This is a genomic window from Hydrogenobacter hydrogenophilus (assembly GCF_900215655.1).
Taxonomy (GTDB): Bacteria; Aquificota; Aquificia; order Aquificales; family Aquificaceae; genus Hydrogenobacter; species Hydrogenobacter hydrogenophilus.
Map to the genome: position 1 here is coordinate 1 of NZ_OBEN01000008.1, position 54,788 is coordinate 54,788.

At 41.4% G+C, this 54,788-nt stretch carries 62 protein-coding genes and 1 tRNA gene; 37 read left to right on the forward strand and 26 right to left on the reverse strand.

Annotation, left to right across the window (positions count from 1 at the left end):
• Positions 1 to 55: 55 nt before the first annotated feature.
• From CP948_RS06640 to CP948_RS06655, 4 genes are all read right to left on the reverse strand, one after another.
• Complete coding sequence (locus tag CP948_RS06640; protein WP_245810110.1) at positions 56 to 1,039, reverse strand: sodium:solute symporter family transporter; 984 nt, start codon at positions 1,037 to 1,039, stop codon at positions 56 to 58.
• A gap of 3 nt (positions 1,040 to 1,042) precedes the next feature.
• A complete protein-coding gene (locus CP948_RS06645; RefSeq protein ID WP_096602640.1) occupies positions 1,043 to 1,333 on the reverse strand; it encodes a DUF485 domain-containing protein in 291 nt (96 codons plus the stop codon).
• Between the two features lie 168 nt (positions 1,334 to 1,501).
• Positions 1,502 to 2,110, reverse strand: a complete 609-nt coding sequence (recR, locus tag CP948_RS06650; RefSeq protein ID WP_096602643.1) for a recombination mediator RecR — start codon at positions 2,108 to 2,110, stop codon at positions 1,502 to 1,504.
• An 18-nt stretch (positions 2,111 to 2,128) separates the two neighbouring features.
• On the reverse strand, positions 2,129 to 3,235 hold the full coding sequence (locus CP948_RS06655; protein WP_180764101.1) for an inositol-3-phosphate synthase: 1,107 nt from the start codon (positions 3,233 to 3,235) through the stop codon (positions 2,129 to 2,131).
• Positions 3,236 to 3,277: 42 nt separating this feature from the next.
• Between CP948_RS06655 and CP948_RS06660 the strand changes: the two genes are divergently transcribed.
• From CP948_RS06660 to CP948_RS06675, 4 genes are all read left to right on the forward strand, one after another.
• Positions 3,278 to 3,769, forward strand: coding sequence for a hypothetical protein (locus CP948_RS06660; protein WP_096602645.1), 492 nt, complete (start codon positions 3,278 to 3,280; stop codon positions 3,767 to 3,769).
• Positions 3,747 to 4,295 (forward strand): glycine cleavage system protein GcvH, encoded by a 549-nt coding sequence (gene gcvH, locus CP948_RS06665; RefSeq protein ID WP_245810111.1) that lies wholly within the window; start codon positions 3,747 to 3,749, stop codon positions 4,293 to 4,295. Before CP948_RS06660 ends, gcvH begins: the two co-directional genes overlap by 23 nt.
• Entirely contained in the window at positions 4,295 to 5,614 is a 1,320-nt protein-coding gene (gcvPA, locus tag CP948_RS06670; protein WP_096602649.1) for an aminomethyl-transferring glycine dehydrogenase subunit GcvPA, read from the forward strand. The genes gcvH and gcvPA overlap by 1 nt, the downstream gene beginning before the upstream one ends.
• A 9-nt stretch (positions 5,615 to 5,623) precedes the next feature.
• Positions 5,624 to 5,697, forward strand: a tRNA-Met gene (locus tag CP948_RS06675).
• On the opposite strand, the gene CP948_RS06680 is transcribed toward CP948_RS06675, so the two are convergent.
• Positions 5,698 to 7,416, reverse strand: coding sequence for an ATP-dependent DNA ligase (locus CP948_RS06680; protein ID WP_096602652.1), 1,719 nt, complete (start codon positions 7,414 to 7,416; stop codon positions 5,698 to 5,700).
• A 30-nt stretch (positions 7,417 to 7,446) separates the two neighbouring features.
• Here CP948_RS06680 and obgE point away from each other — a divergent pair, with 30 nt between their 5' ends.
• From obgE to CP948_RS06710, 6 genes are read left to right on the forward strand one after another with little or no spacing between them, the layout of a single operon-like run.
• Positions 7,447 to 8,469 (forward strand): GTPase ObgE, encoded by a 1,023-nt coding sequence (gene obgE / locus CP948_RS06685; RefSeq protein ID WP_096602654.1) that lies wholly within the window; start codon positions 7,447 to 7,449, stop codon positions 8,467 to 8,469.
• Positions 8,447 to 9,400 (forward strand): bifunctional phosphoglucose/phosphomannose isomerase, encoded by a 954-nt coding sequence (locus CP948_RS06690; protein ID WP_096602656.1) that lies wholly within the window; start codon positions 8,447 to 8,449, stop codon positions 9,398 to 9,400. Before obgE ends, CP948_RS06690 begins: the two co-directional genes overlap by 23 nt.
• Before the next feature lie 11 nt (positions 9,401 to 9,411).
• Positions 9,412 to 10,317 carry a TerC family protein gene (locus CP948_RS06695; RefSeq protein WP_096602659.1) on the forward strand — a complete coding sequence of 302 codons (906 nt, stop codon included), beginning with the start codon at positions 9,412 to 9,414 and terminating at the stop codon, positions 10,315 to 10,317.
• On the forward strand, positions 10,310 to 11,092 hold the full coding sequence (mobA, locus tag CP948_RS06700) for a molybdenum cofactor guanylyltransferase MobA (RefSeq protein ID WP_096602662.1): 783 nt from the start codon (positions 10,310 to 10,312) through the stop codon (positions 11,090 to 11,092). The genes CP948_RS06695 and mobA overlap by 8 nt, the downstream gene beginning before the upstream one ends.
• Entirely contained in the window at positions 11,082 to 11,684 is a 603-nt protein-coding gene (locus CP948_RS06705; protein WP_096602664.1) for a serine/threonine protein kinase, read from the forward strand. The genes mobA and CP948_RS06705 overlap by 11 nt, the downstream gene beginning before the upstream one ends.
• Positions 11,638 to 12,300, forward strand: coding sequence for an endonuclease III domain-containing protein (locus CP948_RS06710; protein ID WP_096602666.1), 663 nt, complete (start codon positions 11,638 to 11,640; stop codon positions 12,298 to 12,300). The genes CP948_RS06705 and CP948_RS06710 overlap by 47 nt, the downstream gene beginning before the upstream one ends.
• On the opposite strand, the gene CP948_RS06715 is transcribed toward CP948_RS06710, so the two are convergent.
• Genes CP948_RS06715 through petA form a run of 3 tightly spaced genes read right to left on the reverse strand, consistent with a single transcriptional unit; the run spans position 12,278 to position 14,625 of the window.
• Positions 12,278 to 12,907: a cytochrome c1 gene (locus tag CP948_RS06715; protein ID WP_096602668.1), complete on the reverse strand. Its 630-nt coding sequence runs from the start codon at positions 12,905 to 12,907 to the stop codon at positions 12,278 to 12,280. The two genes, CP948_RS06710 and CP948_RS06715, sit on opposite strands and share 23 nt — an antisense overlap.
• A complete protein-coding gene (locus CP948_RS06720) occupies positions 12,904 to 14,094 on the reverse strand; it encodes a cytochrome b (protein WP_096602670.1) in 1,191 nt (396 codons plus the stop codon). Before CP948_RS06720 ends, CP948_RS06715 begins: the two co-directional genes overlap by 4 nt.
• A gap of 12 nt (positions 14,095 to 14,106) precedes the next feature.
• Positions 14,107 to 14,625, reverse strand: coding sequence for a ubiquinol-cytochrome c reductase iron-sulfur subunit (gene petA, locus CP948_RS06725; protein WP_096602672.1), 519 nt, complete (start codon positions 14,623 to 14,625; stop codon positions 14,107 to 14,109).
• 151 nt (positions 14,626 to 14,776) lie between these two features.
• On the opposite strand from petA, the gene CP948_RS06730 reads away from it, so the two are divergent.
• Positions 14,777 to 16,069, forward strand: a complete 1,293-nt coding sequence (locus tag CP948_RS06730) for an NAD(P)/FAD-dependent oxidoreductase (protein WP_096602674.1) — start codon at positions 14,777 to 14,779, stop codon at positions 16,067 to 16,069.
• Here CP948_RS06730 and CP948_RS06735 read toward each other — a convergent pair.
• Genes CP948_RS06735 through CP948_RS06765 form a run of 7 tightly spaced genes read right to left on the reverse strand, consistent with a single transcriptional unit; the run spans position 16,066 to position 24,704 of the window.
• A complete protein-coding gene (locus CP948_RS06735) occupies positions 16,066 to 18,333 on the reverse strand; it encodes an endonuclease MutS2 (RefSeq protein WP_096602676.1) in 2,268 nt (755 codons plus the stop codon). The genes CP948_RS06730 and CP948_RS06735 overlap by 4 nt on opposite strands.
• 18 nt (positions 18,334 to 18,351) lie before the next feature.
• Positions 18,352 to 18,546 (reverse strand): 30S ribosomal protein S21, encoded by a 195-nt coding sequence (rpsU, locus tag CP948_RS06740; RefSeq protein ID WP_484496813.1) that lies wholly within the window; start codon positions 18,544 to 18,546, stop codon positions 18,352 to 18,354.
• A 27-nt stretch (positions 18,547 to 18,573) separates the two neighbouring features.
• Positions 18,574 to 20,952, reverse strand: coding sequence for an endopeptidase La (gene lon, locus CP948_RS06745; RefSeq protein WP_096602678.1), 2,379 nt, complete (start codon positions 20,950 to 20,952; stop codon positions 18,574 to 18,576).
• Positions 20,949 to 21,605, reverse strand: coding sequence for a guanylate kinase (gene gmk, locus CP948_RS06750; RefSeq protein WP_096602680.1), 657 nt, complete (start codon positions 21,603 to 21,605; stop codon positions 20,949 to 20,951). Before gmk ends, lon begins: the two co-directional genes overlap by 4 nt.
• Positions 21,606 to 21,646: 41 nt before the next feature.
• The gene (locus CP948_RS06755; protein WP_096602682.1) at positions 21,647 to 23,338 is read right to left on the reverse strand and encodes a hydrogenase maturation protein; all 1,692 of its coding nucleotides are present in this window, start codon (positions 23,336 to 23,338) and stop codon (positions 21,647 to 21,649) included.
• A 3-nt stretch (positions 23,339 to 23,341) separates the two neighbouring features.
• Complete coding sequence (hypD, locus tag CP948_RS06760; RefSeq protein WP_096602684.1) at positions 23,342 to 24,475, reverse strand: hydrogenase formation protein HypD; 1,134 nt, start codon at positions 24,473 to 24,475, stop codon at positions 23,342 to 23,344.
• Positions 24,456 to 24,704 (reverse strand): HypC/HybG/HupF family hydrogenase formation chaperone, encoded by a 249-nt coding sequence (locus CP948_RS06765; RefSeq protein WP_096602686.1) that lies wholly within the window; start codon positions 24,702 to 24,704, stop codon positions 24,456 to 24,458. Before CP948_RS06765 ends, hypD begins: the two co-directional genes overlap by 20 nt.
• A gap of 90 nt (positions 24,705 to 24,794) precedes the next feature.
• Between CP948_RS06765 and CP948_RS06770 the strand changes: the two genes are divergently transcribed.
• Positions 24,795 to 26,648 (forward strand): vWA domain-containing protein, encoded by a 1,854-nt coding sequence (locus CP948_RS06770; protein WP_096602688.1) that lies wholly within the window; start codon positions 24,795 to 24,797, stop codon positions 26,646 to 26,648.
• Here the strand turns inward: CP948_RS06770 and CP948_RS06775 are convergent.
• Genes CP948_RS06775 through dtd form a run of 4 tightly spaced genes read right to left on the reverse strand, consistent with a single transcriptional unit; the run spans position 26,623 to position 29,247 of the window.
• On the reverse strand, positions 26,623 to 27,288 hold the full coding sequence (locus tag CP948_RS06775; protein WP_096602690.1) for an endonuclease III domain-containing protein: 666 nt from the start codon (positions 27,286 to 27,288) through the stop codon (positions 26,623 to 26,625). The two genes, CP948_RS06770 and CP948_RS06775, sit on opposite strands and share 26 nt — an antisense overlap.
• Before the next feature lie 3 nt (positions 27,289 to 27,291).
• The gene (cysM, locus tag CP948_RS06780; RefSeq protein ID WP_096602692.1) at positions 27,292 to 28,233 is read right to left on the reverse strand and encodes a cysteine synthase B; all 942 of its coding nucleotides are present in this window, start codon (positions 28,231 to 28,233) and stop codon (positions 27,292 to 27,294) included.
• A gap of 11 nt (positions 28,234 to 28,244) precedes the next feature.
• The gene (locus tag CP948_RS06785; protein ID WP_096602694.1) at positions 28,245 to 28,802 is read right to left on the reverse strand and encodes a precorrin-2 dehydrogenase/sirohydrochlorin ferrochelatase family protein; all 558 of its coding nucleotides are present in this window, start codon (positions 28,800 to 28,802) and stop codon (positions 28,245 to 28,247) included.
• Between the two features lies 1 nt (position 28,803).
• Positions 28,804 to 29,247, reverse strand: coding sequence for a D-aminoacyl-tRNA deacylase (gene dtd, locus CP948_RS06790; protein ID WP_096602696.1), 444 nt, complete (start codon positions 29,245 to 29,247; stop codon positions 28,804 to 28,806).
• Between the two features lie 43 nt (positions 29,248 to 29,290).
• Between dtd and CP948_RS06795 the strand changes: the two genes are divergently transcribed.
• The 17 genes from CP948_RS06795 to aroE all read left to right on the forward strand — a co-directional run bounded on the left by CP948_RS06795 (position 29,291) and on the right by aroE (position 41,800).
• The gene (locus CP948_RS06795) at positions 29,291 to 30,298 is read left to right on the forward strand and encodes an OmpA family protein (RefSeq protein WP_096602698.1); all 1,008 of its coding nucleotides are present in this window, start codon (positions 29,291 to 29,293) and stop codon (positions 30,296 to 30,298) included.
• 98 nt (positions 30,299 to 30,396) lie between these two features.
• Entirely contained in the window at positions 30,397 to 31,173 is a 777-nt protein-coding gene (locus CP948_RS06800; protein WP_096602700.1) for a cytochrome c oxidase subunit 3, read from the forward strand.
• Positions 31,170 to 31,934: an SCO family protein gene (locus CP948_RS06805; RefSeq protein WP_096602702.1), complete on the forward strand. Its 765-nt coding sequence runs from the start codon at positions 31,170 to 31,172 to the stop codon at positions 31,932 to 31,934. Before CP948_RS06800 ends, CP948_RS06805 begins: the two co-directional genes overlap by 4 nt.
• Positions 31,935 to 31,936: 2 nt before the next feature.
• Entirely contained in the window at positions 31,937 to 32,641 is a 705-nt protein-coding gene (coxB, locus tag CP948_RS06810) for a cytochrome c oxidase subunit II (RefSeq protein WP_096602704.1), read from the forward strand.
• Positions 32,641 to 34,257 (forward strand): cytochrome c oxidase subunit I, encoded by a 1,617-nt coding sequence (locus tag CP948_RS06815; RefSeq protein ID WP_096602706.1) that lies wholly within the window; start codon positions 32,641 to 32,643, stop codon positions 34,255 to 34,257. The genes coxB and CP948_RS06815 overlap by 1 nt, the downstream gene beginning before the upstream one ends.
• A gap of 45 nt (positions 34,258 to 34,302) precedes the next feature.
• Positions 34,303 to 34,446 (forward strand): hypothetical protein, encoded by a 144-nt coding sequence (locus tag CP948_RS08880; RefSeq protein WP_180764102.1) that lies wholly within the window; start codon positions 34,303 to 34,305, stop codon positions 34,444 to 34,446.
• Between the two features lie 20 nt (positions 34,447 to 34,466).
• Positions 34,467 to 35,831 carry a YchF/TatD family DNA exonuclease gene (locus CP948_RS06820; RefSeq protein ID WP_096602708.1) on the forward strand — a complete coding sequence of 455 codons (1,365 nt, stop codon included), beginning with the start codon at positions 34,467 to 34,469 and terminating at the stop codon, positions 35,829 to 35,831.
• A gap of 81 nt (positions 35,832 to 35,912) precedes the next feature.
• Positions 35,913 to 36,335, forward strand: coding sequence for a hypothetical protein (locus CP948_RS06825; RefSeq protein ID WP_096602814.1), 423 nt, complete (start codon positions 35,913 to 35,915; stop codon positions 36,333 to 36,335).
• Entirely contained in the window at positions 36,335 to 36,859 is a 525-nt protein-coding gene (lpxE, locus tag CP948_RS06830; protein ID WP_096602710.1) for a lipid A 1-phosphatase LpxE, read from the forward strand. The genes CP948_RS06825 and lpxE overlap by 1 nt, the downstream gene beginning before the upstream one ends.
• On the forward strand, positions 36,846 to 37,979 hold the full coding sequence (tgt, locus tag CP948_RS06835) for a tRNA guanosine(34) transglycosylase Tgt (RefSeq protein WP_096602712.1): 1,134 nt from the start codon (positions 36,846 to 36,848) through the stop codon (positions 37,977 to 37,979). Before lpxE ends, tgt begins: the two co-directional genes overlap by 14 nt.
• A gap of 10 nt (positions 37,980 to 37,989) precedes the next feature.
• Entirely contained in the window at positions 37,990 to 38,694 is a 705-nt protein-coding gene (locus CP948_RS06840; RefSeq protein WP_096602714.1) for a YqiA/YcfP family alpha/beta fold hydrolase, read from the forward strand.
• A gap of 75 nt (positions 38,695 to 38,769) precedes the next feature.
• Positions 38,770 to 39,231, forward strand: coding sequence for an iron-sulfur cluster assembly scaffold protein (locus CP948_RS06845; protein ID WP_096602716.1), 462 nt, complete (start codon positions 38,770 to 38,772; stop codon positions 39,229 to 39,231).
• Positions 39,228 to 40,268 carry a hypothetical protein gene (locus CP948_RS06850; protein WP_096602718.1) on the forward strand — a complete coding sequence of 347 codons (1,041 nt, stop codon included), beginning with the start codon at positions 39,228 to 39,230 and terminating at the stop codon, positions 40,266 to 40,268. Before CP948_RS06845 ends, CP948_RS06850 begins: the two co-directional genes overlap by 4 nt.
• The gene (locus CP948_RS06855; protein ID WP_096602720.1) at positions 40,265 to 40,516 is read left to right on the forward strand and encodes a sulfurtransferase TusA family protein; all 252 of its coding nucleotides are present in this window, start codon (positions 40,265 to 40,267) and stop codon (positions 40,514 to 40,516) included. Before CP948_RS06850 ends, CP948_RS06855 begins: the two co-directional genes overlap by 4 nt.
• Positions 40,513 to 40,755 carry a DUF1858 domain-containing protein gene (locus CP948_RS06860; protein WP_096602722.1) on the forward strand — a complete coding sequence of 81 codons (243 nt, stop codon included), beginning with the start codon at positions 40,513 to 40,515 and terminating at the stop codon, positions 40,753 to 40,755. The genes CP948_RS06855 and CP948_RS06860 overlap by 4 nt, the downstream gene beginning before the upstream one ends.
• On the forward strand, positions 40,752 to 41,003 hold the full coding sequence (locus CP948_RS06865; RefSeq protein WP_096602724.1) for a NifU family protein: 252 nt from the start codon (positions 40,752 to 40,754) through the stop codon (positions 41,001 to 41,003). Before CP948_RS06860 ends, CP948_RS06865 begins: the two co-directional genes overlap by 4 nt.
• Positions 41,000 to 41,800 (forward strand): shikimate dehydrogenase, encoded by an 801-nt coding sequence (gene aroE, locus CP948_RS06870; RefSeq protein ID WP_096602726.1) that lies wholly within the window; start codon positions 41,000 to 41,002, stop codon positions 41,798 to 41,800. Before CP948_RS06865 ends, aroE begins: the two co-directional genes overlap by 4 nt.
• On the opposite strand, the gene argB is transcribed toward aroE, so the two are convergent.
• Genes argB through argF form a run of 4 tightly spaced genes read right to left on the reverse strand, consistent with a single transcriptional unit; the run spans position 41,797 to position 47,553 of the window.
• Entirely contained in the window at positions 41,797 to 42,690 is an 894-nt protein-coding gene (gene argB, locus CP948_RS06875) for an acetylglutamate kinase (RefSeq protein ID WP_219350205.1), read from the reverse strand. The genes aroE and argB overlap by 4 nt on opposite strands.
• Positions 42,687 to 43,613 carry an ADP-glyceromanno-heptose 6-epimerase gene (rfaD, locus tag CP948_RS06880; RefSeq protein ID WP_096602730.1) on the reverse strand — a complete coding sequence of 309 codons (927 nt, stop codon included), beginning with the start codon at positions 43,611 to 43,613 and terminating at the stop codon, positions 42,687 to 42,689. Before rfaD ends, argB begins: the two co-directional genes overlap by 4 nt.
• Positions 43,610 to 46,639, reverse strand: a complete 3,030-nt coding sequence (locus tag CP948_RS06885) for a valine--tRNA ligase (RefSeq protein WP_096602732.1) — start codon at positions 46,637 to 46,639, stop codon at positions 43,610 to 43,612. Before CP948_RS06885 ends, rfaD begins: the two co-directional genes overlap by 4 nt.
• Entirely contained in the window at positions 46,636 to 47,553 is a 918-nt protein-coding gene (gene argF / locus CP948_RS06890) for an ornithine carbamoyltransferase (RefSeq protein WP_096602734.1), read from the reverse strand. The genes CP948_RS06885 and argF overlap by 4 nt, the downstream gene beginning before the upstream one ends.
• 123 nt (positions 47,554 to 47,676) lie before the next feature.
• Here argF and CP948_RS06895 point away from each other — a divergent pair, with 123 nt between their 5' ends.
• Genes CP948_RS06895 through CP948_RS06910 form a run of 4 tightly spaced genes read left to right on the forward strand, consistent with a single transcriptional unit; the run spans position 47,677 to position 51,179 of the window.
• On the forward strand, positions 47,677 to 48,915 hold the full coding sequence (locus CP948_RS06895; protein ID WP_096602736.1) for a molybdopterin-dependent oxidoreductase: 1,239 nt from the start codon (positions 47,677 to 47,679) through the stop codon (positions 48,913 to 48,915).
• A 12-nt stretch (positions 48,916 to 48,927) separates the two neighbouring features.
• Complete coding sequence (locus CP948_RS06900) at positions 48,928 to 49,209, forward strand: sulfide dehydrogenase (RefSeq protein ID WP_096602738.1); 282 nt, start codon at positions 48,928 to 48,930, stop codon at positions 49,207 to 49,209.
• Between the two features lie 16 nt (positions 49,210 to 49,225).
• A complete protein-coding gene (locus CP948_RS06905; RefSeq protein ID WP_096602740.1) occupies positions 49,226 to 50,329 on the forward strand; it encodes a geranylgeranyl reductase family protein in 1,104 nt (367 codons plus the stop codon).
• A 4-nt stretch (positions 50,330 to 50,333) separates the two neighbouring features.
• The gene (locus CP948_RS06910; RefSeq protein ID WP_096602742.1) at positions 50,334 to 51,179 is read left to right on the forward strand and encodes a family 1 encapsulin nanocompartment shell protein; all 846 of its coding nucleotides are present in this window, start codon (positions 50,334 to 50,336) and stop codon (positions 51,177 to 51,179) included.
• On the opposite strand, the gene CP948_RS06915 is transcribed toward CP948_RS06910, so the two are convergent.
• On the reverse strand, positions 51,166 to 51,723 hold the full coding sequence (locus CP948_RS06915) for a TetR/AcrR family transcriptional regulator (protein WP_096602744.1): 558 nt from the start codon (positions 51,721 to 51,723) through the stop codon (positions 51,166 to 51,168). The genes CP948_RS06910 and CP948_RS06915 overlap by 14 nt on opposite strands.
• Before the next feature lie 332 nt (positions 51,724 to 52,055).
• Between CP948_RS06915 and CP948_RS06920 the strand changes: the two genes are divergently transcribed.
• Genes CP948_RS06920 through CP948_RS06935 form a run of 4 tightly spaced genes read left to right on the forward strand, consistent with a single transcriptional unit; the run spans position 52,056 to position 53,759 of the window.
• A complete protein-coding gene (locus tag CP948_RS06920; RefSeq protein ID WP_338033540.1) occupies positions 52,056 to 52,436 on the forward strand; it encodes a zinc ribbon domain-containing protein in 381 nt (126 codons plus the stop codon).
• A gap of 51 nt (positions 52,437 to 52,487) precedes the next feature.
• Positions 52,488 to 52,976, forward strand: a complete 489-nt coding sequence (locus tag CP948_RS06925; protein ID WP_096602746.1) for a ParM/StbA family protein — start codon at positions 52,488 to 52,490, stop codon at positions 52,974 to 52,976.
• Between the two features lie 7 nt (positions 52,977 to 52,983).
• Positions 52,984 to 53,337 (forward strand): hypothetical protein, encoded by a 354-nt coding sequence (locus CP948_RS06930; RefSeq protein ID WP_143441274.1) that lies wholly within the window; start codon positions 52,984 to 52,986, stop codon positions 53,335 to 53,337.
• Positions 53,319 to 53,759, forward strand: coding sequence for a DUF488 domain-containing protein (locus tag CP948_RS06935; RefSeq protein ID WP_096602750.1), 441 nt, complete (start codon positions 53,319 to 53,321; stop codon positions 53,757 to 53,759). The genes CP948_RS06930 and CP948_RS06935 overlap by 19 nt, the downstream gene beginning before the upstream one ends.
• Before the next feature lie 328 nt (positions 53,760 to 54,087).
• On the opposite strand, the gene CP948_RS06940 is transcribed toward CP948_RS06935, so the two are convergent.
• Positions 54,088 to 54,417 (reverse strand): hypothetical protein, encoded by a 330-nt coding sequence (locus CP948_RS06940; RefSeq protein ID WP_096602752.1) that lies wholly within the window; start codon positions 54,415 to 54,417, stop codon positions 54,088 to 54,090.
• A 108-nt stretch (positions 54,418 to 54,525) separates the two neighbouring features.
• The gene (locus CP948_RS08815; protein WP_143441275.1) at positions 54,526 to 54,705 is read right to left on the reverse strand and encodes a hypothetical protein; all 180 of its coding nucleotides are present in this window, start codon (positions 54,703 to 54,705) and stop codon (positions 54,526 to 54,528) included.
• Positions 54,706 to 54,788: the final 83 nt, after the last annotated feature.

Here is a 54,788-nt window from a genome sequence, read left to right on the forward strand (position 1 = left end):
TGGTGCTTTGGGGGATTTACTTATTTTTTGAGCTTTTGAGGGCTGTTTTTAGAAATCAAGTTTTGTCAATGCTCTGGGATTTTTCAAACAGCCTCGCTGCCATGTTTCCACCTTTGTCTATTTTAGATATAATCTCATGACCCACTATGGCTGATGCACCAAAGCCTATCACAAAAGTCAGTATGTAAAAGTAGCCTATAAATCCCGTAGCGTAAAAAACGGACTTTCTGGCTTCTTTTGCATCAGGAACTGTATAGAATCTCATGAGTATGTGAGGAAGCCCAGCGGTGCCAAACATGAGAGCCAAACCTAAGGATACCGCATCCCAAGGATTAGCAACTAGTCCTCCAGGCATGAGTACTTTGTCTCCGTACTTCTGCGCAACGCTTGAAAACAGTGCGTTGGGACTAAAGCCAAACTGCGCAAGAGCCAAAAGAGCCAAAAAGGTAGCACCACCCAAAAGAAGAATCGCTTTAATGATCTGTACCCATGTGGTAGCGATCATTCCGCCAAAAAGCACATAAGCTATCATAATGGCACCTACTATAACCACCGCTAACTCGTAGGGTAGCCCAAACATTAGCTTTATTAGACTACCAGAGCCCACCATCTGAGCTATTAGGTAGAGTATTACAGTAGATAAGGCACCCAGAGATGCGGATATCCTTACGGGTTTTTGGGAAAGCCTGTAAGCCACTACATCTGCAAAAGTGTACTTACCAAGATTTCTCAGCTGTTCCGCTATCAAAAACATCACTATAGGCCAGCCTACCAGAAAACCTATGGAATAAATAAGTCCATCATAACCTTTCAGAGCAACAAGACCTGCTATGCCTAAGAAAGATGCAGCACTCATGTAATCGCCTGCTATAGCCAATCCGTTCTGAAAACCCGATATACTCCGACCAGCTGCGTAAAACTCTGTGGTAGTCCTTGTTCTCTTTGCAGCCCAGTAGGTTATTCCAAGAGTTATAGCTACAAAGAGGAAAAAGAAAAATATGGCTACTGCATTGGGTTGTCCAAGGGTTGTTTGTGGCATGGCTTACCTCCTCACCTTATTTTTTATTTCCTCTACTGCCTTATCATAAAAGGCATTTGCCCAAAACACATAAACTCCCGTTAATAACCAAGAAAGTACTATTATGGCAATACCAATGGGTATACCTACTGTTAAACCTTCAGTTATTTTTTGACTAAGCAGTTCCTTTTTAAAAGCTAAAACGAATATAAATCCAAAATACATAATTAATTCAATCGCAGTCAAAAGCATAGCTATTCTGTTCTTTTTTGATGCGAGCTCCTTAAACTCTTTTGTTTCAAGTATTTCTTTCATGGCAAACCTCCTCTTTAAATTGTATGATTTATTTTACAAATTTTTTGAATTTTGTCAAGAATATAAGATTTTTTGCATATAAAAATGGATTATTTTTGTTTTTCAGTGGATAATACTTATCAATACAAACAAAAATGATTGATAAATGTCATAACTTTTTTATAGAACTTACTTCCTGTTTTCTAAGGACTTTTCAAGGGAAATCTCGTCTGCAAACTCAATGAAACTGCCAAACTGCAGTCCATAGGATATCCTCGTTATCTTCAGATGGTGGAATTGTTTTCTTAGTAATTTTATAATGTAATTGGCTGTTGCCTCACCTTCCACGTTTGGGTTAGTTGCTATTATAACTTCCTTAGGTTTGTATTTCTCTATTCTTTCAAGAAGTTTATCTATGCTAAGGTCCTGTGCAGATATGCCTTCCAGCGGTGCTATCCTGCCACCTAAGATGTGATAAACACCTGTGTATCTTTCAAGCTTTTCTATGGCATAAGCATCCTGAGACTCCTCAACTACGCATATGAACTTTTTACTGCGTTTACTGTCAGAACATATGGCGCACACATCTCTATCTGTTAGTATCCCACATTCAGAACAATTTTTAATACTTTTTACCAAGTTTTGAAGCGTATCCACTATAAGGGTCCTATCCTCAGATGGAACTTTAAGAAGGTTATAAACAAACCTGCTTGCACCTCTTTCGCCGTAAGTGGGTATTTTGGTTATACTCTCTATGGCTTCTTTGATGGGCTTTGGGAAGACATCTTCAAAAGCCAAGCATATCCTCCGTATCTTTCATCTTTCCCTCTCACCCCTTATGAACTCTTCTACCATCTTTCTTGCTTGAAAGTCTGGATACTGCACGGGAGGATGTTTCATGGTGTAAGCACTGATGGAATACAATGGTCCACCTATTCCTCTGTCTCTTGCGAGCTTACAGCATCTGATGGCATCCATCATGGAACCAGCGCTATTAGGAGAATCTTCTACATCAAGCTTTAGCTCTACATACATGGGAACATCACCAAACTGCCTGCCTTCTATTCTTATGTAAGCTATCTTTCTGTCCTTTAGCCAAGGTACCCAATCAGAAGGTCCTATGTGTATGTCATACTCACTTATAGGATAAGGGATCAGAGAGGAAACAGCCTCCGTTTTGGATTGTTTCTTCGTTTTGAGCCTTTCTCTCTCCAACATATTAAGGAAGTCTGTGTTGCCACCAAAGTTAAGTTGGTAAGTTCTCTCTATCTTTACACCTCTGTCTACAAAAAGTTGAACAAGAGACCTGTGAAGTATGGTAGCCCCTACTTGAGACTTTATATCATCTCCTACTACTGGAATACCTTCTTTTTCAAACTTTTCAGCCCATTCTGGATCAGAGACTATAAAGGTAGGCATACCGTTGATAAAAGACACACCCGCTTTTAAACAAGCTTCCGCATAAAACCTTGCAGCTTGCTCAGAACCTACTGGAACATAGTTAATCAGTATCTCAGCTCCAGTTTCTTTCAAAACGCTTACCACATCTTCAAGTTCATCCTCTTTTTCTTCCGCAAGCACAAAACTTCTCTCTGGTGGATAGTGTTTCATGTGCTCCGCAAAGCCATCAAGAATTTTCCCCATCCTGACTTTTACGCCTGTTTTAGGAATGTCCCTTTCAAAAACAGCGGTGCAGTTAGGCGGTGAGAATATAGCTTCTGATAAATCTCTTCCTACCTTACGAGCATCAATGTCCCAAGCAGCAACTATCTCAATATCATAGGGTTTGTACCCCCCCACATCTTCAAACATAAGACCGTTCACATTAGCATTTTGATTTTTTTTATAATAGTAGATACCTTGAACAAGGGAGCTTGCACAATTGCCTACTCCTGCTATGGCAACCCTTATTTTCTTAGACATTTCTACCTCCAAAAGCAAGCAAACCTTATAATATTATAACTGATGATAAAGGTTCTTATAGTCTTGTACGCAAAGCTCGTGGAAGACAACGGATTGGTAAGTAAACTGGAAAAAGAATTAAACCTTCTGAAGAGGTTTGTAGGTCCAGATAGCCTTTACGCAGTCATAACATCAGAGATGAAGCACCTATTTGACAAGTTTCCAGAACTGGTTTTTTTGAGAAACGATAAGGGAACACTTCTTTACGGAATATACAAGGGTTTGAGAAAACTCAGAGGACACGATGTGCTTGTGCTTGATGGCAAAGAATTTATCACCAAAGAAAAAATACTAAATTTCATAAGCCAAAGACGAAAGAATCTATTAACAGCAGAGAAGTGTTGGAAAGGCATAGCTCTACTGAGGCTTATAGACTTGGACTATATAATTAGAACTATGGAAAAGTTTATAAATGAAGAGATGGACTTTCTGGATGTAATGAGGTTGGTAAAAGAAGAATACGGTATAGATTATGAGGTTTTACAGGAGGTTTGACATGGACGAGATAACTGTTGGAAAGTATACGGTAAGAACAGACAGGTATTACACTAAGGACCACGAATGGGCTCTTATCAAAGGGAACAAAGCGTGGATAGGTATAACAGACTATGCTCAGAAAGAACTTGGGGACATAGTTTATGTTGATCTACCTTCTGTGGGGCAAAGCTTTGAAAGCGCAGACACCATTGCCAACATAGAATCCGTTAAAAACGTGGCACCCGTATATGCACCTTTGTCTGGAACGGTTGTGGAAGTTAACGAACAGCTCTTAGATGAGCCACACCTTATAAACGAATCACCATACGACGATGGATGGATAGTGGTGCTTGAACTTTCTGACCCCATGGAGGTAGAAGACCTTATGCCTGCACAGGATTATGCTGAATTGCTTGTTGAGATAGTAAAAGAGGAAAAGGGAGAAGATGTATCCCTTGAGATACCAGAAGAGGAGATCACCCCAACCATGGAAGAATCCCTTGAAGCACTTCCCGAAGAGGAACACCCTTATGAGGAAAGGTAATGTATATACCCCACTCAAAGGATGATGTGCAGAAAGCCTTAGAACAACTTGGGCTTTCATCTTTAGATGACCTCTTTTCCCACATAGACCTTCATCTTTTAGAACCTCCCAGCTTAGGACCCCCTATGACTGAGGAGGATGTAAGGAGGTATTTTAAAGAAATATCAAAAAGAAACAGGGAACTTGTGTGTTTTGCGGGGTTTGGAGCTTACGACAGGATCATACCATCTGCCATATGGCAGATACTTAGCAGGGGAGAGTTTTTAACCGCATACACACCCTATCAGGCAGAAGCGTCCCAAGGTACACTTCAGGCTATTTTTGAATATCAAACCCTAATATGCGAGCTTACGGGTATGGATGTGGCTAATGCAAGTATGTACGATGGTGCCTCAGCCTTGGCATCTGCCATCCTTATGGCAAGAGCTATAAAGAGTAAAGGAAGTAGGGTCCTACTTTCAGAAGGTATAAACCCTCTCTACAGGGAAGTTGTAAAGACTTACCTTTTGGGCTATCAGGATGAGATTAACATAGTACCTCTTCAAGAGGGAGGATATACGGACATAGATGTGCTGGAGGACCTTCTTAAAAAGGGTGAAGTTCATGCGGTAGCGGTGCAGTATCCTAACTTCTTGGGTTTTATAGAACCTTTGGAAGAAATAGGAAAAATAGTAAAGGGCTATCAGGTACCCTTTGTGGTAGTTGCGGATCCTATAGCTCTTTCTGTACTTAGACCTCCGGGAGATTATGGAGCGGACATAGTGGTTGGTGAAGGACAACAGATGGGACTGCCTCTAAACTTTGGTGGTCCATATGTGGGTTTTTTCGCGGTAAAGACAGAGCACTTAAGGAAAATGCCGGGAAGACTGGTAGGACTTGCAGAAGATGTGGATGGAAAGAGGGCTTTTACCCTTGTGCTTCAGACAAGGGAACAGCACATAAGAAGGGAGAGAGCCACATCAAACATATGCACAAACCAGAACCTTATGGCTCTTGCTAACCTCATATATATGGTCCTTTTGGGAAAAGAAGGTATGAGAGAAGTTGCAAGGCAAAGCATTTCAAAGGCTATGTACCTAAAGGGCAAGCTTGTCTCCTTGGGATTTGAGGAATTATACAAAGGAAAACATCTGTGGGAGTTTCCCCTAAGGAAAGAAAAGGTTTTGGATCTTCACAAAAGACTTCTTGAAAAAGGCTATATGTTTGGAGTACCTTTGGAGAAGTTTGGCTACAGAGACACTCTTCTTTTGGCAATTACAGAGAAAAGAACAAAAAGAGAGATGGACGAGCTTGTTCATCTCGTTAAGGAAGAGTTATAATAATATATAGGCGGTGTAGCTCAGCTGGTTAGAGCGGAGATCTCATAAGTCTCAGGTCGGAGGTTCGAGTCCTCCCACCGCCATTAATCTACACTTATCTTCTTTTGCATACGGTACATGTTTATGATTTCTTCTACTGTATTAGCATCTTCTGGTTTTTTGTCCGTTCTTATAAAACCCACCGCTCTTGGAAACCTTAGAGCAAAGCCGGGTTCTTCCATAGTCCTTCCTGCAGTGTGCAATGGAGACCTTGTTATTTCATCAGCAGTCAAAGTTATCACATATTTGGGCTCTACCCAAACATCTGCATCAAGCAAAGAGTCAACCCTCGCATGTCTGTGTGGCAGTTTTATCTGGTCCAGCATGTTTTTTAGTCTTATCCACTCGTCCTCTGTAAAACCTGAACCCACTTTACTTATGGTTTTGAAGGTATCTGTCTTAGGGTCATATACCGCAGTTAGCAACGCACCTATGCCGAGCTTTGCCCTTGCCCCTTTCCCATAAAAGTAGCCCACTATCACCACATCTATGGTATCTGCCAAAGAGCCTCTGTAGCTTCGCTTTAGCTTTATCCAATTGAAGTTCCTTGAACCCGCAGTGTAAGGTGCATCAAGCCTTTTTGCTATTATTCCTTCTAAGCCTCTTGCCACAACATCTTCAAAGAACTTCTCTATCTCTTTGGCACTGTCCGTTATAAACATCTCAGACTTAAGAAGGACAGAATTTTCGGGTAGTATCTCTTCTAACTTTTTTCTGCGCTCTATGAAAGGCTTCTGTGTGTAGTCTTCACCCTCTATGTAAAGCAGGTCAAAAACAAATAGCTTTAGGGGATACTCCTTGGCATACTCATAAACGCCGTACTTCCTTTTTCTCTGTATAGTGATCTGAAAAGGATAGAACTCACCGGTCTCTTCGTTATAAGTTATGGCTTCTCCTTCTATTATCACCTCATCCTGCTTTATGTTTTCCCATATAGCCTGCTTGAGGTCTGGGAACATTTCCGTCATTCTTTCTAAGTTCCTTGAGTATATCTCTATGTCTTTACCTTTTTTATGCACCTGAAGTCTAAAACCATCGTATTTAGCTTCCACCGCACACCTACCCATACGCTTTATAATTTCCTCTGCGCTTGCAACTCTTTCTGCTAAAGCCATCCTGATGGGATAACCTACCTGCACCTTGAAGTTTCTAACACCTTCTATGCCTTTTTGCACAAGCACCTTTGCAACAAGCCCAAGGTCAGAGCAGAGGTTATAAGCTCTCTCTATGTCTCCTTTGTAGTCCTTACTTCCAGCAAGACTCGTCAAAGCCTCTATGATAGTAGCATCTCCTACACCCAGCCTTAGCCTTCCCATAATGATCCTCGCAACATACTTGGCTTCAAGGTTTGAAAGGCCCTTGAGAAGGCTCATTATTCTAAGAACCTTATCTTTTGTACCTCTGGTTGTTGCTATGTCCAAAAGTTCGTCGTAAACCTGTTTAACGCTTAGCCCTTTACCTTCCCAATTTACAAGTTCAAAAGCAGTCTCTCCCATATCCCCTTTTGATTTGTAGAGGCTCTCCACTTGAGATGCCCTCACACCGCACGCCTTAGACAGAGCTTCTATCATCAACTTTTCTGAAACTCCCATCTCTATACCTTTGAAGGGTGGGAGTATCTCACCAAGCGTAAGATAAACCATCTTGTCTATGTCTTCGTTGGTGGCTTTGCTGAACATCTGCATCAGTATGCTGGACATCTCTAACCTGCTTGTGGTACTCTCAAGCATCTGAAAGTATTGAGAAAGCTCTAAGAACTTCATCAAAAAACATTATAATTAAATTCTCGTAGTATGTTTGTGGATAAGGTCAAGATATATGTCAAGGCGGGAGATGGGGGTGATGGTGCGGTAGCTTTTTTGAGGGAAAAATACAAGCCTTATGGAGGACCAGCAGGAGGTGATGGCGGAAAAGGCGGTGATGTGATCTTAATAGCTACCTCAAAGAAACTAACACTGTATGACTTTAAATACAAAAGGCACTTTAGAGCTCCCAATGGGGAAAGGGGAAGAGGGAAAAACCAGCACGGAAAAGATGCTGAGGATCTTATACTGGAAGTTCCCATAGGTACTGTGGTGATGGATGCCCAAACGGGCCAAGTCATCTGTGATCTTACAGAGGAAGGACAAAGGTGCATAGTTGCAAAAGGAGGTAAAGGTGGCAGAGGCAACGCGCGTTTTGCCACACCCACAAACCAAGCACCCAAATACGCAGAAAAAGGTCAAAAGGGTGAAGAAAGATGGTTGTTGCTGGAACTCAAGCTCATAGCGGATGTAGGTATAATAGGACTTCCCAATGCGGGAAAGTCCACACTCATATCCAAGTTAACCAAAGCAAGACCCAAGATAGCAGACTACCCATTCACCACCCTATCTCCCGTACTGGGAGTTATGGAGCTTGAAGATGCAAGCAGAATAGTGTTGGCAGATATACCAGGTCTTATAGAAGGTGCTTCTCAAGGAAAAGGATTGGGACTTGAGTTTCTAAGGCACATAGAAAGAACAAAGCTTTTGCTACACCTTGTAGATGTATCAGACCAAAGACAAATGGAACCTTTGGAAGCCTTTAAGATAGTCAATTCAGAAATGGAAAAGTACAATCCTGAACTTTTAAAGAAAAAACAGATAGTAGTTGGCACCAAGATAGACATTCTTTCTGATAGAGAAATACTCAATGACCTCAAAAGAGAGTTTGAAAAGATGGGTTATATGTTTATCCCTGTATCCTCCATCACAGGTGAAGGTATGGACACCTTAAGAAAAGTTATAATAGAACAAATCAAAGGAGGGAAAGATGAACCCTTGGGAAATGCTTGAAGAGTTCCCTTTGCAGATAAGAAGTGCAAAGGTTGAGAGCTTAAACATGGAAGGTTATAGAGGCATAGTCTTTAGCGGTATGGGTGGCTCTGGCATAGTGGGAGACTTGGCAAAGACCTTGCTTGAAAAGCATGACACACCTATACCAGCATTGTCCCTTAGAGGTTATACCCTTCCACCTTATGTGAAGGAAGGCTGGTTGGTTTTTTGTATTAGCTACAGTGGAAACACAGAAGAGACCCTAAGTATAGCTCAATCGGCTTTAGAAAGAAGTATAAAACCCATATGCATAAGCTCAGGTGGAAAGCTTATGGAACTTGCTTTAAAGGAAAACCTACCTCACTTTTCTTTACCTGAAGGCTACCCCCCTCGCTATGCCTTGGGCTACATGCTGTCAATAGTACTTTCCCTTTTGGGTGTAAAGGATCCTCTTGAGAGCTGTAGTTCCTTCTTGAAAGAAAAGAAAGAAGCTATAAAGGAGGAAGCAAAGAAGATAGCACAGTCCTTTGAAGGGTATGTGCCCGTAGTTTATGCCACACAAACGCTTGAATCAGTAGCTTTTAGGTGGAAAACTCAGATCAATGAAAATGCAAAGACCCTCTGCTATACCGCGGTCCTTCCAGAGCTACATCACAATGAGGTGGTAGGACTTGATAATCCCATAACCAGAAATGTGTGCAGTTTTCTCTTAATGTTTGACCCAGAAGAACACCCAAGAGTTATAAAGAGGGTTCAGATAACAGAAGAGATTCTAAGAGATTTTGGAGTTGTTCCAAAAGTCATAAAAGGAGAAGGTGAGAGCTTCCTGCACAGGATTTTATACCTTGTACATCTTGGAGACTGGGTAAGTTTGTACCTTTCGGAACTTTATAAGTACGACCCACTGCCCGTAAAAACTATAGACCTTATTAAAAGCAAACTAAGTGTATAATTCTTTTCGCCATGGAAATCCAATGGTTGATTTTCGGTGGCTTAGTTTTTCTTGCCCTTTTCCTTGATCTTTTTGTGTTTCACAGAAAGCCTCATAAGGTTTCTGTAAAGGAGTCTTTACTCTTTTCTGCCTTTTGGGTGCTTATAGGCTTAAGCTTTGGTGTTTATGTGTGGCACGCAAAGGGAGAGCAAGCATTTGTGGAATACATTACAGGCTACCTTTTAGAAAAAGCCCTCAGTTTGGATAACATCTTTGTTTTTATTCTGATCTTTTCCTACTTTCAGATACCAGAAGAATACAGACATAAAGTGCTTTTTTGGGGAGTTTTTGGAGCTATAGTTATGCGAGCCATATTTATATTTGCGGGAATAAGTTTGATAGAGCGCTTTGATTGGATCAATTACATCTTTGGACTTATTCTTATAATATCTGCAGTAAAACTTCTATCTACGGAAGATAAAGCATTCAACCCAGAGGATACCCTCGTTTACAAAATAGCCAAAAGGCTTCTGCCCATGCGACCAGACCTTCAAAGGGGAAAATTTTTTGTCAAAGAAGGTAGAAAAATATACGCCACACCCATGTTTTTGACCTTGATCTTTGTGGAAAGTTCGGATTTAATGTTTGCTATTGACTCTGTGCCAGCCATACTCTCCGTCTCCAAAGACCCTTTTGTGGTTTATACTTCCAACATCTTTGCCATATTGGGCCTTAGGTCTTTGTACTTTGCTGCATCTGCAGTCTTAAGTCTCTTTCACTATCTACATTACGGACTTGCCTTTATACTTGGATTTATCGGTGTAAAGATGTTAATATCGGACTTTTACCACATACCCGTTTTTGTATCCCTCCTACTTATAGTAAGTTCCATACTCCTTTCCATACTGGCATCTCTTGTTAAGAAAAAGCATGATTGAGTGTTTCGTGTTGGTTGGTGGTGAAAGCAGGAGGTTTGGTGGGGACAAAATCCTGTTTCCCATAAAAGGAAAAAGGTGCGTAGAGTACATCATTGACGCACTAAAGTGTGTGTGCGATGAGGTGCTTTTGGTAGGAAAAGACCCTTCAAAGTACTCTTCGTTGGAATTGAAGTTTATTAAAGATATTCTTGTAGATCAGGGCGCTCTGATCGGCATATATACCGCTCTGAGGAGCGCCAAGACTGACAGGGTTCTCATAGTAAGCGCTGATATGCCCCTTATAAAGCCATCTGTTATAAGGCATCTCCTTGATAACTACAGAGAACCCATCACCATATACTGCGTAAAAGGAAAACTCTACCCCCTTCTTGGCATATATGCTCGCAGTGTTTTGAAAGACCTTGAAACATACATTCAAAGAGGAAACAAAAAAGTGATAGAATTCATTAAAAAAGTAGGCTATCACTGTATAACAGAAGAAGAAGTTTTGCAGTTTGACCCTGAGCTTCACTCCTTTATAAACATGAACACAAAGGAAGACCTGCAAGCTATATTAAAGATCATGAGCACGATAAAGTTGAAAGTGAGCGGGATGACTTGTGAGCACTGTGCCAGCATGGTGAGAAAAGCCCTGCTCTCAGTTGAAGGCGTAGAGGACGCTAAGGTTAGCCTTGAAAAAGGTGAAGCTGAAGTGATCACCTACAAAGATGTACCCATTGAAAACCTAAAAAAGGCAGTAGAAGAGTGGGGATACAAGGTCGTAGGTGAGGTTTGAAGAGTTAAAAAAGCATCTTGAAGGTCTGGAGCTTATTGGCAGAGGATGGAGAAGTTATGTCTATAGAGCCATTTATAACGATAAAGAGGTTGCTATAAAGGTAGCAAAAGATAGACATCTAGAAAAGGCTATAAGGAAAGAGGCAGACATCTTAGAGAGATTAAAGGGTATAAAGAGCTTTCCTCAGATACTTGTGAGAGGAGAAGATTTTTTTATGTACGAGTTTATAAAGGGTGTGCCCTTTGAAAAATGCACCTTGGAAGAAACAAAAAAGATAGAGATATTCTTAAAAACTCTTGAACTTGCTTATCTTCTTGACAGTATGTGTATATCAAAGGACGAATTTCAAAAACTTGATAAAAACCTGCTTGTAGGTGAAGACGGGGATGTTTATCTTATTGACTTTGAAAGGGGCAAAGTTTCGTGTAAAAGAAAAACAAACTTACCTCAACTGATACAACTCTTTGTCAGAGAAGGCTATTTACCTTTAGAGAGAGCCATAGACCTTGGAAAGTCTTACAAAGAAAGACCAGAAGATGTGTTCCATGAGTTACAAAAAATCCTTACTGAGCGTCTATCAAACCCTTCTTGATCTTTACGGATACCAAAATTGGTGGCCCATTGATGCTGAGTATCACAGGCTCATAGGTACAGACCCAAGGGAAGAGATAGTTATATCTGCAGTGCTTACCCAAAACACAAGTTGGAAAAATGTGGAAAAAGCCCTTGAGAATATAAAAAGGTATGGTATCTTATCCCTTGAGTTTATAAGAAGTTCCGATGAAAAGACTATACAGGAGCTTATAAGGCCTGCAGGTTTTTACAGGCTCAAGGCACAAAGACTAAAAGAGGTGGCAGTCTTCTTGAATCCTGTAGATAAAGTAAAACACGTAAAACGCCAAGATCTATTAAAAGTAAAAGGTATAGGCAGAGAAACCGCAGATGTAATTTTACTCTACGCCGGAGAAAGGCTACACTTTGTGGTGGACAAATACACTCAGCGCTTTATGGAAAGGTTTTATGGGATTAAGGGTAATTATGAGAGCCTCAAGCATTTCTTTGAAGAACATCTACCTAAAGACATAAAAATCTATAAAGAATTTCACGCTTTAATAGACGAGCATGCAAAAAAATACTGTAGGAGCAGTCCTATCTGTAAGGACTGCCCCCTAAAAGATGTTTGTATTAGTGCAAGCCCATCCTTTTGAGTATCTTTGCTCTCCATACCCATATGAGCACACCCATAACCACAAGATACGCTATTGTGGCTATTCCCATAAGGGTTCTCTTTGCCTTTTCGGAAGGTGGTGGTTCTGACACAGACCTTAGGTAAGAGATGATCTTGGCTGTCTCTTCTGGCCTTCCTGTCATAACTGCAGGCATGGATGTGCCAGGTAGAACTTTTTGAGGTTCAAGGATAAAGTTAAACAGGTACTCTTTACCTCTTGCAATGTACATAGTAGAAAGGTCTGGAGGCACCTTACCAAAGGATTCTTTTAGTTGAGAGAGCTCTGTATAGAAGGCGCTTTCATACACATCCTTAGGTAGCACTTTCCCGTACTGCTCTTGAAGGGCTTTTAGATTAGGGTTTGCTTGTACTGCAGAAGGGTAAACTGCGTCATACCTAACAGAATGGCACGCCTGACAGTTTTGCTCAAATAACTGTTTACCTTCTTTTGCATATCTCTCATCTTCCGCTATCTTTTGGTACTGCACTGGCATCTCGTAGGTTTCGTGAGGTGCAAACACATTATTTATCCATATTATGTAAAAGAAGGCAAGAGTCAGAAGTGTAAAAAATGCAATCTTTATCATGTTTTATCACCTCCTCTGGCTTTGTACCAGCCCCACTCTATGATGGATATTATTGGTAGTGATAAGAAGAAGGAGAAGAGCCCAGCAGTGAAAGCCAAACCTAACATGGCGTTGGTAGGTGTAGGAGGCATGGTACCCAAAATAGTCAGAGCCATTGCGGATATAACTAAAACTATGTACATAACGAAAAATAGGGGTCTTCTCCTTGCGCTTTTATACGGGGAGAAGTCAAGAAAGGGAAGTAGCAGTAGTAATAGCAGAATTAGGTTAAAGGCTATAAAACCGAGAAACTTGCTGGGAATAGACCTAAATACCGTATAGAAAGCTAAAAGATACCATTCAGGAGCTATATGAGGAGGAGTTTTAAAAGGGTTTGCAGGTTCAAAGTTATCAGGTGGCAAGAAGTGATGCATGTAGAAAAACACGAAGAAGAAAAATACTGCCAAGTATCCCATTACATAAGCACCCTCTTTCAGAGTCATGTAAGGATGGAAAGGAACGCCTTCCTTCTTTTTGTCTATCTCTATACCTTCTGGATTGGATATGCCTGCAGCTCTAACAAGGTAAAGGTGAAGGCTTACCAAACCTAAGAGTATAAGAGGTAAAAGCCATATGTGAAGCCCGAAAAACCTTCCGAGGGTTATCTGTCCAAGTTCGTATCCACCTTTCATCCAAACGGATATGGTTTCACCCAAAGCTCCTGGAATGGCTGTTGGTATTTCTGTAGTGACCACCATACCCCAGTAAGATAGCTGTCCCCAAGGTAGTAGGTAGCCAGAAAGAGCGGTCATCAGGAGGACGAAGAAGATAAACCAGCCCACTATCCAGGTGAGTTCTCTCGGCTTTTTGTAAGCGTTATAATAGATACCCGTAAACATATGCAAGTAAACGAGAGCTAAAAAGAAGTTTGCTCCTGCTGCATGAACATGCCTTATTAACCACATAAAGGGTACTTCTTTCATGATGGTGTAGTTGGCACTGTCAAAGGCAGTGTGAACATTAGGCTGGTAGTACATAGTGAGAAATATGCCAGAGATGATCTGTATGGCAAAGGCTATAAGGGCCATAACTCCAAAGGCGTAAGGGAAGGTTAAGTTTTTGGGCACTTTGTAATCAACCATCTGGGACTGCCAAAGCTCACTTATGTGTGTTCTTTCATCTATCCACTTTCCTATTCTTCCCAGCATTCCTCAACCTCCTTAAGTTTGTTCTTTGATAAAACCTGGCTCACCTATCACGAGTTTGTTTCCTTGGAGGTTTTGAGGGGGAATGTGTAATGGCCTGGGTGGAGGACCAGCTATGTTATCACCCCAAGGCGAGTAGAACCCTCCATGACAAGGACAGTGGAAGACAGGGTATTTATACTCCGCTTCTCCCTGTGGCTTCCAGAGGGGTATACAGCCAAGGTGCGTACAGACTGCTATGAGAGCGTAAGCATTATGTCCCTCAAGAAGCTTCCTGTTATTATCCTCTTTGGTAGTGCCGTTCCACTGAAAGTTTGCCGGCAGATGCACCACAAAGACAGGTTTACCCTTCCAAGATACTACCCTTACATTACCTTCTGGTATCTGGGATATGTCCACTTCCACCTTTGCACCCGCTAAGGATGCAGCGCTTGGAGCGAGGGTCTTTATTATGGGATAAAGCACTCCTACAACCCCAACGACCCCCAGTCCACCTATGGCAAAACCGATTAGATCTCTCCTTGAGGCTTCCATAGTATTACCTCCTGAGCGTATTCATAACAGATTAATTATATCACTAAAGAACAAAAGAGATAAAAGGAGTTTTTAATACTTTTTATTTCAGATAGAAATTCTTATATAATTATAAGAGCTGTCCTTATTAAAGTTCTTAGGAGGTTGAGTTATGAGCAAGCATGTAGTAGTACTAGGTGGTGGAATAGGAGGTATAGCTACAGCTTATAACCTTAGGAAACTGGATAAGAATCTGCGGATCACTGTAGTGTCTGGGAGACCTTACTTTGGTTTTACACCTGCCTATCCTCACTTGGCACTCGGTTGGAGGAAATTTGAAGATATTACCGTACCCTTAGCTAATATCCTTCCAAAGCACGGTATAGAGTTTATCAATGAGAATGGTGAAAGCATAGACCCTGATGCAAACAAGCTGAAAACTACAGGTGGCAAGGAAATACACTACGACTACTTGGTGATAGCTACAGGTCCCAAGCTTGTTTTTGGTGCGGAAGGTCAAGAGCAGTACTCCACTTCTGTATGTACTGCGGAGCACGCCATGGAACTCAACAAAAAGCTTGAAGATTTTTACAAAAACCCAGGACCTGTAGTAGTTGGTGCTATACCCGGAGTTAGCTGTTTTGGTCCTGCATACGAGTTTGCCTTTATGCTTCATTACGAACTAAAGAAAAGGGGGTTAAGGCACAAAGTACCCATAACATACATTACTTCTGAGCCTTATGTGGGACACATGGGTTTAGGTGGTGTAGGACCTTCCCGTAGGCTAATGGAAGACACCATGGCAGAGAGAAGCATAAGTTATGTAGCCAATGTCAAGATAACCAAGGTAGAGCCTGATAAAGTAATCTACGAAGACCTTGAAGGAAAGACTTACGAAGTCCCTTGCAAGCTTTCCATGATCATGCCAAGGTTTATGGGACCAGAGGTAGTTGCATCCGCAGGAGATAAAGTGGCAAATCCTGTCAACAAGATGGTTATAGTAAATAGGTGTTTCCAGAATCCTACATACAAAAACATATTCGGTGTAGGTGTAGTAACAGCCATACCACCAGTGGAGCAAACACCTATACCTACAGGAGTACCAAAGACAGGTATGATGATAGAACAGATGGCTTTAGCGGTTGCCCATAACATAGTAAGTGATATAAGAAATTCAGCAGACAGGTATGCACCAGAGCTTTCTGCCATATGCATAGCGGATATGGGTAGTGATGCTATGGGGTTCTATGCATCTCCCGTTATTCCGCCGAGGTCTGTTGTGAAGTATAAAAAAGCTCTATGGATGCACTGGATCAAATCCGCTTTTGAAAAGTACTTTATGTGGAAGGTAAAGACAGGAGATGTGGCACCTTTCTTTGAGGAAAAGATGCTTAGCTTAATTTTTGGCACCCATCCCATACATGTCTGTAAGGACTGTGCGGGTTCTCCTGGTTCTGCTTGCTAATCTTTGCTGAGATAAACCACGGAGGTGCCCGCGCCTCCCTCTTTTGGATAACCTTCTCTGTGGAAAACTACAAGATCAGAAGACGAAAGAAACTCCTCAACAGTCCTTTTCAGTACTCCGTGCCCGTGTATAACTTTTACGCTTTTTATACCCATCTTGTGCGCTTCTTCCAAAAATAGCTCTAACTTCCGAAGTGCTTCATCTACAGACATACCTATAAGGTTTATCTCTGAAGGAAGGCCCCTCCTTATTTCAAATCCTGCCAAACTTTCTTCTTCCTTTTTGGGTGGTGGTTCTGACTTCTTGAGGTCTTTTAGACTAACCCAAGCTCTCACACCACCAAAAGATACACCCGCTTTATCTTCTTTTATCTCCAAAACCCTTCCCCTTGAACCCATAAGCTCTACCCAGTCTCCCACTTTTATCTCTTCCTTTTTTAGCCTTCTTTCTATGTCTTTTCTCTTTTCCTTTACAAAATCCCTGAGCTTTTGCCTTTCCTTTGCGCTCCTTAGGAACTCTTCGCCCTCTTTCATAAGCCCCTTGAGATACTCCTGTGCTTCTTTTAAAACGCTTTCCCACCCTTGCTCCTTCTGTCTTTCAAGCTCATAAAGAAGTAGTTCCTGCTGTTTTTTGAGCTTTTCTAACTCTAACCTATCCTGTTCAAGCTCTTTAAGCTTTTCCTGATACTCCCTTATATAGTTCTCTAAGTTTTCCCTTGCGGTGATGTATTCCCTAGAACCTTCAGGAAGGTTTTCCTGTGCTATCCTTAGTATCTCATCTGGTATTCCACAGCGCTTGGCTATTTCAAGAGCCATGCTTTCACCTATGGTGTTGTAGACTATAGTATAGGTAGGTTCCAAGCTTTCCTTATTAAAGGACACACTGGCTGGTGTGTAGTAGTCCGAATTTATAGCATAGAGCTTTATGGGCGTGTGATGGGTGGTAGCAAACACGTAAGCTCCTTTTTTACGCAGATACTCCAAAAGCCCTATACCTAAGGCTGAACCTTCCAAAGGATCCGTGCCTGCTCCCAGCTCGTCAAGGAGCACCAAAGATTTGTCATTCACCATGGGTAAAAAGTCCACTATGTTGGATATGTGGGCAGAAAATGTAGAGAGATTTTGTTCTACGCTTTGCTCGTCTCCTATGTCAGTGAATATATTTTCAAAGATGGGCAGTTGGCTATTTTCTTCTGCTGGCACTGGTAGGGCACACTGAAACATAAGGGCACAGAGTCCAAGAGTTTTAAGGGCTACAGTTTTACCCCCTGTGTTGGGACCCGTCAAAAGTAAGCCTCTTCTCTCGGAAAGCACTATGTCTATTGGAACCACGCTCTCTTTTAAGAACACAAGTATTGGATGCTTGACGGACTTGAGTTCTATGTTGTCACCTAACTTTATTAGCTTACCACCTGACAATTGGGCGAACTTAGCAACTGCCTTCAGAAAATCCACCTTTAAAAGAGTTAAAAAAGCATCGTGTAATCTGCTGGAATGCTCCCCTATGTAGGAGGTGATCCTTCTTAGTATTCTCTTTACTTCATCTTCCTCTTCGCTCCTTAAAGTTATGAGCTGATTGTTTAACTCTACTACATTGTGAGGCTCTATGTATGTAGTAAAACCTGATGAAGATGTTCCGTGAACTATGCCTATGATCTTCTTAGCTTCTGTTGTTTTTACAGGCAGGACATACCTGTTGTTCTTGAAAGCTACAAATCTATCAGAAAATATACTGTTTGCATCTGGTCTCAAAAGCAAGCTTTCAAGCCTTTTCATGATCTCCTTTTCTACACTTCTGATCCTTTGTCTTATTCTACTTAGCTCTTCGCTTGCTGAATCCTTTACAAATCCCCTTGGATCTATTGAAGACTCTATAACACTTTCTAAGCTTGAGAAGAGATGCAGATTTTTAACTAAGGCTTGAAGGTTAGGATACTCACCTACATGACTTCCCAAAGCTTTTCTTACCTCTCTTATAAGCTTCATAACCTTTAAAAGAGAGAGCACCTCCTCCACACTCAAGAGGGCATCTTTTATAGAGGATCTCTTTATGAGCTCCTCTACATCATCAAAAGGATAGATGGGCACGCTTTCCTCTACCTTCATAAAGTCCCGAGTGATGTTTATCTCACTTCTTAGGTGTTCTGGGTCTTTTATGGGTCTTATCTTGTCTACAAACCTTTCTGTAGCCTTTGAATGGACAAACTCTTTTATTTTCTCTAATATCTTAAAAAAATCTAACCTTTCTAAGTCCCTTTCCCTCATTCAGAAAAGAATGATCAATTACAAAAGGTTCTTCTTCTTTAGAGCTTTGAGCAGTCTTTTCCTTGCCGCTCTTTCCTTTCTCTTCTTCTTTTCACTGGGCTTTTCATAGAACTGCCTTCTTTTTACCTCTGTGAGTATGCCTTCCTTCTCTACGATCCTTTTGAACTTTTTTAGCACTTTCTCGAAAGATTCGTTTTCACCAACTTCCACTATAGCCAACTAAATCACCTCCACAAATTATTATACCACACTTTGTTTTGCAAGCAAGGCAAGGTCAAACACCTCATCAAGATTGCTCACAAAGTGGAGAGTCATTTTGTCCCTTACATACTCAGGTAGATCTTCAAGCACCTCATCTTTGTTCTTTTCTGGGAGTATCACCTCGTATATACCCGCCCTTTTTGCTGCGAGTATCTTTTCCTTTAGCCCCCCTACGGGAAGGACCCTACCCCGCAGAGTCACTTCCCCCGTCATAGCCACATCCATTCTAACAGGCCTTTCGGTAAACAGAGACACAAGTGCTGTAGCTATGGTTATGCCGGCAGAAGGACCATCCTTTGGGACCGCACCTTCCGGTACATGTATGTGTACATCAAAGTTAGAAAAAACTTCAGGGTCTATACCGTAATCTTCCGCTTTGGATTTTATATAAGATAATGCCGCTTGAGCGGATTCCTTCATAATATCACCCAAAGAGCCTGTAAGTATCAGATTCCCTTTGCCCTTAAATTTGGTAGCCTCTATGAGCATAATCTCGCCACCCACTTCCGTCCAAGCAAGCCCCACCGCTATTCCTATCATGGGATGTTCTTCTTTTTCTATGTATCTTTTTGGCACGCCAAGGTAAGCTTTTACGTCCTGAGCGCTTACTTCAAAAGGTGGCTTTTCCCCCTTGAGCTTTTTGAGAGCCAACTTTCTGAGAATGCTTCCCAAATACCTCTGTAGGTTTCTAACTCCTGATTCTCTTGTGTAGCCTCTTATGACCTCAAGTATAGCACCCTCTTGGAATATCACTTCCCCTTCTTTGAAACCGTGAGGTGGTAAAAGCTTAGGTAATAAATGCTGTTTTGCTATAAATACTTTCTCTTCTTCCGAGTATCCCGAGAGGCTTATAACTTCCATTCTGTCCAGTAGAGGTCTTGGAATAGTGTCTATCCTGTTAGCTGTGCATATGAAAAAAACATCAGAAAGATCAAAGGGCACACCTATGTAGAGATCCACAAAGCTCTTGTTCTGTTCTGGATCAAGAACTTCCAAAAGTGCCGCTGCAGGATCCCCCTGAAAAGATATGGATATCTTATCCACCTCGTCCAACACTATCAGAGGATTTTTTGTACCTACCTGCTTTATTGCCTGTATAATTCTGCCGGGCATAGCACCCACATAGGTCCTCCTGTGCCCCCTTATCTCCGCTTCATCTCTTATACCTCCTAAGGAGATCCTGACGAATTTTCTACCTAAGGATTCTGCTATGGACTTTCCCAGGGATGTTTTGCCCACACCCGGAGGACCTACAAAACACAAAATCTGAACCGCTGACTGCTTGCCTTTTGTAAGTTTTTTAACCGCTAAGTATTCAATGATCCTCTCCTTGACCTTCTCAAGGTTATAGTGATCCCTGTCTAATATAAGCTTTGCTTTTTCAAGATCATACCTGTCCTTTGTCTTTTTGTTCCAAGGTAAATCTAATACCCAATCAAGCCATGTCCTTAAAACTCCTGCTTCTGCAGAATCAGGATGAAGTTTTTCTAACCTATTTATCTGCTTTTCTATCTCTGCCCTCACAGACTTTTCAAGCTTTAATCCGGAGAGTTTTTTCCTGTACTCTTCTATCTCTGCCTTCCTCTCATCACCTTCTCCTAACTCTTCTTGTATGGCTTTGAGTTGTTGTCTCAGGAAGTACTCCCTTTGCTCTTTTTCCATCCTCTCCCTTGCTATGTTTCTTATCTTGCTTTGTACTTCAAGTAGTCCCACTTCGTTAAGGGCATACTGATGCACCATTTTTAGTCTTTCTCTTGGATCTATGGTTTCAAGTATTGCCTGTGCTTCTTTGGACTTTATGTCAAGTATGGACGCTGTCAGGTCTGCAAGTTTTCCAGGGTCCTCTATGTCCCTTATAAGCATAAGAAGGTCAGGAATTACTTGCTTTCCCAAAGATACCGCTCTATCCAAAAGCTCTTTAAGTGAACTCATATAACCTTTATCCTCTTTTGTGAGCTCTTCTGGGGGAATGTGTTGGTCCTCTATAGGTTCAACTAAGGACAGGTAGTAGCCTTCATCTTTTTTATAGCTTTTAAGTCTTGCTCTTTTTATACCTTGTACTAATACTTTTAGTCTCCCTTCTTCTATGGGTGCAGTTCTGATAATGTGGGCTATGGTTCCTATTTGGTAAAGGTCTTTCTCTTCTGGCTCTTCTACATCTCTGTCTTTCTGAAGCACAAGGAATATGAGTCTGTCTCTCCTTAGTGCCTCTTCTATTGCTCTTATGGAAAAACTCCTACCTACAAACAGAGGCATCACCATGGTGGGAAACACCACAAGATCCCTCAAAGGCATGGTGGGAATCTCAAAGCTTCCCTCTGGAATCTGCGGTATCTTTATAAGCTCTTCTCCTATCATCTGATCTCCTCTAAGAAGATATCACACTTACCTTTGAGCATGATCTCTTTTATATTAGCATCTTTTACGAGATTTTCTATGTTCCTGAAGAAGGTTATTCTTGTATGTCTGTGAGCGTTTATTATGTTTTTTATGGCTTCTACTGCCTTATCAAGAAAGTCATTTACTACTATATAATCAAAGTGTCTCGCACAAGCTATCTCCATCTTCACCTTTTGTTCTCTCTCCAGTAAGTTTTTATCCCTATAACCTCTTGTAATGAGCCTTCTTTTTAGCTCTTCAAGAGACGGAGGAAGCAGAAATATAAGGATGCTTTCTGGAAGTTTTTCCCTTATACTTTTTGCACCCTGAACATCTATCACCAAAAGGGCATCTTTGCCTTGTTTTAGTATTTTCTCTACCTGCTCTTTAGGAGTGCCGTAGTAGTTGCCGTACACAAGAGCGTACTCAAGGAAAATACCTCTCTTTATACCCTCTTCAAACTCTTCTTTTGTCATAAATATGTAATCCACACCTTCTACCTCACCCTCCCTCTTCTGCCTTGTGGTGGCGGTTATGACCTTTTTTACATTATGAACTTCACTCACGAGCTTTTCCGCAACAGTAGTTTTACCTGTCCCTGAAGGTGCAGAAAGCACAAACAGATGGCCCATATAAGAGATTTTAACAAAAGAATAGAAATCCTATGTTCCCTTCAAGACTTAAAGTTCAGTCTTCTGTGTATGGCAAGATAAGGAGGCGTTCTGAAAGGGAGCATTCTCTTCACAAAGTAGTAGCGTGCTATGTGATAGCTGGTGTCAAAGCCGTAAAAGTTAAGCTTCATCTTCTCAAGTTCCTCCTCTCTGTAAGCAGAAAGAGGTTTTCTCATTTCATCTATTACTCTTTCCTCTTTCTTTCTTTTTATAAATACTTCGTAATCGCCACAGGACAAAAAGTTATAAAGCCACTTTTTGAGCTTACTTTTAAACTCTTCAGGCGTCTTTCCAAACACACCGTCTATGAGTCCTATTTGGTAAGCTTTCTTTGAGCTTATAGGCATTCTGTTTTCCATAATTTCCTTTCCCCTTTCCCAACCTACTCTTTTGGGAAGGGTGTAAGTCCAAAACTCTGAACCGTAAAGGTTTCCTATGTTCTTATAATGAGGATTTAAAGCTACCCCTTCCCTTGCAAAAACCAAATCACAGGTAAGAGCCAAGAAAACACCACCTGCACCTGCGTTTCCTTGCATACCGGCTACCGTAAGCTTATCGGTGGTTCTGAGTATCTCCTCGCAAAGGTCATCCATAGCGTTTATGTTCCTCCAAGATTCATCTGCAGGACTTTCTGAGGCTTCTATGGTGTTAAGGTTCATACCGTTTGAGAAAAAGTCCTCTTGCCCAAGAAGTACTATAGCCTTTACAGGTCTCTTTTTGGCGTACCTTACAGCTTCTAAGAGTCTTTCACACTGCTCTGTGGACATGGCTCCGTTGTAGAAATTAAAGGTTATGTAAGCAACATGATCCTCTTCCTGATACACCACTTCTCTATAAGTTTCAAAATCTACACTCTCCCAAGGCTTTAGAGATTCTTCTTTTACTCCCTTTAGAAGCTCAAAAGGTAGCACCCTTACCGCAGGTAGCTTTATAGAACCCTTTTCCCTCTTTCTCATATGGGTGATCCAGACAGCACCGTCCAGAGTGGCTATACATATTGCTTCATCTCTTACGGCTAATATTCTTCCCGGTGAACCTTTTAATTCAGCTTCCGGATAGGCATTGAAAAGGTAGTATTCATCATCACCCAAAAGTGTTAATGCACCTGGTTGAGTATCTGAGGCATAAACCTTTTTAAGCACATCTTGGGTTCTATCCCTTTGCCAATCTATCCTCCTGTAGGTTTGTTCCATGTAAGGGTTCCACTCGTGCTGTATCTGTGGCTTTTTGTGGATTTTTCCATTATTAAAACCTTCCAAAGCCTCCAACACGCACTCAACCGCTCCCTCTGTTATTTCATTCCTGTAAATGCTTGACTTTCTTGCCCTTCTCATAGGGAAAATTCTCCAAGCCCAAACATCTCCTGCGTCATACTCCGGACTCGCCTCAAGAAGGGTCACTCCCCATTGGCTAATACCTTTGAGTATAGCCCAGTCAATAGCGGATGGACCTCTGTCTCCTGGGGGTCCTGGATGGATTATAAGCGTCAAGTACCTTTTCCAAACTTCCTCAGGTATCATTCTCTTCAGGAAGGGTGCTATCACAACATCAGGTTTATAAAGTTCTACCGCCTCTATCATGAGATCTGGGTGAACATCTAACTCAACGGAAACTTCATGCCCTCTTTCTGTAAGCTCGCAGTAGAGCCTTTGGGAAAGAGAGTTAAACCTATGACACAAGAAGAGTATACGCATAGCTCACATCCTTTTATACTTAAAGTACGCCGCACAAGCTCCCTCTGAAGACACCATACAAGAACCTAAGGGATTGGAAGGTGTACATACAGTTCCAAAAAGCTTGCAGTCCGTTGGAAGTGCTACACCTCTTATAACCTTGCCACATATACAGGCAGGATGCTCCTTGGGTTTAGGCAATTCAACGATAAACCTTCTTTCTGCGTCAAAATCCTCGTATGACCTTCTTATTTTTAGAGCGCTGTAGGGTACTATTCCTAAGCCTCTCCATTCAAACTCCTTCCTGAGTTCAAAAACTTCTGACACTAGTTTTTGAGCCTTTGAGTTCCCTTCGTAAGACACAAACCTGGTGTACTGGTTTTCTACCACTGCTCTCCCTTCTTTTATCTGTCTTACTATCATGTAAACGGATTGCATCACATCAACGGGCTCAAATCCAGATATGACTACTGGCTTTTGAAACTCTTCTGCAAAGTAATGATAAGGTTTAGTACCTATTATGACGCTCACATGTCCTGGTCCTATAAAGGCGTCTATCCTTACCTTTCCTATCTCTCTTATTTCTGGAGAGTTGAGTATGTACTGGATGGCAGCAGGAGTTATCACATGGTTGCAGACTACGGAAAGGTTCTTAAGACCCATGTCCTTTGCCTTCTGAATAAGTACGGCGGTTTGCGGTGTTGTGGTCTCAAAGCCTATGGCAAAGAATATAACTTCCTTTTGGGGATTTTCCTGAGCTATCTTAAGAGTATCAAGACAAGAGTAGACCATTCTTACATCGTATCCTTCTGACCTAAGGTTTAGTAAACTTTTTCTGTTAGAACCTGGGACTCTCAGTAAGTCTCCGTAAGTACAAAGCACAGTGTTTGGAATTTTTGCCAACTCAATAGCAAGGTCTATCCTTTGCATAGGCATGACACACACAGGACATCCCGGACCGTGAACGAACCTAACATATCCCTTTAAAAGCTCGTCTATGCCGTACTTCATAATGGAATGGGTGTGTCCACCGCAAAACTCCATTATGTAAACTTCTCTTCCGAGTTTTTCTATATCCTCCTTTATCCTTCTTTCAAGAGCTTTAACCTTAGCTTCGTCTTTGAACTCACTCCTTATATTAATCTGTACCGTGCTCATAGCTTTCCTCCATGCTAAGTATCTCCTCAAACAGTTCTAAGCTTTTGAGCGCAGACTCCTCATCAAGCTTCTGTATGGCAAAACCCACATGTATTAAAACCCAATCGTTTTCTTTGACAGGTTCTTGCATGAGCTCAAGGGATACAACCCTTTTAACACCCATTGTGTCAACTAAGGCTGTTCCGTCATCTCTTACCTCAACCACCTTTGACGGTATAGAAAGGCACATGCCACACCTCCTTAAACGAACACTTATTCATAATATAGTGCTTCCCTCTTTCTTTGACAAGTTAGAAATTGACGAGCATCTTTATACTTTATGAGGGAAAAGTGGAAGACTATAAGCAGTCTTTTAGAGAACGAGTTTGACCTGATAGTTCAAGCGAGCTACGAAGGATGGGGAGCAGGATATGATCCTAAGTTTCTACCCTTGGTGGAAATGTGGGCAAGGGGGGAGTTGGACGAAGTGCCTCCAAATGTTAAAAGGCCTGTGGGTGTTGTGTTTGGCATACCTGACTTGGTACGAAAAAGCGAAGATTACATCATTAACGCCATAAGGCACGAGATAAGCTACCTGCTAAGTACGGAGCTCTCCCTTTGGAGGTTAGGCCAGAGGGAATTTTTCAGGTTTGGTTATCAACCAACCGCTTTCTTAGTACTTTATTCGGTGCTTGAATCTGTCAAAACAGATGAGCGTATTCTAAAAGAGCATCCTGAAAGCATTCATGTGCTAAGGCGTAGATACCAAGAAATACTTTCCGAACTTAAAGGCTTCTATCCTTACCACGAGTTTGCCCTGGGCTTTTTGAGGCTTTGGCTTTCCAAACACGAAGAAATAGATCAAAGTGTGCGCAAGCAGGTTATTTCTCTTGAGGATTTTCTAAAAGAGTACATCACAGTAAACGGCGTGCAAGCTTATTCTATGCTTATGGAAATCGCTTTTGGTAAATACAGGGTCCTTATAGAAGAATCCGCAGAGCTCAATTACATAGACATGCTTATTGACGAAGCACAAGGTAAAAAGAAGGAAGGGCATAAAGGTAGGATCATGACAGACATACTCAAAAAACTGCCAGAGGAGGACCAAAAGGTTATAAGCACTTATCAGAGTGCAGGTGATATGCCTCAAGACCTAAAGAAGAACATACTCAAAAAACTAAGAAGCCTGCCTGATTGGATGAGGGATTACATAAAACAGATGTCCTATATAAGCCTTCTTGAAAAGGACTTGGAATTTCTCGGACATTTCCTGCCCAAAACCCTTCAAACGGAAGTAGAGCACAGAGGCTTTGTTTCTTTTATTCTAAAAGGCTGGGAAGATAGTTCTTCTGAAGGTCCAGGCTTTAGCCAAAAAGATACACAAGAGTCCGAAAAAGATAAAAAGTACAAGAAAGAGTACGGTCTTAACCAAGAAGAGTTTAAAAAGTACCAAAGCCTCATGAGGAGTATAGCACCCTTTGTGGAATCCATGAAGAGAAAGTTCAGTGCACTCATACCTCAGACAGAAGAAGGATGGTATTGGGGATATCTTCATGGAAGGCGCATAGACTATAAAAAGATGCATGTAGAGATACCCACGGGAAGAGGTCGCATATACCAAAGAAGAATCATTCCGGAGAAAAAACAGCTTGCCTTTAAGCTTCTATTAGACATTTCTTCTTCCATGAGGAAAGAAGACAAAATAGAAAGTGCGATAAGATCTCTTCTGCTTTTCAGCGAAACGCTCCACGATATGAATATGCCTTTTTCCATAACAGCTTTTAGCGATAGAGTACTTAGTATAAAGTCCTTTGAGGAAGACTACAAAACAGCACGGGCTAAGATAGTAGAGCTCAAAAACATGTTAGGTGGTGGCACAAACATAGAGAAGGCTCTGCTTGTATCTTCTGAGGATTTAGAGATTTTTTGTAAAAAACACAGAATGAAAGGTGTAATGATCGTTTTCTCTGATGGTGAGCCTACAAAAGGATTAAAGGGTGATGCTCTAAAAGACCTGATAAGACAGCTAAAGAGTAGATTCCCTCTGATCGGTGTTGGAGCTGGTGAGCTAAGAAATTTTGTAGAAGAGTACTTTGAAAAGACGGGTATAAGAGTAAAAGATGTTTCCATGCTACCTTCAGCTTTTCTTTTTGTGATGGAAAACCAGTTTAGGAGGCTCTTGTCTGCATCTTAGCCTCTGGGTACTCACAGTATTCCCTTATTGGACATATATGACACAAGGGTTTTACAGGTTTGCAAATTGTTTGACCAAAGGCTACAAGGAGCTTGTTAAACTCTATCCAATACTTCTTAGGAAGTATTTTGGTAAGCTGACGTTCGGTCTCTTCAGGCTTTTTGGTCTTCACAAGACACCACCTGTTGGTGATCCTGTGCACATGGGTGTCTACGCATATAGCGGGTATACCATAGCCTTCAGCAAGAACAAGATTGGCAACCTTTCTGCCTACACCCTTGAGTTTTAAGAGTTCTTCCAACTTATCTGGAACCTTTGAGTTATACTTTTCCTTCAGCTCCTTAGCTATTTCTTTTAGGAAAAGCGCCTTGTTCTTGTAAAATCCCACAGGATAAAGAAGTTCTGAGAGCTCATCCTTATCTATTAGGTAAAGGTCTTCTACACTTTTTATCCTCTCAAAGAGCCTTTTACAGACCATCGCTGTTGTCTCATCTTTTGTCCTTGTTGATATGAGAGCACAAACAAGCACCCTAAAGGGATCTCCTGTCTTTTGAGCTATGAGGCTCACCACTGGCGCGTTCCACTTGGGAAACTCTTCCCTCAGAATGCCTATCACCTTATCCAAGTCTTCTTTTCTCATGGTTTAGTCTTTAAAGGGCGCTGTGGTAAGGTACTTTTCTCCACCATCGGGAAATACAACTACTATAACACCCTCTTCAAGCTCCTTTGCCAAAAGGAAGGCAGCATAAAGAGCTGCACCAGAAGACTGACCTACAAAGATGGCTTCCTCAAGGGCTAACCTTTTGGTCATCTCGTAAGCGTGCTCCGTCTCTACAAAGATGGTTCTGTCCAAAAAGGTTTCGTCAAATATGCCAGGCTTTATGGAACTTTCTATGTGCTTTAGCCCTTCTATGCCGTGAAAGGGATAAGCAGGTTGTACACCCACTATCTGTACTTGGGGATTGTACACCTTTAACCTTCTTCCTGTGCCCATTATAGTACCGCCAGTACCTATACCTGCAACCAAATGAGTAATGCGCCCGTTTGTCTGATGCCATATCTCTATGCCTGTAGAATAAAAGTGAGCTTTCCAGTTTGCTGGGTTATTATATTGGTCAAGATACAGATACTTTTCTGGCTCTTTTGCTACTTTTTCTCTAACAAAAAGGATGGCTCCGTCCGTACCTTCCAATGGGTCAGTTAGATACACTTTAGCCCCGTAAGCTTTTATAATCTTTTTCCTTTCCTCGCTGACGTTAGCAGGCATGGCAAGTTCTACAGGCACATTAAGAGCTGCACCCACCATAGCAAGAGCTATTCCCGTATTACCAGAAGTTGCGTCTATGACTGTTTTTCCCTCCAATATACCTTCTTTCATAGCAGAAAGGAACATGCTAAGAGCAGGTCTGTCCTTTACAGACCCTCCGGGATTAAAACTTTCAAGCTTTGCGTATATTTCCACCTTGGGAGAGATATCTTTTGGGATTATCTTCTTGATCCTAACCAAGGGCGTGTTTCCTACAAGGTTTAGTATGGAGTTTCTTAGTTTTCTGTACGGTTCGTCGTGCTCACCCAAAACCCACATTTAAAAGAAGATTATAAATTAAGAAACCTTTTAGAAAGCTTAACCATCAACTCTTGCCTCTTTTTACCTTTAGGTAAACTACTCCTTATGTTTTCCAATTTCTCCTCTATCTTTTCCAGATCCTCAGGCAGGACCCTTTGCACATACTCTCTTAGACTGCGTGAAAGAGCAGGAACTTTACCTGAAGTGGATATGCCTATGACCACATCCCCCCTAAGGACTAAGGCGGGAAATATAAAGGTGCAAAAATCTGGACTGTCAACCGCATTGCACAGTATATTTCTTTTTTTACAATACATATAGACTCTTTTCTGTAGTTTTATGTTATTAACAGCAACTATGACTAAAAAAGCTCTCTCTATGTCCTTTAGAATAAATCTCCTTCTTACTATACTGAGTTTTCCTTCCTTTTCTAAACTTTCAATAAGTGGTGTTATCTTTGGTGCAATTACCTTTATACGTGGTTTAAAGAGCAAGAGTTTTTCTATCTTCCTTTCTGCGACTTTACCTCCTCCTATTACTACTACCTCCTTATTTTCAATGTTCAAAAACGCTGGAAAATAAGGCATGTCAAAGCTCCTTACTGTCTAAGAAGAAGGTTGCAGGTCCCCAGTTTACTATGTGCACTTCCATACTTGCACCGAACCTTCCTGTGCTTACAGGAACGCTCTTAGACATAACCTCTACAAAGTAGTTGTAAAGCTCCTGAGCTTTTTTTGGATCTTCTGCTTCTTCAAAGCTTGGCCTTCTACCTTTTCTTAAATTAGCGTAAAGGGTGAACTGAGACACTACTAAAACGGAACCTTTTACATCAAGAACAGAATAGTTAAACTTACCCTTCTCGTCTTCAAAGACCCGCAGGTTTAGGATCTTATCAGCTAACTTATCCGCATCTTCTTGAGTATCACCTCTGCCTACCCCAAGAAGCACATTTAATCCCGTCCCTATTCTGCCTACTTCTTCTCCATCTACTAAAACCCACGATGCCTTTACCCTTTGTACAATAGCCCTCACGGTTTAAATTACATTATAATGAGAACATAAAAGGAGGAGGAAGATGAAAAAAACTCTTATATCTTACCTATTTATCGTTTGTATGGCACAAGCTCAAGAATACAATTTCAATGTCTTGGATGGCATAAACGAGTCCCTAAGGATCGTTGAAGTTGCCTACAAGTCTGGTGCGGAGGAAAAAGACAGGTATCACTTTGAGAAGGCAAGAGCTTACAGCGATATCTCCATGTATTTAGCATCAGAACAAGATGGGATAGGATCAAAGATCTTCGCAATAAGGAGTATGAATTCAGCATCTAAAGCTTTGGGTGGACTAAAAGGCATAGACCCTATGGAATTTATCAGTGATGAGAAGTTTGAAAAGCTAACGGGACTGAGCCTAAAGGAAGTGAACGAAAGGCTCCAATACATTAGAGAGAACAAAGGTGAAAACTGTGCACCTGATGAGCTTGCAAAAACTGAGGCATATTATGAGGCGCTCTTTTACGAGATAAACAAGGAAAAAGTTAATCGTGTTGTGCTTATGAAGTTATATAACGATGTAGTCAATAACAGCTTCTCCGCACAGGAAAAGCTAAGGTCTGCCATAGACAACAAGCTTGAATGCTATACAGGAAAAACACAAATAGTGCAGGCACAGGTACAAGAAGAGAAACCAAAGGAAGAGGAAAAACCAAAGGAAGAAAGTATCAAGGAAGAACCCCTTATGGTCACTGCAAGGATACACTTTGACTTTGACAGATACAATATAAAGAAAGAGTACATTCCACTTCTCAATCAAGTGGTTAAAACTCTCAAAGAAAATCCCAGTGTGAAGGTGAGAATAGAAGGCTACACAGATAATATAGGAAGCAAGGCATACAACGACAGACTTGCTTTAAGAAGGGCACAAGCTGTGAGAGACTATCTTGTAAAGCACGGTATAGAGGAAAGTAGAATAGAAACAGTAGGTTTCGGAAAAGAAAAATACATAGCAGACAATAAAACCTCCATAGGTAGGTTTACTAACAGGAGGGCAGATTTTATCATTTTAAGACTTTCTTCTCAGTAAATGTCATAAGTAAAGCTTATAAATATAGTAAGTATTTTTAATTGCTAAGGAAAGCAAGTAGTGATATACTTCAAAAAAATCAGTGGAGGTAAAAACTCATGGCACAACACGAGGTGCACCATCACCTTGGACAGCATGAAACGAGTATCTGGCCTCTACCGGTAGGTTTAGGTATCCTTCTTCTACCCATAGCAATAACTGCCTATGTAGCGTGGCACCAGCAGGTAATGGGGTTAGTGTTAGGTGGAGTGTCCCTCTTGCTTATGATCTTTGGACTTATAGGTTGGGCAGATGAGTTTTTCAAAAGAGGTCATGAAGAGGGGCTTGGTGGTCTTGCTATTACGCTTTTCATAGCCACTGAAGTCATCATATTTGGTACTATGTTTGCAGCCTTTTGGACTGCAAGGGTAACTCACGCAGACGTGTGGCACAGTTGGGTACCCAAAATGAACTTTGTCATACCGATTATCCTGACCCTCATACTTTGGGCTTCAAGCTTTACTATTCTCATCTCAGAAAAATCAGCAGAGGCAGGTAAAAGAGGTGCATCTATACTGTGGCTTGTTGCTACGCTCCTACTGGGAACTTCCTTCGTAATCATTCACTTTAATGAATGGCAACATCTATGGCACGAAGGTTTTACTCTTAGCTCTAACATGTACGGCACCGGTTTTTACGCCCTTACGGGGATACACACTTCTCACGTGCTTGTAGGTTTAATATCCCAACTGTATGTACTTTGGCTGCTCATGTCTGGTAGGATGTCTCCTCACAAGACCACCATGTTCAAAGCGGTTAGCATATACTGGCACTTTGTAGACCTCATGTGGCTCTTAGTTGCAAGCAGTGCCTATATCATAGGAGGTTTAGTGTGAGGAAGGTTTTCCTCATGCTTTTTCTTGTATCTTTAACTCATGCTTACAGTAATCTTCCAAAGGATTCCTACTTTAACCCTGAGGTGTTAAGGATAAACCAAGAGCTATACTTGGGCAAAAAACTCAGAAACTACACTATACTTACAGACAAAGGTTGGACTGATCTGTATAGTGTTATCAACAAAAAACCTACTATCCTTCAACTTGCTTATTATACATGCGATGCGAGCTGTCCCATACTAACGGAAAACCTTCTAAAAGCGGTAAAAGACTTAAACAAAAAAGAGTTTAATGTGCTCATTCTTTCCTTTGATAGGAGGGACAGTATAGAAACCCTAAAAACCTTTAAAACAAAACTTGGCAGTGTACCTGACAACTGGACCTTTGGTGTTCTTCAAGAGGAAGACATAAAAGACCTTACACAGAGTGTAGGATTCAAATTTTTCTTTTCGGAAAGGGATAAGACCTTTGTGCATCCCAACACTCTTATATTTCTTTCTCCAGATGGCAAGGTTATGAGGTATTTATTCGGAACCTTTCCGCGCACCAAGGACATCAACTTGGCGCTCATTGACGCTCAAAGAGAAAAGCCTACTATAAACAACATAGTGGACCTTGCTCTACTTGCGTGCTACAGATACGATCCTCACAGAAGCAGGTATGTTGTAGATCCTGTCGTGATCTTTGCATTAATGGGTTTTGGACTTATCGGTATTACAGGCTTACTTACATTAACTTTTAAAAAAGTTCAGGAGGTGTAAAGATGGATACTCTGCCCCTTGCCTATCCTGCTCATCTGTGGGATAGGATCTATGACATATGGTTATTTATAGCTGTGGTTATCTATCTTGTGGTTGCCATCCCTATGCTCTACTTTATGATAAAGTATAGGTATAGACCTGGAAAGAATGAAAACGGTGCACACATTGAAGGAAACAATGCCCTTGAGGTCACCTGGACAGTCATACCTCTACTTATAGTCATATACTTGGCAACGCAGAGTTTTGTCTTTTATAGACAGCAGAGAAACGCACCTAAAGACGCTATGGAAATAAAGGTTACTGGTTTTATGTGGGGTTGGGAAGTAGATTATCCTACAGGAAAGAAGGTTTTTGCCTTCTTCAGTCCAGACTACAAGATACCAGAAGAACAAAAAATAGTCATCCCTGTAGGAAAGCCCATCAAGGTGCTTTTGACCTCAAGGGATGTAATACACTCCTTTTATGTACGTCCAGCCAAGGTGATGGAAGACGCTGTTCCGGGTAGAATAACCCACCTTTGGTTCCAAATAAACAAACCAGGAGAGTACTGGGCTTTCTGTAGGGAGTACTGTGGCACCCAGCATTCACATATGGTAGCTATAATAAAAGCGGTGCCTCAAGACGAATTTGATAAATGGGTGAAGGCTGGTACAAACCAGTCTACCAGTAATATTGAGTTAGCAAGTAAATCAAAGGAGGTGCAGTGATGGCAGCAGTAGGCATTTACAAGCCTTGGTATAGTGCAGGTATTAAGGAGTGGCTCTTTACAACAGACCACAAGAAGATAGCAGTCTTTTACGGTGTAACCACTTTGCTCTTCTTTCTGATAGCAGGACTTATGGCTTTGGGCATTAGGTTAGAGCTATGGCAACCTGGCCTTCAGTTCGTATCCCCCGAAACTTACAACTACCTTCTTACTGGACACGGTGTTGTAATGCTCCTGTGGTGGGCTATAGGTGTGTGGAGTGCTTTTGCCAACTTTTTGATCCCTCTCATGATAGGTGCAAGAGATGTAGCCTTTCCGAGACTAAATGCCTTAAGCTGGTGGACTTTCTTTGCAGCAAGCGTACTTGTTCTTCTCACCCTTATACCTTCTAACCACGTAAAGATGATGTGGACAGGATACCCTCCATATTCTCTGAACGATGATGCGGGAATTACGGCTTTATATGTATTCATAATTCACCTTACAGGTGCAGCTTCTATAATGGGTGCGGTCAACTTTATAGTCACCACCCTTAGGATGAGAGCGCCAGGGGTTTCTCTTAAGAACATGAACCTTCTTCTACACGGTATAATGGCTGCTAATGTTATACAGCTTCTTGGTGTTCCTTCCTTTGCGGGTGCAGTCACCATGCTATTCCTTGACAAGTACCTTGGGACCAACTTTTTCAACCCTAACCTTGGTGGAGACCCGCTTATATACGAAAATGTGTTCTGGTTTTACTCCCATCCGGCGGTTTATGTTATGATTCTACCAGCTTTTGGTGTATTTTCAGAAGTTATTGCCACCTTTGCGAGAAAACCCATCTTTGGACAGATCACCATGGTCTTTGCCATATGGGCGATAGCTCTGCTTGGTTTTATGGTTTGGGTACACCACCTGTTTACTTCCGGCATACCCGATTGGGTAAGGATAGTGTTCTCTTATACCACAGTTCTGATAGGTGTTCCTACAGGAATAAAGATCTTTAACTGGGTAGCAACCTTATACAAAGGTTCTATAAGATACACAACCCCCATGCTTTTTACCCTCGGTGGGATATTTATGTTCCTCATAGGTGGTCTTACAGGTATACCTCTTGCACTCCCGTCCTTTGACATAAACGCTCAAGATTCTCAATTTGTAGTGGCACACTTCCACTATGTTCTTGGTATGGCTACTACTCTTGGAGCCTTTAGCGGTATATACTACTGGTTCCCAAAACTCACTGGAAAGATGTATAACGAAAAACTTGGAAAGCTGAGCTTTTGGATCATCATGATAGGCTCAAATCTCTTCTACTTCTTCCAATTCATTATAGGTCTTGAAGGTATGCCAAGAAGGTATGCGGATTATCCACCTATACCTGAATTCATAGAACTTCAACACATACAAACCATAGGTGCCTTTATACTGGCTTTTGGTATACTCCTTAGCCTCATAAACTGGGTTGTATCCGCTCTAAAAGGTAAAGAAGCAGGGGCTAATCCTTGGGGTTCTAACTCCTTAGAGTGGCAGATACCCTCTCCACCACCACCCCATAACTTTGACCGCATACCTGAACTGCCCGAAGGTTGGGATCCTTACGATTATGGTCGCCACAAACCTCAACACGCCTAAAATGTGAGGGGGGGTTACCCTCCCCCTTAAGAAAAGGAGATAAGCATGAGCAAAAATTCTTTTCTTTTAATTCTTTTACTTATTATCATCTTTGTATCTTACATCTTAGGTGTGCTTGCCTTTTCCTCTCCAGAAGCCAGAAAGAAAAAGTGGGAGGAATTCAGGAAAGAGTATCACTTAAGGAGATAAAGCTTTATATTTATTAAGTTATGATAGACACTCATTGCCACTTAGACCTTCTTAAGAAAGAAGACCTTGAGGATACCCTCAAAGATTCTTCCCTTGAGCATCTCATAACGGTAGGTTATGATAGAAAAACCATAAAGAACGCTTTAAAACTCGCACAGGAAAATGAGCGTATTTTCTGCGCTATAGGTTTTCATCCCCACGAAGCGGATAGTGTCAGCGATGATGACCTTTTGTGGCTAAAAGAACTCGCAGAAAAGAACCATAAGGTAAAAGCTATTGGTGAGATGGGTCTTGACTTTTACAAAGACTACTCGGATAGGAAAAAGCAGGAGGATGTGTTTAGGAAGCAAATTAACATAGCAAGAGAGCTGGGTCTTCCCATAGTAGTTCATAGCAGAGATGCGGAAGAAAAAACCATAGAAATACTCAGAGAGGAGAGAGCTTACGAAGTGGGTGGAGTTATTCACTGTTTTACCGGAAGCTACACATTTATGAAAAAGTGTGTGGACCTTGGTTTTTACATATCCTACTCTGGAATAATAACTTACAAGAATGCAGACACTCTCAGAGAAGTATTAAGAAAGACACCCACCGCAAGGATGCTTATAGAGACGGACAGTCCTTTTTTGGCACCACAGCCTGTTAGAGGAAAGCCTAACAAACCTTCCTACATATGGTATACAGCGGAAGTTATGGCAAAGCTTATTCCTAACTCTTCCGTTGAGGATATAGACCGCATGACCTCCGAAAACGCCAAACTACTCTTCAACATAGGAAATAACGGAAGGAAAGATACCATAACCTATGTTATAAACAACAAGCTTTACATAAATTTAACTAATAAGTGCAACTTGCACTGTGCTTTCTGTCAGAGGGAAAGAGAGAGAAACTTTATGGTAAAGGGCTATTGGGTTTGGACATCAAGAGATCCGAGCGTTGAGGAGGTTATCAAAGAGATAGGAGATCCCACAAAGTACGATGAAATAGTTTTTTGCGGATACGGCGAGCCTACATTGAGGTTTTCAGCGCTCAAAGATATAGCCAAGTATGTTAAGTTAAAAGGTGGTAAGGTGCGCGTTGATACGAACGGTCTTATGTTTACCTACCTTCCAGAAGAAAAGTTATCAGAGCTTAAGGGTTTAGTTGATGTTTGGTCTGTTAGTTTGAACGCTCACGATGAAGAAACGTATAACAAGGTGTGTAGGCCAGCGCAAGGTGATGCTTTCAGTAAGGTTATAAAGTTTATTAAAAGAGCTTTGGAAGAAGGTTTTGAGGTAATTGCTACCGCTGTTGATTACGAAGGTGTTGACATAGAAAGGACAAGAAAACTTGCAGAATCTCTTGGAGCTAAATGGAGGTACAGACCTTACGAGGTGGTAGGCTAATAAAATACACTTATCTAACCATAAGTAATTTTTATGTATTATACACAGTAAGGTGGTAAAATGGGAAAACAGGGGTATCATATGGTAGATCCAGATATACTTTTGCTTGCTATAGTTAACATGGCGGAAGGAGTAAAGAACCTAATAGGAGACAAAGGAGCAAAAGCAGTGCTCAGAGACGCAGGAAGACAGGCAGGTCCCAAACTTCTGGAAAGCTTAATAGGGCATTTTCCTGAAACTTTAACAAAAGAAGAAGCCTTAAGGAGAGCCTGTATAATACTTGAGGACTTGGGCTTTGCCAAGAAGATAGAAAAGGTGGATGGAGAGGTGAAGATAGAAGAAGACATATTCACGGACGCCATAATAGGTGATAATTTGTCCGAATCCCCAGTCATATACTTCTTTGCTGGTCTTATAGAAGGTTTTGTATCCTTTATGAGTAATGAGAGAATAACTCTCGTACCAGAAAGCGTGGAGAGGGGTAGGATAGTCTACAAATACTGATGAACTTGGAGAACTTTCCACTTAATGTGGAGCTTTTTTATCTTATAAATCACACAAGAAATCCCATTTTGGATACATTCTTTGGACACTTTTACTTGCTTGGAAAGGGCTATATCCTAATACCCATCTTAGTTTTTGTTTTGCTCTTCCAAAGAGAAAGACTCTGGCTGTTCCTTACTTCTCTTATTATTGAAACTTTAAGCGTGCAGTTTTTAAAGGTGTATTTTAGTTTGCCCAGACCCGCAAGTACGCTTACAGATGTGTATCTTCTTGAACCTCTTTATCACAGGTCCTTCCCTTCTGGGGACACTGCTATGGCTTTTCTTTTGGCTTCCTTTTTTTCACCTGTTGCTACAGGTCCTCTGAAAATTTTATTGTGGCTTTATGCTTTTATAATAGCTTACGGCAGGATCTATGTGGGTGCGCACTTCCCCATTGATGTACTTGCAGGTGCCCTCATTGGCATAATGTCTTACTATGTAGCCTACAAGATAAACAGGAGAATCTCACATGTTTCGCTTTGAACTTATTTGCTCTGATGGAAAAGCAAGAAGGGGAAGATTAATTACGCCTCATGGTATTATCGATACACCTGTCTTTATGCCCGTTGGAACTCAAGGAACTGTAAAGGCTATGATACACAAGCTTTTGGAAGATATAAATGTTCAGATAATCCTTGGCAATACCTACCATCTTTATCTCAGACCTGGTCCAGAGGTTATAAAGCTTGCAGGCGGACTTCATAGCTTTACAGGGTGGCACAAGCCCATCTTAACTGATAGCGGTGGCTTTCAGGTTTTCTCTCTATCTAAAGGAAGAACTAAGGATAACAGGTCAGGCGTGAGAGTCTTTGAAGAAGGCGTAGAGTTTAAGGACCACCTTTCTGGCTCTTTGCACTTCTTCACACCTGAAAAGGTTATAGAACTGCAGGAAATCCTTGGTTCTGACTTTATCATGCCTTTGGATGAGTGCGTGGAGTATCCTACTACTTATGCTTACGCAGAGTCCGCTCTTTTGAGGACACTAAGGTGGCTTGACAGAAGTATAAAACACAAAAGGAGAGAGGATCAGGCACTTTTTGGTATAGTCCAAGGCTCTACTTTTGAGGATCTGAGGATACTTTCTGCTACCGCTACTGTGGAGAGAGACCTTTTTGGCTACGCCATAGGTGGACTATCCGTAGGTGAACCAAAAGATATTATGTATGATATAACGCAGGTAGTGTGCGAATACTTACCTTGGAACAAACCCAGATACCTAATGGGTGTGGGTATGCCAGAAGACATTATAGAGTGTGTAGCCAGAGGCATAGACATGTTTGACTGCGTAGCACCCACCCGTATGGCAAGGACAGGTACTCTCTTTACTCATTCTGGAAAGCTCAACATCACCAACGAAGCTTTTAAGAAGGACTTTTCACCCATAGACGAGGAATGCTCTTGCTATACATGCAGTAATTTTACCAGAGCTTACCTAAGACACCTTTACAAATCCGAGGAGATATCCGCCTACATACTGGGCACCATACACAACCTGAGCTTTTATCAAAAGCTTATGCAGGACATAAGGATAGCCATAGAAGAAGGACGTTTTGAAAGTTTCAGAAGGTCATGGATGGAGAGATACTCAAGCAAGTTGTGTTAGAATTTATCCCATGTTTGTGTACGAGAAGATAAGTTCCGAAAGGCTCATCCTACATCTTCACGGCTTTGCATCAAACACAAAGAACTCAAAAGTGAGCATGCTAACGGATTACATCTACAAGAGTGGAAAGTTTTCTCTGTTTTGTATGGATATGGATTACCACACAACCACTACCAGCAAGGTATTAGAAGTTCTTGATACGCTTCTTAAAGGTTTTAAAGAAAGCTACAAGAAGATCCTTCTTTCAGGTAGCTCTCACGGAGCATATATAATTTTAAACTACATTAGGTTCTACGGAGGAGAGCTTATAAGCTCTGCACTGCTTTTTGCTCCATCTTACTCAACTTTGCAGTTAACACTTGCGCAAGAAGGTATAGAAAAGTGCCAAAGGTGGCTAAAAGGAGAAGAAGAACTGGTAATAAACGAATGCGAAACTGGTCTGCATCTCACCATACACAGAGATTTTGCCAAAGACATACTGGAGAAGGGCTACGAGATCATATCAGATGGGTGCGTGCATTTCCCTCAAGAACCTCCTATCCCTATACTAATAGTTCATGGTACTCAGGATAAGGTGGTGCCTGTAGAACACTCAAGGACCTTTGTAGAAAAGGTAAAAGTAAAAAAGTATATAGAGGTAGAGGATGATCACAGACTTAGCAAAAGCTTTGTTAAACTATTATACGAAGATAGGGTCTTTGAAATTTTTGATTGATGATTATCATAACACGGTAAGTTCAAAGGCATATAGTTATAAATTGTATTAAGAACGAAAAAGGAGGTGTTAGTTATGTTTGAATACAGTGAAAAGGTGCTTGATCACTTTTTGAACCCAAGAAATGTGGGTGTGCTTGAGGATGCCAACGCTATAGGTCAGTGTGGTAATCCTGCTTGCGGAGATGCTATGCTGTTTACTCTTAAGATAAATCCAGAAAACGATGTGATAGAAGATGTTAGGTTCAAAACCTTTGGGTGTGGTTCAGCTATAGCGGTCTCTTCACAGCTGACCGAAATGATAAAGGGAAAACCCATAAGCTACGCTTTGAATCTTACCTACAAGGACATATTTGATGAATTAGGAGGATTACCACCCCAAAAGATACACTGCACTAACTTGGGATTGGAAACCCTTCATGTAGCTATAAAGGATTATCTCCTCAAACAGGGAAGGATAGAAGAAGCGGAAAAAATACCCGGTTGCTACGAAGAGGAAGAAGAAGAAAGTGGAGAGTTTGAGTTTCTATCTACATGAGTAAAAGGGCTGTTGCTCTTCTTTCTGGAGGGCTTGATAGTAGCTTAGCTGTCCGCCTTCTTAAGGATCAAGGCGTTGAAATTAAGGCTTTGTACTTTTACACAGGTTTTTGTATCACGGAACACAAAAGACGCCTTGGTCTTAAGAAGGAAGATGGACAGCAGTATGTCAATCCTGCCATCAGAGCAGCAGCCCAGCTTCAGGTACCCATAGAAGTTGTGGACATTTCCCAAGAGTACTTTAATGTAATCCTAAACCCCAAGTACGGATACGGTAAAAATGTAAATCCGTGTGTGGACTGTAGAATTTTGATGCTAAAGAAAGCTAAAGAAATTATGGAAAGACAAGGCTACTCCTTTGTTATCACAGGTGAGGTACTGGGACAGAGACCCATGAGTCAGACGAGAGAGAAGCTAAAGCTCATAGAAAGAGATGCAGGGCTTGAGGGTTATGTGGTAAGACCCCTCTCTGCAAAACTTCTTCCTACGACAGTGCCAGAAAAACTCGGTTGGATAAACAGAGAAAAACTCTTAAGCATAAAGGGAAGGGGTAGAAACATACAGATACAGCTGGCAAAGAAGTACGGTCTTGAATACGAGCAACCTGCGGGTGGTTGTTGTTATCTTACTGACGAGAATTATGCCATCAAATTCAAAGAGTCCCTCGCAGTAGATGGTTTTATTACGCGCGAAGATCTTGTGCTGTTCTCTGTTGGCAGACACCTAAGACTTCCATCTAAAACAAAGCTAATAGTAGCAAGAAACGAAGGAGAGGCAAAGTTCTTAATGACCTTCAAAAATCGCTATGATCATGCCTACAGGAAAGATGGCAAAGGTACTTTTGTTCTGATAAAGGGAGAAATACCAGAAGGGGAACACCAGCTTGTGGCGGATATAGTGTCCAGATACTCAAAAAGAGAGCCGTGTTATGTTATCCTTAGTATAAAGGGAGAGCAGAAGGAAATATGGGCTCAGCCTATTGACGATGCTCTGCTAGATAGTTTTAAAATATACACTAAGAAAGGGGCTATGAGATGAATTTGGAAGACATAAAACCCGATGTGGTTCACGATGTAGTGGGCACTTTTTGTCCAGTACCCATAGCGGAGACTTCTAAGGTTATGAAAAGTATGAAGATAGGTGAGATCCTTGAGCTTATAGCTGATGATCCCGGTGTAGTTGAAGACATTCCCGCATGGTGTAATGCTACAGGGCAGGAATTTCTCGGCATGTACGAAGAGGACGGAGAGTACCATCTATTTGTGAGAAAAGTAAAGGAACTATGAGGGAGAGAATAACCTTTGACGCTAATCTCAAACAACTTATTGAAGAACAGCCTAAGATAAAGGAACTTCTGTATGACTACGGACTTAAAAAGCTTGAGGAAGAAGACATAGCAGATGTGGTGCTTGACAAGCTTACTTTGAAAGGATTTTTCCGTATGATGGATTTAGATGACGAAACTCAGGGACTTATATGGGAAAAGATACAACATTTATACAAAGAGATGGAGGATAAAAAATGACACAAGAAGAGTTTCAGCAGGTAGAGGATGTTTTGAAAAAGATAAGGCCTGCTCTTAAGGAGCATCACGGAGACCTAAAGATTGTTGATATTAAAGAAGGGAATGTTTACCTCCAGTTTGAAGGTGGTTGTACCGAATGCCCTATAGTTGATGCAAGCGTAAAAGATGTGGTGGACATGGCTATACGGGGAAATCTCTCTTGGGTCAAAAAGGTGGAGATACTACAGCCCAGACTCCACATTGGATGAAGATATCTGGAAAGACGCAAGTCTACGGTATAGTAGGCTACCCTGTTAGGCACTCTCTGTCCCCTGTGTTCCAGAATGCTTCCTTTGAGTACTTTTCTGTAGATGCCATCTACGTAGCTTTTGAAGTAAAGCCGGAGGACTTCACTACTGCTTTTTTGGGATTGAGAGCCTTAGGAGTAAAAGGTGTAAACATTACTTTACCTTTTAAGGAAAGAGCACTTGAACTTTGCGACTTTTTAGATGAACATGCAAGAGAAATAGGTGCTGTAAACACTATAAAGTTTGCAAACCGGATAGAGGGATACAACACTGACTGGATAGGCTTTCTAAGAGCACTAAAGGACTTGGAGGGAGACATAAAAAACAAGAAGGTTTTGGTTTTGGGGGCAGGTGGTACTTCAAAAGCTGTAATTTATGCACTCAGCAAGGAAGGTTGTTATGTTTACGTGTGGAACAGGACCATTCAAAAAGCGCTTGAGTTAGCAGAAAGATTTTCTATACATGTGGTAAGCCATCCTGAGGATGTGCTTGATGATGTGGATATAATTGTAAACACAACCTCTGTAGGTTTATCAGAAAGGGACCCTCACCTTTTTGATTATGAAAAGATAAAAGAGAGCCACACGGTTTTTGATGTTATATACAAAAGGACGCCTCTTTTGGAAAAGGCTATAGAAAAAGGAGCAAAAGCACAAGATGGACTTGTTATGCTTCTTTATCAAGGAATAGAGAGCTTCAGGATATGGACTGGTATGGAAGTACCTTTAAACGTTGTAAAAGATAGTTTATCTCTTTAGCTCACTATCTCCGTACCTATACCTTCTTCCGTAAAAACCTCTAAAAGTATGGAGTGTGGACATCTACCGTCTATAATGTGAACTTTTTTAACACCCGCTTGTAGTGCTTTGATGGCGCTTTTTACTTTTGGTATCATCCCACCCTTTATAGTACCATTTTTTATAAGCTGATAGATCTCCTCTTTGCTTATTGAGGATATAACCTCTCCGTGTTGGTCTTTTATACCCTCTGTATCTGTCAGGAATATGAGCTTTTCTGCCTTCATGTACCTTGCAACTTCGCTGGCAACCACATCGGCGTTTATGTTATATGCTTCTCCATGCGAGCCTACACCGATGGGTGCTATAACGGGTATGTAATTGTTGTCCATTAGGGTGGAAAGTAAGTGTGTGTTGATGCTCTCTACCTGTCCTACAAAACCTATGTCCTCTTCTGGTACTTCAAGCCCCAACTCTTTAAAGTACTCTTCTTTGTCCAATTTCTTAGCCTTTATGAGGTTTCCGTCCCTACCTGAGAGTCCCACCGCGTATACCTGCTCACCACTGTGTTTGTTTATAAGTGCTACTATGTCTTTGTTTATATCTCCTGCGAGTACCATCTCCACTACATGCATAGTCTCTTCATCCGTTTTTCTCATACCTCCTACAAATTTGGCCTCTATTCCAAAACTCTCTAAGGTCTTGTTTATCTGTGGTCCTCCACCGTGCACTACTATTACCTTTATTCCCACATACCTAAGCAATAGAACATCTTTTGCAAAGCTCTCTCGTAGAGACTCTTCGATCATGGCAGAGCCTCCGTACTTGATCACAAAGGTCCTGCCATAAAACTGCCTTATGTAAGGGAGTGTGGATTGGAGCATTTTAGCCTTGTATATAAGCTCTTTTATAGACATGAGGATAGCTCCTTTAGGTAGTCCTTTATGCCTTCTTCAAGGGTGTAGTCTGGTGTGTATCCAAGGTATTCCTTTATTCTGGTTATATCTGCCTGCGTGTACTTCTGATAGAAGTCATAAGGGCAGTCAAAGTACTCTACCTCTGTCTTTATACTTAGCTCTCTACTTAGTATTTCCACTATCTCATTAAAACTTCTTGCAGTGCCTGTGCCTACATTGAATATACCAGACACATCTTTTTCTAAAGCCAACATGTTAGCCTTTACCACATCCTTTATGTAAACAAAATCCCTTTTTTGCTCTCCCCACTTGAAAAGTCTGGGTCTTTCCCCTAAGACGAGCTTTTTGTATATTTGGTATATCATACTTGCTGACTTGCCTTTGTAGGCTTCTCCTTGTCCATAAACATTAAAGTATCTAAAGCCTACTACCTTTATGTGAGGATACTTTTCCATAAAGTTTGTTGCTATTCTGTCCATTACAAGTTTGGAAAAGCCGTATATGTTTTCGGGTTTTAATTCTCCTTCTTCTCTCATGGGTGGTGGTACATTTCCGTACACACCGGCAGAAGATGCGTATATGAGTTTAGCTTTCCATGAAAGAACCGCTCTGAGCACATGCCTAAAGCTCTCAGCGTTAACCTCCATCATAAGCCTTTGGTCTGTTATAGTGGTGTCCGTAATGGCAGCTTTATGAAACACCACATCAAACTCATACTCCTTTGTGATCCAGTCCCATAACTCTGCGTCCCTTATATCGCCCGTTATTACTTCTCCTTTGAAGCCAAGTAGGTTTTTAAAATGACCAGAAGAGAAGTCATCAAGTACATACACTTTTGAGCTTGGATACCTTTCTTGCAAACTCTTGGCTATGTTGGAACCTATAAAACCCGCTCCTCCTGTTATAAGTACTCTCATGGAGAAACCTCTGTAGTACTTACTTCTTTAAGGGACTTTATTAGGCTTTCTAACTTGGCTTTTTCTGTATTTAGCTCCTCCTCTAATGACCTTGCCTTTTGTACTTCTTCCTGTGGTGCTTTCTTTAGGAAGTTTTCGTTGCTCAGCTTCTTCTGAATGTTTTCAAGGGTTTTTAGGACTTCTTGATACCTTTTAGTGTAAGAAGCTAAGAGCTCATTAACCTTTATGCCCTCTTCCACAGGTATGAAAAACTCAAAGTCTTTATAAAAGCCCGCTACGGAGTTTGCAGGTTTTTGTTCTACCTTGATAAGATCCTCAAGTCTTGCCAAGCTGAGTATATGTTCTCTGAACTCTTCATACTCGTCAGCGTCTGCCTTGTAATAAAGCTTTATCTTCTTTGAAGGCTCTATCCTCAGATCACTCCTGAGAGACCTTATGGCGGATATGATGCCTTTTATTTTTTCCACTTTTTCTTCTGCCTCTGGAAAAACTTCCTGCGGGTTAAATGTGGGAAATTCTGTCAGAGATATATCCTCTTTGTAAGCTGTGGGTAGCTTAGAGTAGAGCTCTTGGGTTATGTAAGGCATAAAGGGATGCAAAAGTTTGAGAATTTTGTCAAACACACTAAGGAGTACCGTTTGTACAGTTATCCTTTCTGCCTTTATTTTTGCTTCTTGTAGCTGTTTTTCTTCCTCAGATAAGCCATCTTTGGGTTTTGCATAAAGTCTGAGCTTGGACATTTCCAAGTACCAATCACAAAACTCTCCCCAGACAAACTCGTAAAGGGTTTGGCTTGCTGTAGAAAACTCATACTCAGATAGAGCTAAGTTGACCTTTTGAATGACTCTGTTTAGTTTTGTGAGTATCCAAAGGTCTTCGCTCCTTGGAGGTGATGCGTAGGGCATGTTTTGAAGAAGATGGTCGTCTAGGTTCATTAGGATAAACCTTCCCGCATTCCATAGCTTGTTGGCAAAGTGCTTGTATCCCTCAAACCTCTTTTCAGATAGTTTTATATCTCTGCCTTGCACGGTAAGCACCGCAAGTGTGAATCTCAAGGCATCCGCACCGTAGCGTTCTATTATGTCCAATGGGTCTATTACATTGCCTTTAGTTTTTGACATTTTTTGCCCCTTTTCGTCTCTTACGAGTGCATGTATGTAGACATCTCTAAAGGGAACATCTTCCATAAAGTAAGTGCCCATCATTATCATGCGCGCAACCCAGAAGAAGATGATGTCAAAGCCTGTCACTAAGAGATCTGTAGGATAAAGGTTCTCAAGGTCCTTGGTCCTCTCTGGCCATCCGAAAACACCAAAAGGCCAAAGGGCAGAAGAAAACCATGTGTCTAAAACATCCTCTTCTTGCGATAAGTTTTCAGAACCGCAGTGCTTACACCTCAAAATAAACACGTACCTTTTAGATTTAGGGTCATACTTGTACCTGTTTCTTTTTTCTGTAAGCAATGCCATAGGATTTAGGTCTTGAGATAAAAAGAGTCTAAGAGAGTGAGCGTCCAGCTTTGTAGAGTGGTATTTGTGGAAAGCAAACTTTTTGTAAAAGTCAAGCACTGTCAGTTCAGGGTGAGCAAAGGAAGGTGAGTTTAGAACTTTCTCCACCTCTTCTGGGGTAAAAGCGTAGTTTATCTTACCGTCCGCTATAAGGTTAAAGATAATCTTGTCATAGACCCTATCAAAATCATCATCTGTGAATACATTCTCCTTACCACAGTCCCTACAGTACCATACGGGTATGCGATGCCCCCACCATATCTGCCTTGATATGCACCAATCTCTTAGGTTTTCCATCCACTGCAGGTATATCTTTTTCCAACCCTCTGGTATGAATCTTATCTTTCCTTCTTCAACAACCTTTATGGCTCTGTCCCTTATCTTTGGGTCTGAAACTTTAACAAACCACTGCTCCGAAACCATAGGTTCTATAGTGGTCTTACATCTGTAGCACTTACCTACAGCGTGCCTATGATGCTCTACCTTTTCCAAAAGCCCCATCTGGGAAAGCTTTTCCACTATTTTCTCCCTTGCGGTGTATCTGTCAAGACCACTGAAATCACCTGCATTTTCGTTCATACGAGCGTGCTGGTCCATGACCTTTACAAAAGGTAGATTATGCCTTTTACCTATTTCAAAGTCCTTTGGGTCGTGAGCTGGTGTGATTTTGACCGCTCCTGTGCCAAAGTCTGAGAGCACCGATTCATCCGCTATGATGGGTATCTCTGGTGCTACCTCTTGTCCTGACATGGACTTTCTTTTCCAATTTACTAAAGGGAGTCTCACTTTTTTACCTATAAGGCGTTTGTATCTCTCATCTGCAGGATGGACCGCTACCGCAGTGTCTCCCAACATGGTTTCTGGCCTTGTTGTTGCAACAGTTATGTATCCAGACCCATCTACTAAGGGATACTTTATGTAGTAAAGCTTTCCATCTTCTTCCTCGTGCTCCACCTCAAGGTCAGAAAGAGCGGTCAGGTCTCTTGGACACCAGTTTATTATGTACTCACCCCTATATATGAGCCCATCTTCGTAGAGCTTTCTAAAAGCGTATCTAACAGCCCTTGAAAAACCCTCATCAAGAGTAAATCTCTCCCTTTCCCAATCAACACTGACACCGAGCTTTTCAAGTTGTTCCTTTATAGAGTTTCTGGAAATGGGAACCCACTCCCAAACTTTTTTGATAAACTCCTCCCTACCAAGGTCTAACCTGTTTTTACCCTCATCTTGCAGTTTCTTATCCACCACATACTGAGTGGCAATACCTGCGTGATCAAAACCCGGCACCCACACTACGCTTTTTCCTAACATTCTCTGCCATCTGCATATGATGTCCTGGAGAGTGGCGTTCAGAGCATGACCCATATGAAGAGATCCTGTTACATTAGGAGGAGGTATAACTACAGAAAACTTGTTTTCCTTATTAGCTTCTGATACATGATAGAGGGCTTTTTCCACCCAACTTTTTGAATGCTTGTCTTCTACAGCTTTGTGGTTGTACTCACCTATGTCTTTCATAGGTTATTTATTATAAACTTGAGTAGTGCCTTTTGGGTGTATAGTCTATTTTCTGCTTGCGTAAATATGAAATCCGCAAACCTTTCAAAAACATCTTCTGTTATTTCCTCGCCTTTGTTAGCAGGCAGACAGTGCATCACCTTAACACTTTCTTTTGCGTGTGATAAGAGCTCCGCATTTACCTGATAAGGCATAAAAGCCTTTAGTTTTTCTTCGCTTCTTTCTTGGTTCATACTTACCCACACATCTGTGTAAACTACATGCGCATCTCTTACTGCTTCCACAGGGTTTGTCGTTATGTATATACTACCACCGGTGATCCTACAAAGGTCCTCACCTGCCTGATAGTAAAAACTGCTTGGCTCGTAGCCTTCTGGTACCGCAACAAAGAGGTTAAGACCAAAAAGACCGGCAGCCACAAGCCAAGTATTGCACACGTTGTTGCCATCACCTACGTAAGCTATCTTTATGTTCTTTAGATCTTCCTCAAAAGTCTCGTAAAGAGTAAATACATCGCTGAGCACCTGGCAGGGATGAGACATGTCTGTGAGCGCGTTTATCACAGGAATAGTGGAGTGTTTGGCAAACTCCTCAAGCTTTCTGTGAGAATCTGTCCTTATGACTATGCAGTCCAAGTATCTGGATAAAGTTCTTGCGGTGTCTTTTAGGTCTTCGCCCCTTGATATCTGAAGGTTCTGCTCCGCAAGGTATATGGCATTCCCACCCAATTGGTTTACAGCCACTTCAAAAGATACCCTTGTCCTTGTGGAGGGTTTTGTGAAAAACAAACCCACATTTCTTCCCAGAAGATACTTTTGAGCATCTTTACCTTTTTTTATGTCTTGCGTGTCTAAAAGTATGCGCCATCCCTCATCAGGAGTTATGTCCCAAAGGTCTATAAAGTTCCTTACCATTTAAAATATTATACCCTAGTTGCACAAAGTTTTATGATATTCATAAAAACTTCTTATTGAAATACCTTTTAAGTGTGATTAAATATTACATATTAGACAAATTTTAAAAAGGAGGTATAAAATATGCTGAGCAGGCGAAAGTTCCTAAAAGGTGGCCTTGTGGCTACCGCAGGTGGGCTTTTGGTGCCTAAGTATGTTTTGGCAGCAGTAGACCCTTCGCTACTGAGCACTGCAGTAAAGGAGCTTCCAGAAGGTGTTCTTGAAGAACAAGTGCTTGAGGCTCTTCCGGGCAAAAAACCCCTTATAAAGAAAACTTACAGGCCACCAAACTATGAAACACCCGTCAAGTATTTTAACGAGATATTCACTCCTAACGATGTGTTCTTTGTGAGGTATCACCTTGCTAACATACCTGAGGTAGATGCAAAAACTTGGAAACTCACTGTAGGAGGTGATGCGGTAGAAAGGCCTTTGGAACTCACCCTTGACGATCTTAAGACCAAGTTTGAACAAGTGGAGTTGGTAGCCCTTTGTCAGTGTTCAGGAAACAGAAGAGGACTCTTTAAGCCTCATGTTGCTGGTGTAGAATGGGGATACGGAGCTATGGGTAATGCCAAGTGGAAGGGAGTTAGACTGAAAGACATTTTGGAAAAGGCAGGATTGAAAGGTAATGCTCTTGAAGTGGTGGTTGACGGTGCGGACTCTGGAGTAGCTGCAGGAACTCCTGACTTTATCAAAAGCATACCCGTGTGGAAAGCTCTTGATGAGAATACTATAATAGCCTACGAGATGAACGGAGAGCCTCTTCCCCACTGGAATGGCTTCCCTGCAAGGTTAGTAGTCCCAGGTTGGACCGCCACCTACTGGATAAAGCACGTAGTTTCTATAAATGTTGTTTCCAAGCCTTTTGATGGCTTTTGGATGAAGAATGCATACAGAATACCCTTAGGGAAGTTCCCAATAAGAGACAGATTTATATCCCAAGAGACAGCTGTTAACACACCCATAACGGAGATAGTAGTAAACTCTCTCATAACCAACATAAACGACGGACAGATTTTCAGGCACGGTCAGGTGGTTGAAGTCAAAGGTATTGCATGGGATGGGGGATACGGTATAAACATGGTGGAGATTTCCACTGACGGTGGAAAGACATGGCAACAAGCAGAACTTGGAAAAGACTACGGGCGTTTCTCTTGGAGACAGTTTACTTACAGGTTTAGACCAACCAAAAAGGGTACATACACTATAATGGCAAAGGCAAGCAACAGGATAGGACAAACACAGACCTTTGAGCTCATATGGAACCCTGCAGGATATCATCACAATGTGGTTCAAAAGATAAACATCAAGGTAGTATAAGGAGGTGAAAAAATGAAAAGGTTATTTGTGTTTATGGGAGTTCTTTCAGCACTTTCCTTCGCAGGGGAGGAGAACGTAAAGCTAAAGAGTGGTGAAGGTAAGGCTTTAGTGGAAGCTAACTGCTCCGTTTGCCATAGCCTTGACTACATACAGATGAACTCTCCCTTTTTGGACAGAAAGGGATGGGAAATGGAAGTAAACAAGATGATAAAAGCCTTTGGCGCTCCGGTAAAACAGGAAGATGTACCCAAGATCGTGGAATACCTTACTAAGTACTACGGCAAGAAGGAGTAAAGAGTAAAATATCTTTATGAACTTTTATGACTTAGTCGTAGTAGGTGGAGGGCCAGCAGGCTCCTCCACCGCTTACTGCGCTTCCCAAAAAGGTCTCAAGGTCCTTGTTCTTGAAAAGAAAAAGGTGCCACGCTTTAAACTCTGCGCGGGGTGTATTTCCAAAAGAATTTCTTCTTACCTTCCTGCGGGTTGGGAAAAATTGGTGCTCAACAGGATAAGCTCAGGTGTGCTGGGATATGCAGGGAATGAAAGCCTTGAAATTCCAGCAGAAGAAGACATCGCTTACATCATAGATAGGTCTGAATTTGATGCTTTTCTTTTGGATAAGGCACAGGAGACAGGTGCGCATCTTTTACAGGAGTGTGAGTTTCTTCATCTGGAGAAAGAAGGTGAAAGGTATAGGATAAGCACCTCAAAAGGAGTATTTTATGCGGATTACTTAGTGGGGGCGGACGGATTTTACTCAAAGGTTGCCACCAGCTTGGGCTATAGAAAAAACAAGTTCTTTAAAGCCTTAGAGTTTTTTACTGATGGTGAGCTTTCCCATAAAGTTTTAATAGACATAGGTATAGTAAAAAGAGGGTACGCTTGGATATTCCCCAAGGGTAGTAAGATCAGCGTAGGGATAGCTTGCACAGGTAATTACGACCTTACTAAAGCTTTGAAAGATTACGCGGAAAAGAGAGGATTTAAAAACATAACAAAGGTGTATGGTTGGTACATACCCTATGCAGAAAGCAGTAGAGATGTATTTTATGGAAAGGAGCGCATTCTTTTAACTGGAGATGCAGGAAATCTTACAGATCCTTTATTAGGAGAAGGTATATACTATGCGGTTTGGAGCGGTAAAGTTGCGGTGGATGCCATAACCTCTTCTCCCTCCAACCCAGCGGAAAACTACAAAACACTATTGAAGGATTTAGTTTCAGAGCTTGTTTATGCAGGAAAGATAGCACGCCTTGGCTACAGATTTCAAAAGGTAGCTTACAGAATGGCTAAAAAAGGAGCACTTAAAACTTATTACAGACTACTTACAGGTGATGTTAGCTACAGAGAACTCTACAGAGGTGGCTTGCTGGACTTTTTTAAGGGGCTCATTTATAATTATTTGTGGAGGTAAAAATATGGACTTCTTCGGAAGGAATGTATCACCTCTCACAGAGGAGGAGTGGAATACTTTAGAAAGTGCAATAATAGATGTAGCTAAAAGATCTTTAGTGTGCAGAAGGTTTATGAGCGTTGTAGGACCATTGGGTGTAGGGCATCAGGTAATATCCTACGATGTGTTCTTAGGCGTGGAGCCAGGTAGCTGTGAGGTAAGACCAGGAGAGGAAAGCGAAGTATGTCAGCCTGTCAGAACTGGCACAAGAAAACACATAGTGCTTCCTACCATATACAAACCTTTTAACATAAGCTGGCGCGACCTTGAGTATTGGAGACAGTTTAACCTTCCTATAGATACATCTTCAGCGTCGGCTGCAGCCTTTGCCACTGCGGTAGCAGAAGACACTCTTATCCTTCACGGAAACAAAAAGCTCGGTATAGAAGGACTTTTAACAGTGGAAGGCAGACAAACCATGTCCATGAGTGATTGGGAAGTGGTGGGTAATGCCTTTAACGATGTGTCCTTGGGCATAGCTAAGCTTTCTGAAATGGGATTTTTTGGACCTTACTACATGATCTTAAATCCTAAGCAGTACTTTCAACTCAACAGGGTTTACCACAACACGGGACTTTTGGAGCTTGAACAGATTAAAAAGGTGGTATCGGACATCTTCTACACACCCATAGTGCCAGAAGGAAAGGCTATCCTTGTTTCTGCCGGTCCTCAAAACATGGACATAGTGATAGGACTGGATATAAGCCTAGTTTATGTGGAAAGTAGCAATATGGTGCACCAATTCAGGGTTATGGAAGTGCTGGTTCCAAGGATAAAGCGTCCCGGTGCAGTGTTAGTTATTGGGAAGTAAGAGCCTTCCACAGAAGGTCAGCAACTTCCTTCTTTATGCTTTCCTTTCTTTCAATGACACCTGCCTGAGTAAGCAAAAAGACTCTCTCAAGAGTGCCTACAAACATTGCAAGCGCAAGCTCAGGCCTAACCTTTATAATTCCCTTTCCTTCTTCTAAGAGTTTCATTATGGCATCTTTTGGTAGTTTCACAAACTCCTTTACTTCTTCAGCCCTAAGGTAATGAAAGAGGTCAAGGTATTTGAAAGCCTCAGGATTCTCAAAGCAAAAGTTAAGGAATTCCTCAACCATCCTATAAAACTTATCCTTGTAAGTTTTTTCCTCAAAAGCAGACATGAGCCTGTTGTAAAACTCTTCCGAATACATGCCGAAAAGTCCTTTAACTATCTCGTCCTTGCTCACAAAATGTCTGTATATGGCTCCTTCCGTTATACCTACATCCTTAGCTATATCCTTTATGGTGGTCTCCCTTATACCCTTCTCGGAAAAGAGCTTAAGCGCAGATTCCAGAATTCTCTTTTTTGTATCCTTCCTCTTTACCCTCATGCTTTTATTATAATACAAGAAGTAATTGCTCACTTTTGTAAAAAACGCTCTCTAAAACCTCGTATCTATGATGCGGGTTTGCAGCGAGTCTGCTTAAGTAGTTTAAAATAGAGGTATGAGATGTTTAACAATATCTTTAAACAATATTCCTGAAGAATACAAAATTGTTTTAGGCTATCTTACTTATCACTCTGGAAAGCTTTACAATCAAGCTCTATACCTAATTGATGGCAAAGGACTAAAGAGTTTGCAGAGCTTCAGAGAAGATTAGACGGGGCTAAGAAGATATATATAGGTGATGCCGTGAAGAATGAAAACAAAGTAGACCAAGTATGGAGCTTAAGGAGTGTTTAGAATACAAAGCTCAGGGAGTTGGGATAAAGGTAGAATATATCTCAGAGTTTTACACTTCAGGTGTGGACAGTTCAGTATATGGGACTGTTTGCAAAGAAGCTTACACACCTGAAGCAAGAGTAAAAGTAAAGAGAGGACTTTACAGGACAAAGCTTTTAGGCTTTTTAAACGCAGACATTAACGTATGCAGGAACTTTCTCAAAAAGCTTGGAAAGTTTGACCTAATAAGTGGAGTAGGAAAGCCTATAAAATTGAGGATTTTTCACAAGCTAAAAAGTGGCTCCGCTATTCCACTATATAGTGGGATAGGTAGGAGTAGAGACAGTGTGAACCTGCCTTGGGAAAAATCAAAAAATTGAAAAATTGAAGATAATGGGAGATTGTATAATAGACAAGGAAGGAAGTAAGGCATGATAGGGATAGACATAGGGTTTGGTTTTACGAAGGTAGCAAAAGATAGGGCAGAAGTAGGGAAGTTTCCCACTTGGATTGCTTATTATGACAGTAGTATGGAGAGTGTAGAACCTATTGAGTTTGAGGGCAGCAGGTCTTATGTGGTAGGGGAGTATGCTAGTTATAGCAAGCAGAGGATAGATCTTGCGGATGTTAATTTGCTTATTACCTTCATGCCTTTGATAGTGGAGTATGCCAAGAGAGGGTATAGTTTTGATGGTGAGGTGGTAAGTGGATTATCTCCCAAGCATTACGCCTTATACAAGGAGAATGCCAAGTTTAGGGAGAGGCTTTCCTTTTTGAAGAGGGTGGTTCTTGTTATAGACAGATGGACTTATGCTTGTTCTGAGGCTAAGAGAAGGTTTAAGACCGGAGCTAAACCTAAAGGAGTTTTTGCATGCGCTTCTTGGGGCACTTATGCAAAGACAGGGAATAGTTTTGAGTGAGAAAGCCATGAAAGGTTTTAAGAGGTTTTACGAGAATGAGGAGGACTTAGAACAGGCTCTTGATAAATTTGGTTGCATCTTAGCAGAGCTTCCTGCACCTGAAAAGATAGACCCTCTTGATGAGATAGCAATTGATCTCATCACCAAAAATTACCAAAAGTTAAACATAGTCTTTCCTGTGCCTATAGATAGAGAGCTCCTTGATGAATACAAAGAGCTTGTATCCGAAGAAGAAGCAATAGCTCTATCTTGGGAACTAAAAAGCACAGTAGAGAAAGTCATCAAAAGAGCCATAAGCAAGGCGAAAAAAAAGAAGCTAAGGGCTAAGTTAAGGGCAGGATCATGGGTTTGTTTCTTATAGGTTATGAAAAGTTGAAAATAGAGGAGTTTGTAAAGCTCCTGAAAGAAGCAGGAGTAGATTTGCTCGTAGATGTAAGGCAAAACCCTTGGAGCAGGCGACCTGAATTTAGAAGCTCAAGCTTAAGTAAAGCTTTGAAAACACACGGGATAGACTACATGCACATTCCAGAGTTGGGAAGTCCAAAAGAGATAAGAAAGAAAGACACAGCTACCATGCTACAGCTATACAGAGATCACTTGAGAAATCAAAACACAGCTTTAGAAACTCTCAAGAGCTTGCTATCCACAAGGCGTGTTGCTCTTATGTGCTACGAAAGAGATCCACTCACATGTCATAGGATAGTGATAGCTCGGGAACTGCTTTTAAGAGGAGTAATAGAGGAGTTTGAGGACCTCAGAGCTAAAAATCTTGACTTAATGTAGTCCAGTAGCTATTTTAAAAGAAGACAGCCTCCTTTCCCACCTGCAAGGCAGGGTTAGGGGAGCTTAGCGCTCCCTCCCCTTGAACCTCGCTAAAAAGGAATTACTGGCTTCTTTAGGGATTATGTATTCCTCACTACGAAGAACTATCCTTGCCTGAATGCTTCTGTCTCTTGTGGCACTAAGAGTATCAAGGCTTAGATATTTACTGAGGTTAAAGTTAGGAAGGTCTTGCCCAAGCCGTTAGGAGACATGTTTTTGCCATAGTATTTCTTGCTAAGTAGTTTCTCTAAAAGGTGGCACTTAAAGCTAAAATGAAAACATGCGGATTTTAGGAAATTTCACAAATATCCTTAAATAGTTCTTTTCCGTCTACCCAATAGCTCCTATACTTCTTGCCCACTTGCTCTGGATTACCAAAAAGCTTAAGCCTGACTTCCACCTTATAAGTTCCGTAGTTAAACACTTTAGGCACTCCGTTGTCCGTGAATACTCTCTCGTAGCCATCTACCTTTAGCTCATAATCCGTGTAAGCATTGCCCTTTGGGTCTACAATGTAAGGAATATATATTCCCTTATCTTTAATCTCATCAAGCTTGCTAAAAAACCAGTATTCACATTTTTGAGAAAGGCATTCCTTTCTGTCATCTAAGGCATTCAAGAAATTTACCTCGCTATCTTGCCATCAAACCTAATCTCTATAGGAGATGTCATGCTATCTATCTTTATGTCCTTGGTGGAGAGCAACTCACGAAGCACACTGCTTTCTTCATGAGTAAGAGAGCTTTGACTTACCATCTTTGTCTAACACCCTTGTCTCTTTTGGGTATTCCTCTACCAGAAAACCCTTCTCGTCTGTGTAGGAAACCTTCTCAAGCCTTCTTGGACTAAAGCCCATCTCCTTCAAAACGCTAAGCCAAAGTTCTTCAAAACCTGTTCTAATCATCATGCCTCCTCCTTGCTTATCATAAGAACTCATCTATGCTTTTGTTTCCTTTAAAGGTAAGAGACCACTCTCTACTACTATAGAAG

What these genes read in the sequence shown, in the direction of transcription:
- CP948_RS06640 (WP_245810110.1), bottom strand. Translation starts at nt 1,039, where the DNA reads ATGCCACAAACAACCCTTGGACAACCCAATGCAGTAGCCATATTTTTC.
- CP948_RS06645 (WP_096602640.1), bottom strand. Translation starts at nt 1,333, where the DNA reads ATGAAAGAAATACTTGAAACAAAAGAGTTTAAGGAGCTCGCATCAAAA.
- CP948_RS06655 (WP_180764101.1), bottom strand. Translation starts at nt 3,235, where the DNA reads ATGTCTAAGAAAATAAGGGTTGCCATAGCAGGAGTAGGCAATTGTGCA.
- CP948_RS06660 (WP_096602645.1), top strand. Translation starts at nt 3,278, where the DNA reads ATGATAAAGGTTCTTATAGTCTTGTACGCAAAGCTCGTGGAAGACAAC.
- gcvH (WP_245810111.1), top strand. Translation starts at nt 3,747, where the DNA reads ATGAGGTTTTACAGGAGGTTTGACATGGACGAGATAACTGTTGGAAAG.
- gcvPA (WP_096602649.1), top strand. Translation starts at nt 4,295, where the DNA reads ATGTATATACCCCACTCAAAGGATGATGTGCAGAAAGCCTTAGAACAA.
- CP948_RS06680 (WP_096602652.1), bottom strand. Translation starts at nt 7,416, where the DNA reads ATGAAGTTCTTAGAGCTTTCTCAATACTTTCAGATGCTTGAGAGTACC.
- obgE (WP_096602654.1), top strand. Translation starts at nt 7,447, where the DNA reads ATGTTTGTGGATAAGGTCAAGATATATGTCAAGGCGGGAGATGGGGGT.
- CP948_RS06690 (WP_096602656.1), top strand. Translation starts at nt 8,447, where the DNA reads ATGAACCCTTGGGAAATGCTTGAAGAGTTCCCTTTGCAGATAAGAAGT.
- CP948_RS06695 (WP_096602659.1), top strand. Translation starts at nt 9,412, where the DNA reads ATGGAAATCCAATGGTTGATTTTCGGTGGCTTAGTTTTTCTTGCCCTT.
- mobA (WP_096602662.1), top strand. Translation starts at nt 10,310, where the DNA reads ATGATTGAGTGTTTCGTGTTGGTTGGTGGTGAAAGCAGGAGGTTTGGT.
- CP948_RS06710 (WP_096602666.1), top strand. Translation starts at nt 11,638, where the DNA reads ATGAGTTACAAAAAATCCTTACTGAGCGTCTATCAAACCCTTCTTGAT.
- CP948_RS06715 (WP_096602668.1), bottom strand. Translation starts at nt 12,907, where the DNA reads ATGATAAAGATTGCATTTTTTACACTTCTGACTCTTGCCTTCTTTTAC.
- CP948_RS06720 (WP_096602670.1), bottom strand. Translation starts at nt 14,094, where the DNA reads ATGCTGGGAAGAATAGGAAAGTGGATAGATGAAAGAACACACATAAGT.
- petA (WP_096602672.1), bottom strand. Translation starts at nt 14,625, where the DNA reads ATGGAAGCCTCAAGGAGAGATCTAATCGGTTTTGCCATAGGTGGACTG.
- CP948_RS06730 (WP_096602674.1), top strand. Translation starts at nt 14,777, where the DNA reads ATGAGCAAGCATGTAGTAGTACTAGGTGGTGGAATAGGAGGTATAGCT.
- CP948_RS06735 (WP_096602676.1), bottom strand. Translation starts at nt 18,333, where the DNA reads ATGAGGGAAAGGGACTTAGAAAGGTTAGATTTTTTTAAGATATTAGAG.
- lon (WP_096602678.1), bottom strand. Translation starts at nt 20,952, where the DNA reads ATGATAGGAGAAGAGCTTATAAAGATACCGCAGATTCCAGAGGGAAGC.
- gmk (WP_096602680.1), bottom strand. Translation starts at nt 21,605, where the DNA reads ATGGGCCATCTGTTTGTGCTTTCTGCACCTTCAGGGACAGGTAAAACT.
- CP948_RS06755 (WP_096602682.1), bottom strand. Translation starts at nt 23,338, where the DNA reads ATGCGTATACTCTTCTTGTGTCATAGGTTTAACTCTCTTTCCCAAAGG.
- hypD (WP_096602684.1), bottom strand. Translation starts at nt 24,475, where the DNA reads ATGAGCACGGTACAGATTAATATAAGGAGTGAGTTCAAAGACGAAGCT.
- CP948_RS06765 (WP_096602686.1), bottom strand. Translation starts at nt 24,704, where the DNA reads ATGTGCCTTTCTATACCGTCAAAGGTGGTTGAGGTAAGAGATGACGGA.
- CP948_RS06770 (WP_096602688.1), top strand. Translation starts at nt 24,795, where the DNA reads ATGAGGGAAAAGTGGAAGACTATAAGCAGTCTTTTAGAGAACGAGTTT.
- CP948_RS06775 (WP_096602690.1), bottom strand. Translation starts at nt 27,288, where the DNA reads ATGAGAAAAGAAGACTTGGATAAGGTGATAGGCATTCTGAGGGAAGAG.
- cysM (WP_096602692.1), bottom strand. Translation starts at nt 28,233, where the DNA reads ATGTGGGTTTTGGGTGAGCACGACGAACCGTACAGAAAACTAAGAAAC.
- CP948_RS06785 (WP_096602694.1), bottom strand. Translation starts at nt 28,802, where the DNA reads ATGCCTTATTTTCCAGCGTTTTTGAACATTGAAAATAAGGAGGTAGTA.
- CP948_RS06795 (WP_096602698.1), top strand. Translation starts at nt 29,291, where the DNA reads ATGAAAAAAACTCTTATATCTTACCTATTTATCGTTTGTATGGCACAA.
- CP948_RS06800 (WP_096602700.1), top strand. Translation starts at nt 30,397, where the DNA reads ATGGCACAACACGAGGTGCACCATCACCTTGGACAGCATGAAACGAGT.
- coxB (WP_096602704.1), top strand. Translation starts at nt 31,937, where the DNA reads ATGGATACTCTGCCCCTTGCCTATCCTGCTCATCTGTGGGATAGGATC.
- CP948_RS06815 (WP_096602706.1), top strand. Translation starts at nt 32,641, where the DNA reads ATGGCAGCAGTAGGCATTTACAAGCCTTGGTATAGTGCAGGTATTAAG.
- CP948_RS08880 (WP_180764102.1), top strand. Translation starts at nt 34,303, where the DNA reads ATGAGCAAAAATTCTTTTCTTTTAATTCTTTTACTTATTATCATCTTT.
- CP948_RS06820 (WP_096602708.1), top strand. Translation starts at nt 34,467, where the DNA reads ATGATAGACACTCATTGCCACTTAGACCTTCTTAAGAAAGAAGACCTT.
- CP948_RS06825 (WP_096602814.1), top strand. Translation starts at nt 35,913, where the DNA reads ATGGTAGATCCAGATATACTTTTGCTTGCTATAGTTAACATGGCGGAA.
- lpxE (WP_096602710.1), top strand. Translation starts at nt 36,335, where the DNA reads ATGAACTTGGAGAACTTTCCACTTAATGTGGAGCTTTTTTATCTTATA.
- tgt (WP_096602712.1), top strand. Translation starts at nt 36,846, where the DNA reads ATGTTTCGCTTTGAACTTATTTGCTCTGATGGAAAAGCAAGAAGGGGA.
- CP948_RS06840 (WP_096602714.1), top strand. Translation starts at nt 37,990, where the DNA reads ATGTTTGTGTACGAGAAGATAAGTTCCGAAAGGCTCATCCTACATCTT.
- CP948_RS06845 (WP_096602716.1), top strand. Translation starts at nt 38,770, where the DNA reads ATGTTTGAATACAGTGAAAAGGTGCTTGATCACTTTTTGAACCCAAGA.
- CP948_RS06850 (WP_096602718.1), top strand. Translation starts at nt 39,228, where the DNA reads ATGAGTAAAAGGGCTGTTGCTCTTCTTTCTGGAGGGCTTGATAGTAGC.
- CP948_RS06855 (WP_096602720.1), top strand. Translation starts at nt 40,265, where the DNA reads ATGAATTTGGAAGACATAAAACCCGATGTGGTTCACGATGTAGTGGGC.
- CP948_RS06860 (WP_096602722.1), top strand. Translation starts at nt 40,513, where the DNA reads ATGAGGGAGAGAATAACCTTTGACGCTAATCTCAAACAACTTATTGAA.
- CP948_RS06865 (WP_096602724.1), top strand. Translation starts at nt 40,752, where the DNA reads ATGACACAAGAAGAGTTTCAGCAGGTAGAGGATGTTTTGAAAAAGATA.
- aroE (WP_096602726.1), top strand. Translation starts at nt 41,000, where the DNA reads ATGAAGATATCTGGAAAGACGCAAGTCTACGGTATAGTAGGCTACCCT.
- rfaD (WP_096602730.1), bottom strand. Translation starts at nt 43,613, where the DNA reads ATGAGAGTACTTATAACAGGAGGAGCGGGTTTTATAGGTTCCAACATA.
- CP948_RS06885 (WP_096602732.1), bottom strand. Translation starts at nt 46,639, where the DNA reads ATGAAAGACATAGGTGAGTACAACCACAAAGCTGTAGAAGACAAGCAT.
- argF (WP_096602734.1), bottom strand. Translation starts at nt 47,553, where the DNA reads ATGGTAAGGAACTTTATAGACCTTTGGGACATAACTCCTGATGAGGGA.
- CP948_RS06895 (WP_096602736.1), top strand. Translation starts at nt 47,677, where the DNA reads ATGCTGAGCAGGCGAAAGTTCCTAAAAGGTGGCCTTGTGGCTACCGCA.
- CP948_RS06900 (WP_096602738.1), top strand. Translation starts at nt 48,928, where the DNA reads ATGAAAAGGTTATTTGTGTTTATGGGAGTTCTTTCAGCACTTTCCTTC.
- CP948_RS06905 (WP_096602740.1), top strand. Translation starts at nt 49,226, where the DNA reads ATGAACTTTTATGACTTAGTCGTAGTAGGTGGAGGGCCAGCAGGCTCC.
- CP948_RS06910 (WP_096602742.1), top strand. Translation starts at nt 50,334, where the DNA reads ATGGACTTCTTCGGAAGGAATGTATCACCTCTCACAGAGGAGGAGTGG.
- CP948_RS06915 (WP_096602744.1), bottom strand. Translation starts at nt 51,723, where the DNA reads ATGAGGGTAAAGAGGAAGGATACAAAAAAGAGAATTCTGGAATCTGCG.
- CP948_RS06920 (WP_338033540.1), top strand. Translation starts at nt 52,056, where the DNA reads ATGGAGCTTAAGGAGTGTTTAGAATACAAAGCTCAGGGAGTTGGGATA.
- CP948_RS06925 (WP_096602746.1), top strand. Translation starts at nt 52,488, where the DNA reads ATGATAGGGATAGACATAGGGTTTGGTTTTACGAAGGTAGCAAAAGAT.
- CP948_RS06930 (WP_143441274.1), top strand. Translation starts at nt 52,984, where the DNA reads ATGAAAGGTTTTAAGAGGTTTTACGAGAATGAGGAGGACTTAGAACAG.
- CP948_RS06935 (WP_096602750.1), top strand. Translation starts at nt 53,319, where the DNA reads ATGGGTTTGTTTCTTATAGGTTATGAAAAGTTGAAAATAGAGGAGTTT.
- CP948_RS08815 (WP_143441275.1), bottom strand. Translation starts at nt 54,705, where the DNA reads ATGATGATTAGAACAGGTTTTGAAGAACTTTGGCTTAGCGTTTTGAAG.